At 53.5% G+C, this 57,671-nt stretch carries 53 protein-coding genes (2 of these 53 running past the window's edge); 13 read left to right on the top strand and 40 right to left on the bottom strand.

The annotated features are described in order from the left end of the window. Window positions 1–162: the end of a polysaccharide deacetylase family protein gene (locus tag B2590_RS12875; RefSeq protein WP_286810677.1), read on the top strand. The gene continues 870 nt to the left of window position 1, outside the view; only the last 162 of its 1,032 coding nucleotides appear in the window; its start codon lies off the left edge, out of view; its stop codon occupies window positions 160–162. Next, window positions 159–1,283: a glycosyltransferase gene (locus B2590_RS12870; protein WP_286810676.1), complete on the top strand. Its 1,125-nt coding sequence runs from the start codon at window positions 159–161 to the stop codon at window positions 1,281–1,283. The genes B2590_RS12875 and B2590_RS12870 overlap by 4 nt, the downstream gene beginning before the upstream one ends. On the opposite strand, the gene B2590_RS12865 is transcribed toward B2590_RS12870, so the two are convergent. The 5 genes from B2590_RS12865 to B2590_RS12845 form a co-directional block, all read right to left on the bottom strand. Continuing rightward, window positions 1,273–2,193 carry a hypothetical protein gene (locus tag B2590_RS12865; RefSeq protein WP_286810675.1) on the bottom strand — a complete coding sequence of 307 codons (921 nt, stop codon included), beginning with the start codon at window positions 2,191–2,193 and terminating at the stop codon, window positions 1,273–1,275. The genes B2590_RS12870 and B2590_RS12865 overlap by 11 nt on opposite strands. Before the next feature lie 50 nt (window positions 2,194–2,243). Further along, window positions 2,244–3,719, bottom strand: coding sequence for an MOP flippase family protein (locus tag B2590_RS12860; RefSeq protein WP_286810674.1), 1,476 nt, complete (start codon window positions 3,717–3,719; stop codon window positions 2,244–2,246). Between the two features lie 22 nt (window positions 3,720–3,741). Next, a complete protein-coding gene (locus B2590_RS12855; protein WP_286810673.1) occupies window positions 3,742–5,028 on the bottom strand; it encodes a polysaccharide pyruvyl transferase family protein in 1,287 nt (428 codons plus the stop codon). Window positions 5,029–5,177: 149 nt separating this feature from the next. Continuing rightward, entirely contained in the window at window positions 5,178–6,350 is a 1,173-nt protein-coding gene (locus B2590_RS12850; RefSeq protein WP_286810672.1) for a glycosyltransferase family 4 protein, read from the bottom strand. A gap of 48 nt (window positions 6,351–6,398) precedes the next feature. Further along, entirely contained in the window at window positions 6,399–7,541 is a 1,143-nt protein-coding gene (locus B2590_RS12845) for a glycosyltransferase (protein ID WP_286810671.1), read from the bottom strand. A gap of 210 nt (window positions 7,542–7,751) precedes the next feature. Here B2590_RS12845 and B2590_RS12840 point away from each other — a divergent pair, with 210 nt between their 5' ends. Beyond that, window positions 7,752–8,897 carry a glycosyltransferase family 4 protein gene (locus tag B2590_RS12840; RefSeq protein WP_286810670.1) on the top strand — a complete coding sequence of 382 codons (1,146 nt, stop codon included), beginning with the start codon at window positions 7,752–7,754 and terminating at the stop codon, window positions 8,895–8,897. Window positions 8,898–8,903: 6 nt separating this feature from the next. Here B2590_RS12840 and wecB read toward each other — a convergent pair whose 3' ends face one another. Together wecB and B2590_RS12830 are read right to left on the bottom strand one after the other, a co-directional pair. Next, window positions 8,904–9,998: a non-hydrolyzing UDP-N-acetylglucosamine 2-epimerase gene (gene wecB, locus B2590_RS12835; protein WP_286810669.1), complete on the bottom strand. Its 1,095-nt coding sequence runs from the start codon at window positions 9,996–9,998 to the stop codon at window positions 8,904–8,906. Window positions 9,999–10,079: 81 nt separating this feature from the next. Further along, the gene (locus B2590_RS12830) at window positions 10,080–10,931 is read right to left on the bottom strand and encodes a sulfotransferase (protein ID WP_286810668.1); all 852 of its coding nucleotides are present in this window, start codon (window positions 10,929–10,931) and stop codon (window positions 10,080–10,082) included. Window positions 10,932–11,176: 245 nt separating this feature from the next. Here B2590_RS12830 and B2590_RS12825 point away from each other — a divergent pair, with 245 nt between their 5' ends. Further along, window positions 11,177–12,073, top strand: coding sequence for a hypothetical protein (locus B2590_RS12825; RefSeq protein WP_286810667.1), 897 nt, complete (start codon window positions 11,177–11,179; stop codon window positions 12,071–12,073). Between the two features lie 116 nt (window positions 12,074–12,189). Here B2590_RS12825 and B2590_RS12820 read toward each other — a convergent pair whose 3' ends face one another. Genes B2590_RS12820 through B2590_RS19270 form a run of 3 tightly spaced genes read right to left on the bottom strand, consistent with a single transcriptional unit; the run spans window position 12,190 to window position 14,831 of the window. Further along, window positions 12,190–13,140, bottom strand: coding sequence for a glycosyltransferase (locus B2590_RS12820; protein WP_286810666.1), 951 nt, complete (start codon window positions 13,138–13,140; stop codon window positions 12,190–12,192). A 16-nt stretch (window positions 13,141–13,156) separates the two neighbouring features. Continuing rightward, entirely contained in the window at window positions 13,157–14,446 is a 1,290-nt protein-coding gene (locus B2590_RS12815; protein WP_286810665.1) for an O-antigen ligase family protein, read from the bottom strand. After that, window positions 14,433–14,831, bottom strand: a complete 399-nt coding sequence (locus tag B2590_RS19270; protein WP_353744222.1) for a hypothetical protein — start codon at window positions 14,829–14,831, stop codon at window positions 14,433–14,435. The genes B2590_RS12815 and B2590_RS19270 overlap by 14 nt, the downstream gene beginning before the upstream one ends. Window positions 14,832–15,167: 336 nt before the next feature. Here B2590_RS19270 and B2590_RS12810 point away from each other — a divergent pair, with 336 nt between their 5' ends. Further along, complete coding sequence (locus tag B2590_RS12810; RefSeq protein WP_286810664.1) at window positions 15,168–16,343, top strand: ATP-grasp domain-containing protein; 1,176 nt, start codon at window positions 15,168–15,170, stop codon at window positions 16,341–16,343. After that, window positions 16,343–17,521, top strand: a complete 1,179-nt coding sequence (locus tag B2590_RS12805) for a hypothetical protein (protein WP_286810663.1) — start codon at window positions 16,343–16,345, stop codon at window positions 17,519–17,521. The genes B2590_RS12810 and B2590_RS12805 overlap by 1 nt, the downstream gene beginning before the upstream one ends. Here B2590_RS12805 and B2590_RS12800 read toward each other — a convergent pair. From B2590_RS12800 to prpD, 13 genes are all read right to left on the bottom strand, one after another. Continuing rightward, window positions 17,482–18,522, bottom strand: a complete 1,041-nt coding sequence (locus B2590_RS12800) for a polysaccharide deacetylase family protein (protein WP_286810662.1) — start codon at window positions 18,520–18,522, stop codon at window positions 17,482–17,484. The two genes, B2590_RS12805 and B2590_RS12800, sit on opposite strands and share 40 nt — an antisense overlap. Before the next feature lie 55 nt (window positions 18,523–18,577). After that, window positions 18,578–19,693, bottom strand: coding sequence for a glycosyltransferase family 4 protein (locus B2590_RS12795; protein WP_286810661.1), 1,116 nt, complete (start codon window positions 19,691–19,693; stop codon window positions 18,578–18,580). Window positions 19,694–19,698: 5 nt separating this feature from the next. Further along, window positions 19,699–20,673, bottom strand: a complete 975-nt coding sequence (locus B2590_RS12790; protein ID WP_286810660.1) for a GNAT family N-acetyltransferase — start codon at window positions 20,671–20,673, stop codon at window positions 19,699–19,701. Then, a complete protein-coding gene (locus B2590_RS12785) occupies window positions 20,673–21,986 on the bottom strand; it encodes a FemAB family XrtA/PEP-CTERM system-associated protein (protein ID WP_286810659.1) in 1,314 nt (437 codons plus the stop codon). The genes B2590_RS12790 and B2590_RS12785 overlap by 1 nt, the downstream gene beginning before the upstream one ends. Window positions 21,987–22,019: 33 nt before the next feature. Next, a complete protein-coding gene (locus B2590_RS12780; protein ID WP_414673549.1) occupies window positions 22,020–22,880 on the bottom strand; it encodes an XrtA system polysaccharide deacetylase in 861 nt (286 codons plus the stop codon). Between the two features lie 52 nt (window positions 22,881–22,932). Continuing rightward, window positions 22,933–24,150, bottom strand: a complete 1,218-nt coding sequence (locus B2590_RS12775; RefSeq protein WP_286847954.1) for an outer membrane beta-barrel protein — start codon at window positions 24,148–24,150, stop codon at window positions 22,933–22,935. A gap of 64 nt (window positions 24,151–24,214) precedes the next feature. Beyond that, window positions 24,215–25,054 carry a polysaccharide biosynthesis protein gene (locus B2590_RS12770; RefSeq protein WP_286810657.1) on the bottom strand — a complete coding sequence of 280 codons (840 nt, stop codon included), beginning with the start codon at window positions 25,052–25,054 and terminating at the stop codon, window positions 24,215–24,217. A gap of 86 nt (window positions 25,055–25,140) precedes the next feature. Next, the gene (locus B2590_RS12765) at window positions 25,141–26,667 is read right to left on the bottom strand and encodes an XrtA system polysaccharide chain length determinant (protein ID WP_286810655.1); all 1,527 of its coding nucleotides are present in this window, start codon (window positions 26,665–26,667) and stop codon (window positions 25,141–25,143) included. Between the two features lie 59 nt (window positions 26,668–26,726). Continuing rightward, entirely contained in the window at window positions 26,727–27,371 is a 645-nt protein-coding gene (locus B2590_RS12760) for an XrtA/PEP-CTERM system exopolysaccharide export protein (protein WP_286810654.1), read from the bottom strand. Between the two features lie 61 nt (window positions 27,372–27,432). Continuing rightward, the gene (locus B2590_RS12755) at window positions 27,433–28,845 is read right to left on the bottom strand and encodes a TIGR03013 family XrtA/PEP-CTERM system glycosyltransferase (protein ID WP_286810653.1); all 1,413 of its coding nucleotides are present in this window, start codon (window positions 28,843–28,845) and stop codon (window positions 27,433–27,435) included. A gap of 192 nt (window positions 28,846–29,037) precedes the next feature. Then, entirely contained in the window at window positions 29,038–29,721 is a 684-nt protein-coding gene (locus B2590_RS12750; RefSeq protein WP_286810652.1) for a PEP-CTERM sorting domain-containing protein, read from the bottom strand. A gap of 149 nt (window positions 29,722–29,870) precedes the next feature. Next, window positions 29,871–30,599, bottom strand: a complete 729-nt coding sequence (locus B2590_RS12745; RefSeq protein ID WP_286810651.1) for a PEP-CTERM sorting domain-containing protein — start codon at window positions 30,597–30,599, stop codon at window positions 29,871–29,873. A gap of 179 nt (window positions 30,600–30,778) precedes the next feature. After that, a complete protein-coding gene (gene prpD / locus B2590_RS12740) occupies window positions 30,779–32,263 on the bottom strand; it encodes a 2-methylcitrate dehydratase (RefSeq protein WP_286810650.1) in 1,485 nt (494 codons plus the stop codon). A gap of 299 nt (window positions 32,264–32,562) precedes the next feature. Between prpD and B2590_RS12735 the strand changes: the two genes are divergently transcribed. Next, on the top strand, window positions 32,563–33,282 hold the full coding sequence (locus tag B2590_RS12735) for a PEP-CTERM sorting domain-containing protein (RefSeq protein WP_286810649.1): 720 nt from the start codon (window positions 32,563–32,565) through the stop codon (window positions 33,280–33,282). 88 nt (window positions 33,283–33,370) lie between these two features. Here B2590_RS12735 and B2590_RS12730 read toward each other — a convergent pair whose 3' ends face one another. The 12 genes from B2590_RS12730 to B2590_RS12675 all read right to left on the bottom strand — a co-directional run bounded on the left by B2590_RS12730 (window position 33,371) and on the right by B2590_RS12675 (window position 47,639). Continuing rightward, window positions 33,371–33,751, bottom strand: coding sequence for a helix-turn-helix domain-containing protein (locus B2590_RS12730; protein WP_041334841.1), 381 nt, complete (start codon window positions 33,749–33,751; stop codon window positions 33,371–33,373). Beyond that, entirely contained in the window at window positions 33,748–34,005 is a 258-nt protein-coding gene (locus B2590_RS12725) for a type II toxin-antitoxin system RelE family toxin (RefSeq protein WP_286810648.1), read from the bottom strand. Before B2590_RS12725 ends, B2590_RS12730 begins: the two co-directional genes overlap by 4 nt. A gap of 76 nt (window positions 34,006–34,081) precedes the next feature. Continuing rightward, window positions 34,082–35,260, bottom strand: coding sequence for a 2-methylaconitate cis-trans isomerase PrpF (prpF, locus tag B2590_RS12720; RefSeq protein ID WP_286810647.1), 1,179 nt, complete (start codon window positions 35,258–35,260; stop codon window positions 34,082–34,084). Continuing rightward, complete coding sequence (gene acnD, locus B2590_RS12715; protein ID WP_286810646.1) at window positions 35,257–37,854, bottom strand: Fe/S-dependent 2-methylisocitrate dehydratase AcnD; 2,598 nt, start codon at window positions 37,852–37,854, stop codon at window positions 35,257–35,259. Before acnD ends, prpF begins: the two co-directional genes overlap by 4 nt. A gap of 29 nt (window positions 37,855–37,883) precedes the next feature. Next, complete coding sequence (prpC, locus tag B2590_RS12710; protein WP_036205399.1) at window positions 37,884–39,014, bottom strand: bifunctional 2-methylcitrate synthase/citrate synthase; 1,131 nt, start codon at window positions 39,012–39,014, stop codon at window positions 37,884–37,886. Between the two features lie 32 nt (window positions 39,015–39,046). Further along, window positions 39,047–39,934, bottom strand: a complete 888-nt coding sequence (gene prpB, locus B2590_RS12705) for a methylisocitrate lyase (protein ID WP_036205398.1) — start codon at window positions 39,932–39,934, stop codon at window positions 39,047–39,049. A 29-nt stretch (window positions 39,935–39,963) separates the two neighbouring features. Continuing rightward, the gene (locus B2590_RS12700) at window positions 39,964–40,644 is read right to left on the bottom strand and encodes a GntR family transcriptional regulator (RefSeq protein WP_036205397.1); all 681 of its coding nucleotides are present in this window, start codon (window positions 40,642–40,644) and stop codon (window positions 39,964–39,966) included. Window positions 40,645–40,772: 128 nt separating this feature from the next. Beyond that, window positions 40,773–42,359, bottom strand: a complete 1,587-nt coding sequence (locus tag B2590_RS12695) for a glucan biosynthesis protein (protein ID WP_286810645.1) — start codon at window positions 42,357–42,359, stop codon at window positions 40,773–40,775. 28 nt (window positions 42,360–42,387) lie between these two features. Beyond that, complete coding sequence (mdoH, locus tag B2590_RS12690; RefSeq protein ID WP_091641270.1) at window positions 42,388–44,499, bottom strand: glucans biosynthesis glucosyltransferase MdoH; 2,112 nt, start codon at window positions 44,497–44,499, stop codon at window positions 42,388–42,390. Continuing rightward, window positions 44,492–44,749, bottom strand: a complete 258-nt coding sequence (locus B2590_RS12685) for a hypothetical protein (protein ID WP_036205395.1) — start codon at window positions 44,747–44,749, stop codon at window positions 44,492–44,494. The genes mdoH and B2590_RS12685 overlap by 8 nt, the downstream gene beginning before the upstream one ends. 15 nt (window positions 44,750–44,764) lie before the next feature. After that, window positions 44,765–46,318: a glucan biosynthesis protein G gene (locus tag B2590_RS12680; RefSeq protein ID WP_286810644.1), complete on the bottom strand. Its 1,554-nt coding sequence runs from the start codon at window positions 46,316–46,318 to the stop codon at window positions 44,765–44,767. A 145-nt stretch (window positions 46,319–46,463) separates the two neighbouring features. Then, window positions 46,464–47,639: a ShlB/FhaC/HecB family hemolysin secretion/activation protein gene (locus B2590_RS12675; protein WP_036205393.1), complete on the bottom strand. Its 1,176-nt coding sequence runs from the start codon at window positions 47,637–47,639 to the stop codon at window positions 46,464–46,466. Between the two features lie 365 nt (window positions 47,640–48,004). On the opposite strand from B2590_RS12675, the gene galU reads away from it, so the two are divergent. After that, window positions 48,005–48,841, top strand: a complete 837-nt coding sequence (gene galU / locus B2590_RS12670) for a UTP--glucose-1-phosphate uridylyltransferase GalU (RefSeq protein ID WP_036205392.1) — start codon at window positions 48,005–48,007, stop codon at window positions 48,839–48,841. Window positions 48,842–48,845: 4 nt separating this feature from the next. On the opposite strand, the gene B2590_RS12665 is transcribed toward galU, so the two are convergent. Then, on the bottom strand, window positions 48,846–49,262 hold the full coding sequence (locus B2590_RS12665) for a helix-turn-helix domain-containing protein (RefSeq protein ID WP_036205391.1): 417 nt from the start codon (window positions 49,260–49,262) through the stop codon (window positions 48,846–48,848). Window positions 49,263–49,396: 134 nt separating this feature from the next. Here B2590_RS12665 and B2590_RS12660 point away from each other — a divergent pair, with 134 nt between their 5' ends. Continuing rightward, entirely contained in the window at window positions 49,397–50,269 is an 873-nt protein-coding gene (locus B2590_RS12660; RefSeq protein ID WP_091641275.1) for a RibD family protein, read from the top strand. Here the strand turns inward: B2590_RS12660 and B2590_RS12655 are convergent. The 4 genes from B2590_RS12655 to B2590_RS12640 are packed head-to-tail and all read right to left on the bottom strand — an operon-like array spanning window position 50,244 to window position 54,538. Continuing rightward, window positions 50,244–51,173, bottom strand: coding sequence for a lysylphosphatidylglycerol synthase transmembrane domain-containing protein (locus tag B2590_RS12655; RefSeq protein ID WP_227517937.1), 930 nt, complete (start codon window positions 51,171–51,173; stop codon window positions 50,244–50,246). The two genes, B2590_RS12660 and B2590_RS12655, sit on opposite strands and share 26 nt — an antisense overlap. 1 nt (window position 51,174) lies before the next feature. Then, window positions 51,175–53,121 carry a glycosyltransferase gene (locus B2590_RS12650; RefSeq protein ID WP_286810643.1) on the bottom strand — a complete coding sequence of 649 codons (1,947 nt, stop codon included), beginning with the start codon at window positions 53,119–53,121 and terminating at the stop codon, window positions 51,175–51,177. Further along, complete coding sequence (locus tag B2590_RS12645; protein ID WP_036205386.1) at window positions 53,108–53,506, bottom strand: 6-pyruvoyl trahydropterin synthase family protein; 399 nt, start codon at window positions 53,504–53,506, stop codon at window positions 53,108–53,110. Before B2590_RS12645 ends, B2590_RS12650 begins: the two co-directional genes overlap by 14 nt. Before the next feature lie 33 nt (window positions 53,507–53,539). After that, window positions 53,540–54,538 (bottom strand): zinc-dependent alcohol dehydrogenase, encoded by a 999-nt coding sequence (locus B2590_RS12640; protein ID WP_052479527.1) that lies wholly within the window; start codon window positions 54,536–54,538, stop codon window positions 53,540–53,542. Window positions 54,539–54,695: 157 nt separating this feature from the next. On the opposite strand from B2590_RS12640, the gene B2590_RS12635 reads away from it, so the two are divergent. From B2590_RS12635 to B2590_RS12620, 4 genes are all read left to right on the top strand, one after another. Continuing rightward, the gene (locus tag B2590_RS12635) at window positions 54,696–55,415 is read left to right on the top strand and encodes a CDP-alcohol phosphatidyltransferase family protein (protein ID WP_227664882.1); all 720 of its coding nucleotides are present in this window, start codon (window positions 54,696–54,698) and stop codon (window positions 55,413–55,415) included. Continuing rightward, a complete protein-coding gene (locus B2590_RS12630; protein ID WP_199480451.1) occupies window positions 55,412–56,014 on the top strand; it encodes a YceI family protein in 603 nt (200 codons plus the stop codon). The genes B2590_RS12635 and B2590_RS12630 overlap by 4 nt, the downstream gene beginning before the upstream one ends. A 148-nt stretch (window positions 56,015–56,162) precedes the next feature. After that, entirely contained in the window at window positions 56,163–57,239 is a 1,077-nt protein-coding gene (locus B2590_RS12625; RefSeq protein ID WP_136633147.1) for a hypothetical protein, read from the top strand. A 29-nt stretch (window positions 57,240–57,268) separates the two neighbouring features. Beyond that, window positions 57,269–57,671, top strand: the 5' end (the start) of a protein-coding gene (locus B2590_RS12620) for a hypothetical protein (RefSeq protein WP_036205381.1). Its footprint extends 683 nt past the window's final position; 403 of the gene's 1,086 nt are visible here — the first part of the coding sequence; it begins with the start codon at window positions 57,269–57,271; its stop codon lies beyond the right edge, outside the window.

Genomic DNA, 57,671 nt, shown 5'->3' with positions numbered 1-57,671 from the left:
GAAAACCTGGTCTCCGATACCTACAAGGCCGCATGCACCACCAAAACCGGGTGGAACCTTGCCGGGTGCAACCCTTACGATCTTCACCGCTTCAACCTCCACGATGGCAACAGCCACAGTACCCGGACGTTACTGGCCACCATCGGGCGCGGTCTTCTATGACAGAAGGCAACTCGAAACTGATCGTTACCCATGTGATTTCAGGCGACTTATGGGCGGGCGCCGAAGTCCAGGTTTACAATCTTTGCCGAGCGTTAAAAGCCTCTGGTCAAATTACACCAACGGCTGTCGTATTCAATAACGGCATCCTTTCTGAAAAGCTTCAGGAACTGGGCATATCGGTCTCTATTGCCGATGAAACGAAGTTAGGCCCCCTCGCAATTGCCCGCTCAATTGCCGCTCACTGTAAATCACACGGCACCAAGATCTTACACACCCACGGTTTCAAGGAAAATGTACTCGGTATACTGGGTAAGGATATGGCCAGGGTGCCACGATCCGTGCGCACGGTTCATGGCAACCCGGAAACGAAGCTATCTTTTACAAAGCCCCATAAATGGTTGATCAGCAAACTGGACATAGCACTAGGCCGACTTCGTCAACAGGCCGTTATTGCGGTTTCAACACAACTTGAGGATACATTGAAGAAGTTGTTTCCGGGTAAGGTTTATAAGATTTTCAATTTCGTAGATATCGACGATATACGGCGGCAATGGCTATTTTCCAAAGAATCCGGTGGTTCTCCTCCCAGAATTGGAATCGTTGGACGCCTCGTGCCGGTGAAGAGAGTTGATCTTTTTATACAAACAATCGCCTTGCTCAACCGACGAGGCTTTGAGTGCACCGGTACAATCATCGGCTCTGGCCCGCTCGAATCTCAGTTGAAGAAGTTAACGAATGAACTGAATATCAGTGATCGAGTAAAGTTCACAGGATTCGTAAGTCCGGCGCTGAAGGAGCTATGTAAACTCGACGCTCTTCTCATGACATCCGACCATGAAGGACTACCGATGACTCTACTGGAAGCTATGTCACTGGGCGTTAACATTATTGCTCATAATGTTGGTGGAATTCCTGAGGTTCTGGATTATGGAAGAGCCGGTATGCTAGTTACCGATCACACGCCTGATGGGTATGCGCAGGTTGTCAGGTCATTCTTCGAGTCTCAAGATTTCGAAAGCATGCGAAATGCCAGACACCCCCATGAAATTCTGTTCAAGAAATTTAATGTAGACGAAAACAGCCAACGCTATATTTCGATATATAGAGAACTTATTGGTTAGCATCCGACACAGATTCACGCCGGATTTTTTCAAAGTACCTTCTTACCATCTTTTCATGGTCCTGATTTTTAGGGTCTTTTACAGGGTGCAAGAGCTTTTTCTGTCGTCGAACCAATTCATCAAGTGGCATTGGTAGACCTCGCCAGTTGATAGCCATGACATCATCCCGATCAGAGAAGTCCTTCATCTTATACCCTGCTGCAGCGTTGCAAAGCGCCAATAGCAGATCATCAGCCAAGTCAGAGTGACGAAGGTTATAAATCTCTCTACCACACACGGTCTCAATGCAATCGTAGGCCTCGCGGGAGAGGAAAAGGGCACCGCCCGTGCACATATCTCCAAGTTTGTAGCCCTTCAGTTTGGCTTTAATAACCAGCATTGCCAGGGTCCTGACCATTGCCGGGTAGCGGATAATATCTCGCGAAATTAACCGTTTAAGTAGCCGCCTGCCCTGACGTCTGAGTGACGGTCGCTTGTCCTGCCCGTCCCCACGGCGCAAATAGGCGCCAAGCATCCCAACATCCGGTTCCCGTCCAAAGATTTCCAACGCATCGAAATGGGGATTCGGCCCGATTATTAAGGCGTCATCATCAAGCCGCAAAAGAGTTTTCCACTCGTATTCCGAAGACAACAGTCTAAGAGCCAAAATCTGCTTTACGAACAGCAACCCGCGTGTATTGTGATTTCTGCTACCATCTGTTAATAGGCTTTGGGCATTAACAATTACCGTTCTCGGATAGTTCAGCAATGAATCTCGCAACTTTTCACTTCTTGTATCGTCCAGCACTAACAGTAAGGAACCTTGACAATCAAAATAATGAAAAAAACTACTTAACGTATCACGCACATACTCAATTTTTGACCTCGGCCCCACAGGCATAATAACGAGACACTCTAGCGGCTTCTTCATAACCATTAACCCTAAAGAAATCTACAAAACTAAATAATATTAAAATAAACTTATGAGCCTATTTTATCCTTAGCTTTTCGATTCCGAATACGCTCAACGATTAGCTCTAAAAGGTCGTCAAATGCAGGCGGCCTAAACAAAAATATTAAAGCCAAGTAAATCAACGCACCTAGAAATAATTGAGAAACAAATACATATAATTCGTTTTTAAGCGGAACATAAATGCCAAAATAGTAAACACAGATACCCATTATTGTAGCGAGCAATAAGGTCTTAAATAACGGACCTAGCAAAGAATAGAGGCTAAGGTCTATCAATTTTCCGGCTGCTCGAAGCGATATAACACTATTTATATAGCTTGCTATCGTTGACCCAATCACCACTCCAATTACCCCTCCGGAAAATAAACCGATAACCACACCTGCTATCGCTAATGGCCGAGTAATCAGCGTGACCATAAACATTAACTTGGCTTGCCCTTGGGAGAGATACACAGAGCCGACAATGGTGACGATCGAATTCGCCAACCCTGCAATACACAAAACCCTAAGAATTGGGATGACACCTTCCCATTGCTCACCCAGAACTCCATAAACAAAAGTATCAGCAACTGCGAACATACCTGACATCATAGGAAACGTAAGCAATGCAATAGAATGCGTGCTTCGCATATAAACGCTTCGAACACGCTGCTTTTGCTCCTGGACCTGACTCAAAGCGGGAAACATAACGCTCCCCACAGTATGGGATATGTTCCTTAGCGGAAACAACATCATAGATTGGGCTTTATCCAACAAGCCGACAGATTCACCACCGAGAAAGCGCCCAGTCAGCAGTTTATCAAGTTGTTGAGAGAAATACTGGACAATTCGGTTCGCAAAATTAAATGCACTAAAGCTAAACAACTCGCCCAATGCAGCTCGACTATATAGTACTGCAGGGGCCCAACGGGAGTAAGACCAAACAAAAATGGTCGCTACTGTAATCACAATAAGAGGCTGCCAAGCCAAAGCGTAGTATCCATATCCATTACTAGCCATGAAAATAGCACAAACTCCCGCAATCAACATCCCACAAAGATCTGCAGTAGCGATGACTCTGAATGTTAGTTGTTTAACTAGTCGTATTCGTGGAACTAGCGCGATTGCGTTGATAATAAATTGTAGAGAGAGTATACGGCCAATCTCTGTTAATTCTTCACGCCCATAAAAAGATGCTATATATGGCGATATTGAAAATATAGTCAGCGTAAGAGTTGTTCCCAATCCTAAATTCGTCCAAAACACTGTGCTATAGTGAGCTTCTGTAACGTCTTTCTTCTGCACTAGCGCAGAACCAAGTCCTACGTCGGTTAACAGACTTGCGAAGCCGGTAAACACTATCATCATAGCAATTAGCCCGAATGCATCTGGATTTAGCAACCGCGCTAAAGCAATCCCGATTCCAAACGAGAGAACCTGACTGACTACCTTTCCACCTGCCGTCCACCCCAATGCATTTAAAACACTGGTCTTATAAGCGCCCATTACTAATCCTTTTCATCGGCTATCAAGAAGGTAGCCTATCAATGACTGAATTAGCTTCCTTTCGGCAACTAGTTTGGATTTTTGATACTTGATCTTTCCAATAGTCAAGATTTTCGATTATTGACTTCAGTAATTGCGCTGATGATTCGCCTGACATATTACTAATAGAAAGCCGAATTTTGTCCATCGATAACTGGTCAAACAGTTCTTCTAGTTTAAATTCGTACGCTATTCCCAATACGGGTGTTCCAGCAACAAAGCTCAATATCGCGGCATGCATTCTAGTCGCAATAACAAGATCAAAATTCTTATACGCGCGAATGATTTCCAATGGCTGACGAAATTCACCATCGACAAAAACATTTTTTCTTATGTCACTGGGAAGCATTTCGTATATCTCTTCTGATAGCGCAGAGTCGTTCGTCCAGTACTCAGGAATGCCTTGACAAGTCGATAAGAAACAGATTTCTGCATCGAACTCTTCCACAGCTAAAACAATCATAGACACTATGCATTTTTTATAATTTTCATATACACCTTGTTTTCCTGACTCAAAGAAACGAAGCGACCGAACTGAAATTGCAATTTTTAGAGGCTTGGACCGTTCAGAATCTTGAATCAATTCTAGCTTATTTGCATCAATAGCAAATGCAGAATCCTTTGCTATAACAATTTTATCCTCACTGACGCCGATCTCAAGCAAATGCTTTTTGGAGCGCTCGTCTCTCAGGAAAATGATATTAGACTTTCTGAATATTTCCCTAAAAACAGAAATATTTTTTTCTTTATCAAATGGCCCCAATGTTTGCGTGAAAAATATAAGAGGCTTTTTAAAACTTAGAGTTAACAGATAATCGTAAATTGAAGAAGAAAGGTTATAATTTTCAATTAAATAGGTACCACCCGTGCTTACAACGAGGTCAGCATCTCCATAAATTCGTATCGACTCCCGGTCGCTTCTATTGACTAGTAATCTTGAAAACCAACCGATTCTTGCTAGGTATAGATATCCAGCGAACTTCAGGCGCCAGTAACGTAGCCTTCTAACCCAGTGTCCATAACCCAGTTTTTTTAGTTTTCTTGATATATAACCATACTGTTCGTTTCCAAAAAATGACTGCCGGAACGAAGCCCAAGGGTAGTATTTGGAAGCGGCATCGGCAAGTTTATCAAAAACAATAATTTCTACATCTTCACCATATTTTTGCCGAAAAATTTGAATCATTCCCTGCAGTATCGCAGCATCACCCGGATTCAACGTAACAATATTCGTTATCAATATCTTTTTTGGTTTTCGTTTGCCACTCATTTCCAAACGGCTCCGGCAATCATCACGCACTTAATGATCGTTGGCAGGTAGAAACTTCGCATGTAAGCGGGAAGGCCTTTGCTTAGGCTTAGGCCTGTTCCAACCCGATATATACTGTCGTTAGCTAACTTGATAATGCTTGCCTTCATTTAACGCTTCCCTGCTTTACGGAGCTGCATTGATCGACTAAACACTGAGAGTGTTTCACGAGAGACAACTGGCCAGTTGAGTTTTTCCTGCACCAACTCCCAACCGGCTCTTCCAATCGCGTCCGCAAGATCGGGATTGTCACGGAGCTTAATCAGTTGGGCGAGAATATCCGAAGGTTCATCACTCGCAAGCATGCCATTCGACTCGTGTTCAATTAAGTCCGCCATTTGCCCGCGGTTCGATGTAACAATGGGGGTCATGCAGGACATGTACTCCCATAACTTGGTTGGAGAACCGTGCACGCCATGAGGCGTCCAAAACCAATCAGGGTGAAGGGCAATGCACACGTCCGCAGAGCAAATTGCATCAAGCACTTCATCCCTGGGTACACGTTCTTTGATCTCGACGTTATCGCCTTCGGGCAAGTAGTCAGACCTTTGATTAACTGCCAGCAGAAAACGAATATCCGGCGCCTCTGTCTTTGCCAGCTCAATGACGCCCGAAAGCATGTCCAATCCCTGCCATGGGTATATGGCACTGCCACTATAAAACACCGTAAACGTCTTGTTATCGCGCTTCTGCCGCCGGCTATGTATTTCATTTTCCGGTATCAGAGGTCCACCATTCGGGACCACTACAGCATGCTCGATTCCAAGGTGATTTTTTGCATAATTCCCCATGGACGAAGATACACAGGTTGCGCCGTCCACCCTCTCAGCGAGCGCCTTCCGGACCTTTTCCTCACGTGCAATACGGGGTTTTTGCCTTGCGGCATGAAACCATCGTTTCAACCACTTGACCCAGGATTCCCTCACACCGGATCGCTTTCCCCCTAACCAGGAAAACGCAAGGTTTTCATCCGCGGGAGAGTTTATTTCCCATACCACCGGAACAGTCTCTTCCGCCCGTGCCATCACCTGTTTCAGATGGTCCCAGGCACCCAAGGGACGTGAATCAATCCGCGCGTAGATAACATCGCAGAACGCCAGAAACTCAGAGAGCGAACGGTCAGTATCCCCCTCGAAATTCATCACATCAGGCATTGTAGAGTCGCCCAGAACCGCAACCTCATGCCCCTCACTCAGGAATCCACGGATCAATTCAAACACATGAATATGGTTGCCGCCTTTCGGCGGATAGGCTTGAAGGTCGTATAAATAGCCAATTCTCATCCAACAATCTCCATAGGGCGAGTAAACTGAAACGGAACCGGATCAAGCTCAGTGCGCGACTGATCCAATAATCTCAGAGAGACGGGCAACACTTTTTTCCATGGTCCAGTTATCAGCCACGGATTCCTGGGCTTTCTTGCCCATCCGGGCCGAAAGCTCTCTATCGGCACAGAGAGCCCGCATCGCCTCAAACATTCCGTCGACGTCGTATTCATCCACGAGAATCCCCGTCTCACCCTCGGATATTATGTCGCGAATACCTCCGTGTCGGGTGCTGATTACCGGCAACCCCATGCCCATCGCCTCCAGCACACCCACCGGGGTACCCTCCATATCACCATTCGGAGCCCTGACAGAGTGTTGAAGGAAATAGTCAGAGCGACCCAAAACCTCCTGCACAAACTCATGGGGCTTGGCGCCATGAAGTGTCACCCGCTCCTCCATCCCGAGAGCCCGTACCATCTGAACACAGGCGGCGCTTAGGGGCCCGTCGCCCACTATCTCAAGTGTGGCATTGGGTACAGAATCACAAAGGCGGGCAAAGGCCATCATTGAAACAAAAGGGGCTTTTTTCTCAACCAGTCTGCCTATCATCGCGAAGCGATAACCAGGCTTGTGATCGGCAGAACGCTGAGTACTGTTAACGTCTGCACCGCATGCATTCTGGTGCACCTTGTCAGGGGGCGCGCCAAGCCGAACCAGTTGCTCACACATGTGGCTCGATACACCCACAATTGCCGAGGAGATGTCGAACAACCGATGATACGCTTTACCGTATTCACCAACGACGTAGTCCGTGTAGGCATCGTATCCGTGAAAGTGAGTCACCAGAGGGACATCGGCCTGATAACATGCCTCCATGACTGAGACCGCCGTTGGCCCGTACTCGGCCAGCACTACATCGATATTTGAATGTTTGAGCCATCGTACCAGCGCTTTCGTATCCTGAGTGGCAACCGAAACACCAATGGCTTTCCTGATCAACCAACGGAAACCCAGCGGAACCAAAGAACGCGAAACCAGGTGATTGCCGGCCCCAACCGAACCCTCACGGATCATTCGATAGCCAGGGTTACCAATCAGGGAGTAAGAGCGGTAAGGGAGTTTATTGATGTGGGCGTGAAGAAATGTCTCAGAGGGTGAAAGCTCATTTCCATGCTTATTGACAACCACTGCTAATCTGGACGACATCCTATATCACCTCTTTACGGAATCCTTTGGGGCCTGCGACACCCCTACCCGGTCAGGAATTCTATCAGAACAACCCTACGAGTATCACAACCAAGTTAGGTTTTATGTATTGTAATTGGAATTGAAACCATTATTATCTCGGACTCGAACGATAAGTGGCTAAATTGTGTTCGCCTCTCTCCACCAGGAAAATGGACTCTGGCCAGGTATATGGAACAACCCTTTCCCGACAACGTTCTTTTAGTATCGAACTATCCTTCAGATGTTGGTTATGCTTGGTGGTTGATGGAACATTTCTGGACTCTGATCGCCGAGCAATTTGAAGCCCGGGGTGGGAAGGCTTTCCTGGCATACCCAAGCATCACTGAGCTTCCGGAGAGCATTCGCAAAAGTAATATTGTCGCGGTAGAAATGGGCACTCAGGGGCCCGGTACCAATCACAGAAAAGCGATTGAGCAGTTCATCAAGACCCATAACATCCGGCATGTCTATCTGACCGATCGCCCCTGGTTCAACATTGATTACGCTTTTATGCGTCGCGCCGGTGTTCGCAATATCGTTGTACACGACCATACCCCTGGCGACCGCCCCAACATCAATGGCTTGAAAGGCTTGCTGAAGTCCATTCGCAACCGACTTCCCATGATTTGTGCTGACAGCCAACTTTGTGTGTCGGAACTAATGCGACAACGCAGCATCAACAACGGCCGAATACCGGCAAACCGCTGTCACGTTGTGCAAAACGGCATTCCCCCCGTCGAGGTGGGTACTACCTCCCACCAGTCATTGTTGGACAACCTGGATATTCCGCACGATAGCAAAATTTGCATCACGACCGGCAGGGCTCACCCTTATAAACGTTTCGACTTCATTATAGACACCGCCTCAGAGCTCCAACGACTGATGCCAGAGAACAACCTGGTATTTTTGTTGATCGGCGACGGCCCGGCCTATTCGACACTAAAGGAAAAGATTCACCACCTTAAACTGGATAGGCAAGTGCGTTTGCCTGGGTTCATATCCAACGCCAGAGACATTCTCGGCACCGCGGATATGGCCATGCATGCCGCACTCGGAGAAGGGTTCTCCCTTTCCATCGTAGAGTATATGAGCGCCGGTCTTCCGGTGCTGGTCCCCGACATCCCCTCGGTTAAACAGGCCATTGACCATGGCGACAACGGGTATGTTTATCCAAAAGACGATGCGTCCAGCGCCGCTAGCTTCATAGCCAGACTGCTACAGGACGAGCAGACCCGGCAGTCCATGGGGCTGCTCGCCCGCGAGAAGGCGAACACCCAATATAGCCTTGACAACTGTACCCGAGAATTCAAGAACGCCTGCAGGCTTGTGTTCTAGGTTCCCTTATTGCCGGAGAAGCTTTTCAAGGTTAGCAACAATGCGCTCACCGGTTTTCCCATCCCACATAGGGGGAATCCCGCCCTTTTTCCATTCACCAGCGAAAAGCCGATCCAATGCTGGTTCCAATGCAGCTGGGTCGGTACCGATCAATTCGTTAGTGCCCTGCTCTATCGTTTCTGGCCGCTCAGTGCTGTTTCGAAGCGTTAAACAGGGAACGCCCATGACGGTTGTTTCCTCCGTTATACCACCAGAGTCCGTTATAACCGCCTTCGCGTTCTTTACGAGGTAATTGAACTGAAGATAAGGTTGGGGTTCTGCAAGAATAACGTTGTCCGGCAGGTCAATCATATCCCGCAATGTTTTGGCCGTGCGAGGATGTACCGGAAACACCACGGGCAACCCACGAGTGCCACGACCAATGGCTTTCAGCATCTCTGCAAACTGCCCTGAAGAATCCACATTTGCAGGTCTATGAAGGGTCACCACGAAGTATTCACCCTGCTGTAACGCGTGCTGCTCCCAGATGTCCGGTGCAGTGAATCTATCCAGGTTTGCCAGAAGCGAATCAATCATGGTGTTGCCCACGAAAAAAATCCTTTCGTCTTCTATACCTGCTTTTACAAGGTTATTACCCGCCCACTCACTCGTTGTAAAGAACCAGTTAGTGATACTGTCAGTCACCATCCGGTTGATCTCCTCCGGCATGCTCCAATCACCAGACCGGATACCCGCCTCAACATGGGCGACCGGTATCAGCAGCTTCTGAGCAGTGATTGCACATGCCATGGTTGATGTGACGTCACCAACAACCAGGCACAGCGAACTCGGAGATTCCAGCAGCAGTTTTTCATAGCGAGTCATAATGCCAGCCGTGAGCTCGGCCTGGGTACCGCTCCCGACTTCAAGGTTGACGTCCGGTTTAGGGATTCCTAATTGTTCGAAAAAAGTTCCGGACATACTCACGTCATAGTGTTGGCCTGTATGAACCAGCCGGTACTGCAGATCCGCCCCTGCTTCACGGCGAGCCTTCAACGCCCGAATGATCGGAGCTATTTTCATGAAGTTGGGGCGCGCGCCCGCTATGATATCAATTAGCATTAACTGTCTCCTTTTTGACTCGAACCTTCCTTTGGGTTGGCGTAAGTGCCCCAGTGAACCGGGCCTTTCAAGTGATTCAGGTTAGCGGGAATACCCCTTGTCCCGCATCGTGGGGCCAACGATATCCTCCAACATAGCCAGTTCGTCATTGGGCATCTCTGTAAGCAGGTGCTGGGTTAAATCTGTTTTCGGAACATAGCGTTTGCTTTCCTCAGGGGGAGAAACACCTATGAACCGGGCCACCGAATCAATCATCGGTTCGGGATCGGACCACCAGTCTTCATAGCGTACTTCCAATACCGAACCAGGCATTGAGGACGAAACCTCGTCCATTCGCCTCATAGTCCATACCCAGTACTCAGCCATTTTTCTCAGTACGTCAGAAAAACGTAACGGACAATCATATTCAATATACTTTCCCGGAGAGCGAATAATCCTGCTCCACTCCAATCTAGCGGTAATATAGCTGGCCAATCGACCATCGCGGACAAAGTGTACGAACTTAGCATCAGGGAAATCGTTCATAATGTCGGGAGCCAAAGCTGCCAACATACCGCTGTCATTAAGAAGGTTGCTTCCACTTGCTAGCCACTGGTAGGCACCCAACTGAGCTCTAGAGAGCCGGAAAGAGTCGCGGCATGCATCTTTGACACTACATATAAACTCATCAGGGGCGGCCCAAATCGGCGGAACCGATACCGCCGAACTGATCCAAGGATAATGCCCTCTAAACCAGAGCTCTCCATTCCCCTCTCCTGGATAGACACACAAAGCGTTAACTCGTCGCAAATGACTTACCGCAGTGGACTTTCCTGAATTGTTGAATCCCAGTACAAAAACGGGGTTTTTTAGTTTTTCCTCAAAGTAATCCGGAAAAAAGAGGCACGCCCTCTTGGCTACTTTGAAAGCAAATTCCTTGCCTAAATACCTCATGGGAAGCTTCACCACCTATTCGCGCCAAAATCAAAGGCTTAATATATCAAATCCGCCGTTAAGTACCCAGTATCTTAGGCACCGCAAGAGGAATAGCGAAGCGTTATGACTTAGCCCACCCTCAGGGCGTGAGCCGTGACTCCACCGGTCACACAACCTAAACAAATTTACACGCCCAAGAAACGTAAAACTAAGTTAAATAGTCTACACTGTGAAGAGTAAAATTGTACTTTGGAGCGTACGTCATGAACACACTAGGTCCCATCGCCGTCGCTGCTTTAGCACTCACTTTGGCGGCCCAATCTAACGCAGAGATTTTGTTAGTAGATTCTTTTGAAACCGGCGACATGTCAGCTACTAATGACCAAGGTTTTCGCTGGGACCGCAATAATCGCACCTCGATAGTCTCCTCAGATGAAGTTGTCTACAGTAATGGCGAAACCAGTATTCAAATGCCATCGGGCCGGGACTGGGAAACTATAGATGAGGAGCACAGCCTAAGGTTTCGCTATCCTGCAGGCTCAGATATGGCGGAGCAACGCTTTGATTTAGGCGGAGCTTACCCGGAAGCTTGGTACAAATATTGGATACGAGTACCCCAGAACTATACGCACAGTACTAGCTCCCCTAGTAACAATAAATTCTTCGCTACATGGATGGATGGGTATTCTAGCCAAGGCAATGGGCCAACTGCGTTCTGGAACTTAATGAGTAATGGATCTGGCGGCAGCAGTATAGCTGTCAGCTATTCCGACGGCGGCTATTCAGTTGCTGGCGGACAAATGCAGATTCAGCCGTTTATCAGAGTCCCTGAGGACAGGGGACGCTGGATGCAAGTGGTGTATCGCGTAAAAGCTTCTTCGAATTCCGGAACTCGTGACGGTGAAATTGAGTTGTGGAGGAGATGGGAGAATGAAAACTCATTCACCCAAATCCATGAAGTTGAAAATGCGCTTTTACCTATCCCCCCGGAAGGTCCAAATGGATGGAATGAAGGCTACATCATGGGGTGGGCAAATGCTCCTTATTCTCAAGATACCGAGTGGCTTTTAGATTCCTTCCACGTCTCCACTAGCTCATTGTTAGACGAAAGCGCTGCCGACGACAGCAGACCAGAACCTCCGACGCTGACAATCGATTGAGACTAACCAATCATGAGCCCCTCTTCCCTAATTGCAAAAATTGGAAAGGAGGGGGGGCTTGATTGGAGCGGCCAAAAGCCACACTAATTTCGGAAACCAAATATTCGTTACTAAAATCAAAAGCATTTCTTACCTGACAACCTATATAACAAGGAACCGAACCTACCTGTCAGATACAAATAAGCTGGAAGAATCAGAGACGATATAACAGATACTGAAAACACCTTGAACTTATAGACAATAAGCGCAATAATCATGGCTACAATCGTGAGAAATAAAAAGTAAAAACTTAACATCATCCCATTTAAAAGACTTATTATTGCTAGAGCCTGAAGTAAAAAAAGTAATGTCGCAGCAACTGCAGGTTTAGAAACGATAAATTTCTGGAAGTTTTGGACATCACCAAGTCCGTGCCAAACTTCCCGACGAACAAACTCTTTTATTGTCGTCGGGTAACCTAGGTGAAACGCTTTGAGACGTGAGTCAACAACTAATTCAGCTCCCTCTGCCTTCGCCCTCTTACATAAATCATAGTCCTCACCCGAAACAAGCGATGGATTAAATCCTTCGAGAAGAAAAAACAGTTTTCTTCCTATAAGCATATGGCCAGAGCCAATATGAGTATCTCTATCATCATTCTCGATTCTAAAATACCACTCTTTCAACGGCCCTTTAATTGTCTCAGGTACAGAGCAATGCGATCCAACAACATCATTATTTCTAATCAGCCTTTCCATATGTTCTAGAAAGATTTCAATCCAATTATCATCTATAACAACATCAGCATCAAGAAAAATAAATATCTGACCGGTCGCCACTCTACAACCATCGTTTCTGACCGCTGAGACCGTATTCGACTCCGAATAAACCACTTTCGCTCCACGCTCGATAGCAATAAGCGCACTTCGGTCCTCGGAACGGTTATCAACGACAATTATTTCATATGGTATTTCCTTACTAAAAAAATTAGCGTTTATTGAATCGATAGTGCTACCGATAAAAATTTCTTCGTTGAAGCATGGAATTACAAATGAAACACGTACCCCACTTACTCCCGATGTCAACATAAACCGGAACCCTTAGTTAATTTGATAATTCTCTATTAAAATAGCATGATTTAATATTGGAGTTATTTAATGACACAACCAAAGACAAATGAATCCACAAGAACGGGTAATAAGTTACGGTCACAAATTGTCCTGCAACTACAAACCCTATAAGCGAAATATTCATACATCGACCAATAAGACCTTGATCACAAGAGCACCCTTTAACCTGAAAATCTTTTGATTTTTTAAAAGCAACCATCAATATTATACAAAATACAAAAAGACCAGTAAGCCCAACATCAGTTGCTACCTGTATTAGTATATTGTGAGGAAGCTCAGCCTTACGAAATAGAACATCATCTGAAAAATAAATTTCAAAATATCTACTAAAATTAAAGTAGCCGACACCGAGAACCGGGTTCTCCTGGACCATCTGGATTCCATTTTCCCAGTACAGCAACCTCTGCTGAGATGTCTGATCATCTCCCATAGTTTCAAATCGATCTTTTTGTTCTTCGGGCAAGAAAGTCCAAATCAAAAAAAGCGCAATAGACAAAGCCCCTAGAACCTTAAACTTAAATATCGACTTATAATTCATAACCAATATCTGAACCAAGAGCGCCAATTGCGCCCCTCGAGAACTGGCACCTAAAATTACCATTACAGCCGTGATCGGCATTAACAATAGAAGATTAAATGTTCTTCTACCGACGTACGGTCTCAATGTAGAGGAAAATGCCCATGCTATAGGCCAAAATACGAGCATTTGAATGGCTAGCTCGCCTGAATTCTCGAAGAAGCCTGGAGGACCTTTGAGTCCCCAATCTGTGAATGAGAAGCCTCGCTGCGCCCATGTAACTGCAAGAGAGAGCGATATCTTGAATGATGAAATCAAGAAAATGGATAGAAATATGAAGAACCTTTTTCTTGTATTGACAATATTTATTACAAGAAAATATATAACTAACCACAAGTAATATTTGTCGAGATTATTGTATGAGATGTCAGGAAAGTAAGCAAAAAAGCTTGAGACCAAAATTATAAAAAGAAAAATCACTAATAGCTTATTTAGAGGAGACGAGACCCATCTCACTGTTTTATCAGTAAAACACCCTAGGAACGCCCCTATTACTGTAAGCTGTGTCCAAGGAAGTATGTCAATTGCAGGATAGATAGATTGTGGCCTAACATACTCAAAGAAAAGGTATGCACAGATCATCCAAAAAGCGAAGCTTTCACTTTTTACATATTTCCAAATAGCCCTAACTTTAAGAGCATAGATATCCTCTTCAGAAACCTCATTACGCCTTTTAATCACACGCACCCCGAACGGATTCCATCACTCCCTCTTCACAAAGAGTAAAAAAATGGTCACAACAATTAAATGGATCATGGATATAGGGGTATGGCTTTTCTCGGTAACTGCCCGCCAGCGCAAGAGCATATTCGTTACCTATGATTTTTTTGAACGATGACAAATGTGCGGGCTCCATGACGATGACCAAGTCTGTCTTCAGGAACTGGAACTCCGTGACATTCACGGTTCGGTGCCCATCCAGGTTCAGGCCATGTAATTCTGCGAAGGCCTTTGCCCGGGGATCTGCGGGAAAGCCTCCTCTGCAGTTTAGACCACATGAAGCAGCTTGCTTTCCCAGGCTACGGGCATACACCTCCGCTAGAGGACTACGGCAGATATTGCCACTACACACAAACACAAGGCGCTCGTATTCGCCGCCCTTTAGCCTCGTAAACTGGCTATAGAAACCAAGTTTCGCTAGAAGCCAATGGTAGAGGAATCGAACCAGTCCCTTTTTTGAACCAAAGCGTTCATACACTAACCGGCCCAAACGATAATCTCCCTATTTCGCAATGTTAACTCGTTACGCTCCCTGATCGTGTGTATCATGCCACAAGTTGTGCCTTCACCGGCAACGAAACGACTTTAGTTCTTCTTGATCTCAAGCGTCCTGATGTCATTTCCCATCGCAATATTTGATAATCAGGCACCTGTTCACTATCGGTACAAACAAAGGACGTTTTTACCCATGGAACCCAGAATTCTGGTTCTCGACGGAAATCAGCGCGCATCCCTCGCCGCTGTGCGGTCTCTGGGCTCAAAAGGTTTATGGATTGCGGTCGGTGAAAGCACCCCGACCTCTATGGCAGCCGTTTCTCGATACTGTTCGCATAAGGTGACCTACTCCGACCCTTATAGCTCTCCACGCGCTTTCTTCGACGATGTTCTGAGCCAGATCAATACGCTTGGCATCTCATTCCTTCTGCCGATCACGGAAGCGACCACCTACGTTCTGCTGCTTTATCGCAGTGAAATCCCGGAACATGTGGTCTTGCCCTTCCCTGAGACCGAAGCCGTTGAACGGCTTGCCAATAAGAACAGGCTTTTTGAATTGGCGGCTGAAAGTGCGGTTCCCATTCCCAGTACAATATTTTGTGAAAATTCGGAGCAAGGCCTAAGTGCACTAGACACCATAGACGACTTTCCAATCGTTCTGAAACCATTCAAGTCGAAAATTCTGGAGAAGGGTCAAATACTCTCTTCTCAGGTCATTATTGCGAAGTCCCGTGACGAAGCTCGCGCGGCCTTGAATTCCCATGAGTACTTTAACTTTCCCTTTACAATTCAGTCCTTCATTAATGGAACTGGCCAAGGCATTTTCGCGTTGTTCAATCATGGCGAACCGGTATGTTACTTTGCACACCGTCGGCTTCGCGAAAAACCGCCCGGCGGTGGTGTCAGCGTGCTATGCGAGTCTGCGCCTGTCGATGAGCAGTTGAAGTCCTCTGCGGAAACACTCCTACGAAAGGCAAAATGGCACGGCGTTGCGATGGTGGAGTTTCGTGTGTCTGCGGATGGTAAAGGCTATCTTATGGAGGTTAACCCTCGATTCTGGGGCTCTTTGCAGTTGGCAATAGATTCGGGTATCGATTTCCCGCACTGGCTGTACCTGGCAAGTACCGGCCAAGCGGTACCAAAGGCCGCTCAGGAGCACCGCAGGGTGAGATGGCTACTTGGTGACCTGGACCGTCTTTATCTGGTTCTTAAGGCACCCAAGACGTCCTATTCGACGGGCGCAAAACTTCTGGAAATACTGCGCTTTCTCAAGCCAGGACGACGAACCCGGCACGAAGTTAATCGCTTGAGCGATCTTCGTCCATTCTGGTTTGAGCTAAGGCAGTACCTGAGCGCACTGAGAGGCTGATGGCTGCCATGAATCGGCCCTACGTTATTATTCTCGCGAATGGACTCAACGGCCTCGGAGCTGTTCGTTCCGCAGCTCATGCGGGCTTGAAAACCTACACCCTTCTGACAAGACAGTCTGATCTCAGCGCCTACAGCCGCTTCAGTCAGTACCGGTTTTTATTGCCGATTAATCCCACCGTAGATGATATCAAGCCCATCCTCGACCAGTTGAACAACAACGAAGGTGGCCCAGGTGTATTGCTTGCCTGTTCTGATTTTGCCGCGGAGCTACTTGGTAAACTCAAGAAGGAAGGCTACTCCAATCAACACCTGATCGTGCCGACTACAGAAACTACGGAAGTTCTGAACGACAAAAAACTGGAATGCCAGTACATGGAACAGGGTGGGATCACTCTTCCAAAGACCTTTTACAACCTTGAGGGAGATGTGCCGGAAACGTTCCCGCTGATTATCAAGCCCCGAACTTTCCGGGAGTATAAGGTACTGGGCGCAAAGAACGTTATCATCCATTCCTTGGCGGAGCTGGATGAATTCAAGCAGAATTTCCATGCCCACCTCGACCAGTTCATCGCCCAGGAAGTGATACAGGGCGGTGACGACAACCTGTGGGTGTGCAACGTAACCTTTGATCAGAACCAGGAACTCAGCGCCTGCTTCGTGTTTAAGCGCCTCGGCACCATGCCCTCACACTATGGAGTTACGTCGCTTGCGATCAGTCAGAATAACCAGGCGCTGCGGGAAGAATGCGCGAAAATTGGCAAGGCCCTGAACTACACCGGGCCAGCAATGATCGAATTCAAGAAGGACCAATATTCCGATACCTATTACTACATCGAAACCAATCCCAGGCTAGGCATGTGTAATTGGTTTGATACCCGATGCGGAATCAACAACATTCTGGCCTGCACCCAGGCAGCCTACGGCAATAGGGTGGAATTCGCTCCGCAGCGGAATAATTTTGTGTACTGGAATTTCTTTGGGGACCTGATCGCAAGGCTTGAAGACAGGGAAAACCTGTTGGCCATCGTGTTCCGCTATATAGCGCTACTACGGCGCCGGCGTATTGGCGCACTGCTTTACTGGAAAGACCCCCAGCCTGCGCTCCGATACGCCAGGGCATCAATAACGGACATCACTCAGCGGGTAGGTAGAAAACTGCGGGAAAGGTTCGGCTGACGCGGCACTTTTTCCTTCAACGCCTCAAATCGATTGACAATCTGAAGGAAGTCAGCGGTGTTCTCCGGCAAAGAGAATCGGGGAAGCTCGTATTGGCTGCAACCGGCTCTTATGTAATCCGGTACTGTGTTAAAGGCCATCTTAAAACCTGCCCGCTTTACTTCTTCGATATCAGCGCGGTCATAATCCGATGGGCGGCCCGTGGGATAGGCAAATACATCTGGGCAGTCGGCCAGTTCCTGCTCCACTCTCTTTCGCGCCTCATGGATTTCGTGCTGCTTCTCTTCCAGCGTCAATGTCGACAATATGCGGTGTGAGCAAGTGTGGGGATAGACTCCATGCCCCCTTTTTTTGAGTGACCTTGCATCGTCCCAGGACATTGGCCGGTATTCCCGGGGAATGGTATCCGGGAAATCAACTTCCAATTTCGGGTAAAGTTCTGCACCAAGCCACTGATAGATATGTTCCTGGTTGACGACCTTCAGGGCATTTCGAATCTCGCGGATTGTTCTCCGTACGCTGATCTCAGCAAGATTGACCGAGTATTTGCCGCCAAATGGGAGCTGAAGGTCGATTGCGCTGATCTTGGTGTGATTGACGGCGTGCGCTATCTGGTCATCCCACGGCCAGAGTTGCTCGTCCAGAAGGCCGGTAATCACGAAAAAATTCAGCGGAAACCCGAACTCATCAAACACCTGCGCTGCGACGTCATGATGATCTGAAAAGCCATCATCGATCGTAAACATAACGGACTTGGAGGGAATCGACGTGCCTTTATTGAGAAACTGCCAGAGCTGGTCCATCGTCAGAACACTATATCCCCGACTGGAGAGATAACGAAGGTAACCACGAAGACGTTCAGCCGTCATGTCACCCGGAATACCATCACTACCGTCAGTAACTCTGTGCAACATGAAGACGGGCACACGACCAGGGCACAAGAAGCGATATACGCCTGTTTCCCCGATAATATTTGCGACCTTCAGAATGACAGACTTCATGATCTCGCGTCCTGCGTTGAACTTATCAGCGTAACTTCACCTGGGTCACCCGGCGTTACATAAAGCGCTCATATAGTCCTTGATAGGCGTGCAACATGCTCTTCAAGCTGAACTTGCTCTTTGCACTCTCAAGGGCCTGCTCGGTTATCTGTTGCTTCAAGGTCGGATCGTTCAGGCGCTGAATAGCGTTGACGATTGCATCAGAATCTTCAATAGGTACCAGGAGTCCGCTCTCTCCATAAGAAACAATTTCCTCTGGGCCTCCACTTCGTGTAGCAATAACAGGCACTCCAGCCATCATAGCTTCAACGGTGGAGATTGAGAATCCTTCCGATGTGGAAGGCAGAAGGAAAATATCCGCCTGCCGGAGAACATTTACTACGTCTTGCCGGAAACCGAGCCAGTGAATTCTCGGTGCCTCCGGTGCTCCACGAATTTGAGCTTTGAGCTTTTCGAACAAAGCTGGACGCTGATGGCCTACAACGACGAAGTGGGTGTTCGGATCCAGCTTTGCCATCTTTATAGCTGCATCAACGAGGTGGTCGTAACCCTTGGCTGGACGAATATTACCGATTGAAACGACAAGATTGGCTTCTGGCGGTAGGCCAAGCTCTTCTTTCAATCCCGACGCGGGCGCCTTGCAGAAAAGCTCTGGATCAACACCATTATAGACCAGATGTAGCTTACGAGCGGGAAGTGAGCTACGTTCAGCGAGCTCTTCCTGCAGTCGCTTCGAGACACACACAATGGCGGACGCACCCCAACCAATAATCCCGAATTTCGCCCGCAGGAATCGTTCTCCCGCCGCAACATCAACCGCGCCATGGAACGTCGCGATCATCGGCTTCCTGCACATCATTGCAAGCAGAGCGCCGTACACGTTGGAGCCCAGCAAATGGGCATGAATCAAATCAACACCCTCGCCTACCACTAAACGTTTCATGCCAAGGATGTAGCCAAGGTTAAAACTACCCTTGGAGTCAATGAATTGAGGTGTAATTCCCAGACTCCGAACCTGGTCAGCTACCCAACCCTCGCCGCGCAGAACAACGATATTGCGAAACTCTGTTTGCTGAAGTTCTTTAAGGAGATTGATAAAAACGGTTTCAGCACCGCCGGGACCCGTTGTATCAATGAGGTGCAGAATAGTCTTTACATCTTTCCCTGCCATGGGTTTTACCCTCTCATCCAATAGAGAGCACGGAATAAGGTGCTCTTAACCAACATTACCGTCAGAAACTGATAGCTTTCAGTTGCGATCCGCGCTTTATAGTTTTCTTTCTTGCCTTGCCCCGCGAGCATATCGAAACGGTCCGTGTCGGGCAGCCTGAACGCGTCTTCGATGGCATACCCCAAATGCAGTGATCCAAGTGACAGCTTTTTATGAAAATTCTGCTCAAAGCCGGCCTGGATATTGTAGACGACTCCCCGATACCAGACATTGTAAAGCACCGACACGATATGGTTCCCACAGGTCAATGTCGATAGCAACGGGCGACCACCTTCCTCCTCAACTCGAGAGAGAAATCTCTCATGAAACGTCAGACTTTTTCCTGCTACGCAGTCTTTTCTCCATCGCTCCCTGTGAAATGCGTTAAGGGCATCGAAGAATGCCTTTGAGTTGTGTGGCCATAAATTTTCTTCGCGCACCGGCCCCAGAGACTCAAGCACAGCACGGCGGTTGTAGAGTTTTAAGCGGCTATTAGCGCCCAACGAGGCGAGATATTCATCAAAAGGTCCAGAAGTTGTCACCGCATATCCATCATCAACTGCGATAATCCGAAACGCCCAATTCTGGGTCGCGGCAATTGTAACCAGTGCAGATAGATCCTCGGAACCCGCGCGCAAATCGTTAAAGACGGCTTCGGTCCAGGTATGACTTTCCAGTTGCTGTTGCAATGCGCGCACCAGAGGCTGGCCAGTGAGATTTCTGGAGAATCGATTATACTCTGTTCTTGGGGTTCTCAGCTCACGGGAGCTGGTGCCTACGAACTGTAGCGATCGTATAGGCAGCACCCCTTTCAGCCTGTACCGGGACTCATACAGCCCGGACACTTCTCCGTCCCAGGGCCGGACAAGGCGGAAGCTTTTCTGGCGCCCCCAGGTGTCCCACCAGGCGCTTTGCCACGCCTTTGTCTGGAACAGGCTCATTACGGCAGGGCCTTGACGATATGAGGGCCTAGCAGCGTGGTCACCCAAACGGGAAGTCGCTGCCATACGGCGATCAACAGCCTGAACTTCGGGTTGTTTGGGTTGAGTGCGGGTAGCGCCTCTCCCTCCGGCAGCAAGTAGTCCCAATGCAATGTCAGAGGCTGGGCACCCCACTGTTGCTTGAAACGATAGGTGCCGGCATCGTGACTGCAACGGCCGAAGTCAAAAACCTCGAAACCCTGCTGTACCGCGAACTCCAGGGCTTTCCAGTACATGATCATATTGATGCTGGTGTGGTTGTACTTGCGCAATGTAGACGCCCAGGGAATCTCCATGCGGCCCTTGTAACCGGTCAAAAAAGCGCAGCCAACCGCTTGCCCTTCAATACGGGCAACTACCAGCCACGCCTGCCCGCCTAGAGTGTCCAGCAAGTTTCGGAAAAACTCTTTACCGTAGACGGGCGTTCCGAGGTCACGCATGTTGATGGCAAAAACCCGATAGAACTCGTCCAGCAAGTCAGCGCCACCGATAGCGAACCCGTTCATTTCCCGCTCGCCCCGGCGGATTTGCGCACGCAGTTTGGGCTGGAAGCTGTCCCACAGGTCCTCGGTTTTAGACGGCAATGGCAACCAGAAGGTGACTTTGTCCTTGCGCTGAGGCAAGCCCAGTTCATTATCCTGACAAAACCGCATTTCCAGGTGACCTGCTCCCAACTGCTGTCGCCACTTTTCGCCCTCGCCGATGAGTTTTTGGGCAATGTCGGGATGGTCCGCCAAAACCCCGCCATAATTAAAATAGGGCATTGAAACCAGGAAATTACCAAAAAGCCGGCTATTGAGTTGTACCAGGGGAAGCACACCGACAATGCCCCCTACGTCATCGTAGGCACAGAGATATCGGGTGTTGTGGCCGTAGGTTTTACTGATGAACGATGAAATACAAGGCCTATGCCAAACTGACGCTGCAGGATGACGGGCTACGTAGGCTTCTGCGTGATGGATGTCGGAATCTGCACAGGGCTCTACGGCGATGGCTTGTGCCATCGTGGCATTTCCAACAGCAGGAGGAATAGTGATCGGCTTTGGGGTCCACTTATCCTGTGCCTGAGCCCCATTGAGTTGCTGCTTAACCTGCTTCTGGAGCTGTTTTATCTCGCTGGATACCTGTTGGAGCTCGGCAATCAGTTCATCCGCATTGGTTCCGCTTTTGCGGGCTTCGCCCACCAGGCGACTGAGACGGCCTTTGGCACTCTTCAACTCGTCCAGCCGCGCCTTGGAGGCCTCCAGGCCGGGGATAGGTGTCTCCATTCCCATTGCGCTATCCTTAAAGAATTCCCTAAACAACGCTTAGACAGCGACAGCCTTGGTGGGTATGTCCATACCGGACAGCACGTCCGACACCGAGCCAAAACGGAAATCGCCGAGCAGCCGTTCAAGCCGATGCATGCACTTATCCAGGTTGTTGTAGTGTCGGAAACGGGAAAATGCCTTGACGTTCAGCCTTGGTTGCCCGGTATCGATTTCCCAGGGGTGCAGGTAGAAAATAAACGGTTGCCCTGCCCGGTTAATCTTGCCCAAGCCCCAATGGCTGAGCCAGTAAGGGAACAATCGGAAGTAGCCACCCCCTGCGATGGGCAACCGGTATCTACCAATCGGGCAGGTCGACAGCGGAAACTCCGTGAGGGTTTTGCCATTGGGCGCCTGCAATAGATAGGGCTCGTGAGGCGTGCCTGGCATGCCATAGCGATCATGGTGAACCGGGAATATCGATGAATCCCAGGTGAACCCCTCATCGCAAAGGATATCCAGAGCCCAACGGGACTGTGCCGTAATTGAATAGCTCGCAGCCCTGTAGCCGGTTATAGGCTCACCGGTAATGTCTTCGAGTATGCGCTTGGACTTGCGGGTTTCTTCCTTGAAAACCTCCGGTGTCTGGGTGTAGACCAACTGGTGGCTGTATCCATGGCTGGCGATCTCGTGCCCCGCTTGCTGGATCTTTTTCACCAGCCCGGGGGAGCGCTCGGCAACCCAGCCCAAGGTAAAGAAGGTCGCCTTCACATCACGCTCTGAAAACAGTTCCAGCAACCGTTCTGTGTTGGCTTCAACCCGGTATTCCATGGTTGGCCAGTCGTCACGATTGACGGCCTCGGCGAGCGCCGCTACCTGAAAATAGTCTTCAACATCGATTGTCAGGGCGTTCTGTCTCACGTCCGTGATACTCCGGGTGTAAAAATAGCACTCAGGGAATGCCAGAAGGGTTTCAGAAGAACCGATAATCCAGCGCTATGGAAACCCAGTTTTCATCGTATTCACTGATGCTCGAGTCGCTGCTTCTGGATGTATGTCCAACCCTGCCAGTGATACCCAGATCGCGGGTAAGTTCATAGGTTAACCCAATATCCAGGCTTATGGTTTCCTCATCCACTTCGTCCTCGTCGAACGACTGATACTGGTATCTTGTGTTTGATCGTAGCGTCAACAAAGGCAATATTGGCCGACTGTACCCTACCGCCAACCCTAGCCGATCTTCCGTTTCATCCGCGCGAATGTAATCGGCACGGTTCGCAAACACATTAATGTTCAGTTGAGAGGCATCGCTAAACTGCCTTCGGATGCCCGTATTGATTGCAGTTACTTCAACCTCGCTGGTCTCGCGGAGATCAAACACGAAGTCACCAAAGCGGATATCGAAATCCGAGGTCTGATCGGTCAATTCACGGCTACCGTTAATGTAGAAGGTCGTTACCGGGTTAATTTCCCGCTCCAGTGAAATATCCCCAACCACACCATCGCTTGACTGGGTATTGCCACCAAAATCGCTTTCAATCTCACTGATGCCAATGCTGCCGGAAAGGCTCGTTGTCGCCCAGGTTTGAGAAAAATCCAGGCTGACGACATCGGTATCAATTTCTGCGCCGGTGTCGAATTCGGCTTGATTTGTGAGCACACTGATACCACCCGAAAAGGTGGGACTAAACATTCTGCTCCAACCAACCGAGCCAATATAACGGTCGCTGTCGACTTCCTCCGAGTCGCCGAACTCAGTATTTTCATACTGAAGAGACAGGCGAAGCTGATCCACCTTACTAAGCGGCACTGTATAAACCGGTCCCGTGCGGAATATGTTCTTACGGGTTGTGTTGTCTGGCGTGTCTGTACCACGAGAGTCCCTGGTTACATTCCGCAGGTTGTCCGCAACTTCCCATCTCAGTCCCTGCGCCAACTCGCAGTCACCCAGAAAGTCAGCCGTTGTATAGGTTTCCGGATCGTAAGTCTCATCGTGCCACACCCCATAACCAACATCGGCGAAGGTGCTCGCCTGGCACTCCCCGGGATCACTCTGATGGGCGAGCCGCAAATTGACTCGGGTTTCAGTGTCGCTTATTTCGTTATTGGCATCTCGCGTGACGTTGTCACTGAATCGGTTCGTGAGGCCACCTGACAAGGAAATGGGCTCTGCAACACTGGCCTGGCTCACAAACAGGCTACAAGCCAAGACTCCGAGGATCACAAATCGTAGGCACTTCCATGTCCCTGACAGATCAACCATTTATAACAGCTCCGACAAACTTCTCGGCGTTGAACGCGCCCGCAGCCTGCTCAATACCATCGGCCGTCATACCGGCATGGGGAATAACCAGCATGGCGTAATCGCAAAGCTCGGTCAGGATTCGGGCATCCGGAGACTCTGTAATGGGTGCCGTGTCCAGAACGATGAACCGATCAGGATAACGGCGACGAACAGCCTGTAAGAATTGCTTCATACGGAACGAGGTGAAAAACTCACCGGGCGTCTCCCGGCGGCTGCCGGCCGGGATAAGTCGAAGCCGAGGTATTCCAGTCGGATAGAGGATCCGGGCAATATCGTAATCCGGGTCATCAAGGAAGTCAGTCAGACCAGAGTCCGGAATAATGTCCAGCGTCGAATGAAGCGCGGGTTCCCGGAGGTTACAGTCAATGATCAACGCTGTTTTGGCTTCGTCAAAGGCAAAGGCAGCCGCCAGATTCAACGCAACAAATGATGACCCTGCACCCTCACGAGCACCACTGACCACCAACGTAAAGTTATTGCCCCCGGATTTTTCCAGTAGCTTCGTCCGTAGGTTACGGAAATGATTGACCAGTTGCCGGTTACGGGACTCTGGATAGATGATGCGACGTTCTTCCAGATCGTCCGGTGTCAGGCGGCGTGGCTCCTGCATCCGTACAATTTGTTTGCTAATAACGTACTTGTCGACGCTGCCTGCCCCAAGTTCCAGTGAACTGGGTACCAGCATCCTCGAATCATCCCATTCGGAAAAGCGATCTTCGCCACGGGAGACGATCTCCGGGCTATTGCCTGCAGAGGCAGAACTGTTGCTGTTCTCCGTCTCCCTGTTCATTTTTTCTGATTTCCATTTCTCGAAATCCGAAAGAACGCTTCCCTCAGCTTGGGTCTCTTTTCCCTGGTCTGCTCTGGAATCGGCCATCAAATCACTCCAAACACAGAAGCCAGCGCTACTGCGACATAAGCGGCGGCAACCAGTACCGCCATTACAACCACGGCCACGGTGACCTTCCGATCACGCCGTTTTTCAAAGGGCGTCCGAACTTCTGGCAAATGCTCTAGCACCGCAATATCGAGAACGTCTTCCAGTTGTTCACGAGAACGAATACGAGGATCTACCTGAAGCAGGCCTGCTATTGCGCCGAAAGGCGCAACTGCACCGAGAAGAAGGCCCGCCATCGCAAACATGGAGAACTTCGGCCCGGTAGGGCTCGTCGGGTACTGTGCAGACTCGTTAATCTTGTAGTTCAATCCCTGCCCTTCAATATCCAGGTGCATCGACACCCGGGCTTTTTCGCGGCGTTGCAGGAGGTCATTGTATATTTCCTTGTTGACCTCCATGTCACGAGTCAGCTCTGAATACTGCGCCTTATTTTCCTGAATGCGCTCCATTCGTTGCTTCTGTTCCGTGATGAGTCGCTTGATAGAACTGATCCGGGTCTCGACTGTTTCAAGGTCGGTGTTGGTTGTCACCAGATTGGAACGAACCTCCTGATACACCGGATTGGGTATACTTTCGCTCCCGCTTGGCTCGCTGGAGAGCTGTTGTTCCTCGAGCGCCCTTTCTCTTTGCTTTCTGAGCTCTTGAAGCTGCTCCCGAAGTATAACGATATCCGGGTAAGTATCGTGGTAACGGAGCCTCAGTGAGTCCAATTGCTCTTCCATGGAATTGATTCGCTCCTGGTAAGCGTCCACGGTACGCCCCTGCCTCAGAGTGCGGTTGATGCCGCTAAGTTCACGCTCAAGGGACCGAGCTCGGGTCTGCAGCTCTTCTTTCTCCAACTGGGCCAATTCAAGGCGACTTTGCAGGTTTGATAGCCTGGCGTTCGCGTCGGCCTCTGTACCGTCTACATTCTCCGAGAGGAACTCCTTGAGGCGCTCTTCAACTTCGGCAATCTGTTGTTCGTAACTCTTGACCTGTTTGTCGATAAAGTCGTACGCGGAGCGGCTTTCTTCACGCTTACGCTTGGCGTTTTCCTCGATAAACGCCTGGCCCAACTTCTGCGCCACCCTGAATGTTTTAAGGGGAGACGAAGACGAGTACCTTATACTGAAGTAGTTATCGCCCCTGGGCACGACTGACATGCTATAGCGAAGACCGTTGATACGTCCTTCCAACGCCTCCGGGCTGATATCGGCGGCGTTCTCACCATATATTTCGGTATCTGTGGCAATTTCTTCCAGAACGTTCCTGGAACCAAGTAGCTCCCTGGCTGCCGATACTTTTTCAGTGACCTTTGTCGCTACGGCCCTGCCCTCCATCAGCGGCTGGATAATATTCCTGTCATCGACAAAAATAACGACCTGCGACTGGTATTTATAGGGCCATAGGAAACCGGCAGCCAATACCGAAAAGCTGACGACTGCAAACAAAAGCAGTGCCAGCCATTTACGAGACCGTACTTCCCGTACTATCTCTTTCGGTAACTGGTTTAATGGAAGTGCCATATCAATAGTCCGTTATTCAAAAAGCCCAACCGGGAACAACTCTATTACCCGATACCGGGTTAAAGACTTCTCTCGGGTATGGTCAGGATATCTCCCGGTCGTAATTTATAATTGGTCGAAATATCACCTCGGGAGAGGATTTCGTCCAGCTTGACTGGAATAGCAACCACCTCGCCCCCAACGGCCCGGTAAAGCACAGAGTTATTGGGGGACGCGAAGGGTGTGACACCACCTGACGTCAGTACCATATCGAGCACCGTCATACCGGCCCGATGAGGGACCGATGTCGGCTGCTGTACCGCACCCGTTACGCGCACCCGATCAGAATATTCATGACTCCCCATGCTGGTGACAACGATACTGACCTGAGGTTCCCGGATATAGGCGGAGAGCTTGGTCTCTATATCGTTTGCCAGCGCATCCGGTGTTCGGCCGGAGGCCTGCACGTCGCCCACAAGCGGTACGGAGATCTTTCCATCGGGCCGGATGGGTACCGATATACTCAGGTCTTCATTGCGCCATACGGAAACGCGCACCACGTCTGTGGCGCCCAGGATGTACTCATCAACACTGTTAACCGTATCGACCGCCAGGGCACGTTGGATCTGTTCAGGTGATGATGTTTTCGGGCCTGCGCAACCCGAAACAAAAATGACTGCGGTAAGGGATAAAACCAATCCCAGGAGTGAATACTTGGATGACATTGTTCGTCCTCTCTACAATTCCTTGCCTGTTTCCATGTCTCGGATAAAGCGGGTCCCGAAACTACCTAGATCCTTTCTTAAACAATACCACTTCTGCTGTCTGAATTATAATCAACAAATCCAGTAATAAGCTTTGATTCTTGATGTAATAAAGGTCGTAACGAAGCTTTTCCCGCGTATCTTCTTCGTTATCAGCATAAGCAAAACAAAGCTGCGCCCAACCCGTCAAACCTGGTTTTACCCTATGGCGTTCGCTGTAGAACGGAATTTTCTCCGACAATTGCTCAACAAAAACAGGCCGTTCCGGGCGAGGCCCTACAAAGGCCATGGTGCCGTTAAGCACATTGAAGATCTGCGGCAGTTCGTCAACGCGAATCTTGCGGATGATTTCACCCACTTTGGTAACACGCGCGTCGTTCTGACTGGCCCATACGGCGCCGTTTTTCTCGGCATCCGTGATCATGGATCGGAACTTGTGAACCCTGAAAACACCACCGTTAAGGCCCACCCGCTCCTGACTGTAGAACACCGGTGCCTTTATGCCGTCTTCAATCTTGATGGCAATCGCCGTGAGGATCATCAGCGGCAGGCCTGCCAACAACAACGCCCCCGCAGCAAGGATATCCAACAAACGCTTACCAAAGCCGTAGACCGACGACACCTTGAAACCGTCCGAGAACACCAGCCAGCCGTGGGTAACCATCTCCAGTGCGACTTTCCGTGATTCTCGTTCGTAGAAACTGGCCCCATCCACAATACGAACGCCCAGCATCTTACACTCGAGCAAATCTTCCATCGGCAGGCCTTTACGGCGATCGTCAACGGCAATCACGATTTCCTTGACCGGGTGCTTGAGGATGTATTGATGCAGTGTGGTCGGGATCTGGAGCAGGTTTTCTTCACTGACTTGAGTCGGCTCATCGGGAATGGGCACAAACCCTGTCAGGATAAAGCCCTTGCGATTGAAGGGCGTTGTAAGATCTTCCAGGAGTTGCCGGGCCCTGAAACCCGCTCCAAGCACCAGGACTTTTCGCTTGAACGCATCCTTCCCTGCCATTGCAAAGAACACCCAGCGGCTGATTCCCAGCAGGAAAAAACCGAAAACGGAGGCGGACGTGAGCAAATCCGTAAAGCCGAGGTACCAGAGCCAGTCGTTGCTGATGACAAACAGAACACCCACCGCGGGGACGCTAATGATGAGAGAGAAGATGGTCCTCAGCATCATGCCGGACATACCCTCTTCCAGGCGGGACTGATGAACGCCCAGGGCAATCATGACCAACAGGTTCACCAGACTGAAAACAACAGCGGAAGGCAGTAGGTATATAAAGCTGTCGAGAAAGAAAGACACTTCCCCGAAGTGACGAAAAAATGCGGCCAGCGAGAAACTTACGGCCAGGACAACGAAGTCGATAAGGCCCAGAATAACGAAGGGAACGTGAATGTAGTGCCTGAACAATCTGACGTGGGCCACGCCAACTCCTTTTGCTGTTCACTGGAAACGCGTCTGCGCATCCCATGCTGCAGATCTGACAATGAACAGAGTTTACTGCATTTTAATGATACTGCAATCAGCGACGTAGAAGGACAGCACCTAATCCGGCGCCAGAAACGCAAAACACCCTACCTTAGATATCAAGGCAGGGTGTTTCATGACTTACTTGGCTCAGGCTGACTTGCGACCGCGAGTCATGCCCAGACCCAGCAGGCCGAGACCAAACAGCGCGAGCGTTCCTGGCTCAGGCACTGCCTGTACGTCTGAAATCCCGACGATCAGATCGTTGTAATCGAAGTCACCGTCCAGCAGGTCTTCGAACGCAACAATCAGTGAGCTGCCAAAGAAGCTACCGTTCTGGCTGCCCGTCACGTCGAAGATCCGCGTCATATCAACGCCGCCGTTCAGGCTCGCGTCTGAATAGAACGTGGTGTCACCGCGCTGGAGGTAGAAACCGAACGTAGAGCCGATGTTGGCTGTTCCGTAGTATGTTGAGGCGGTCCCTGCATCCAGGTCAAACGCTACCTCACGACCACCAGAACCTTCAATTCCGGAGAACACCTGCAGCGTTTCGCTGGTGTCATTCAGGTTGTAGATACCGAAGTTATTGATGTTGGCAAAACCTGCGAATTCGAACAGCAGGAAGGCGCCAGCTGAATCCTGGGTACCATCAACATCGTTCAGTTTTGCGAAAGAGGCACCGTTGTCGTAGAAACTACCTTCACCGAGGGTGTCGGTAAATACGTCCGCGCCACTGTCTGTTTTCAGATCGAAAACGTCCATCGGGGCGGCCTGCGCTACCGAAAACGTCCCCGCCAGCATTGCTGCCGCGATCAGCTTTGAAGTCATTTTCATTCTACTGCTCCTTGTTTACATCTTATGATTCTCATCAACCGCTCATTCCAATGCAGGTGACGTGCCAACTATTTTTTTATTATAAAACAATAGCTTGAATAGCCACTTCCAGGGTTGCGTAAAATTTACTGACACACCACTACCGATCCTCAGCGATTCCGTTTTGACTTCCTTGAGAGCGAAAGCCCAATACCTAGCAGTCCCAGCGCCAACAAGGCCAAGGTGCCAGGCTCCGTGACGTTGGCAACGGTGATATTGTCGATGCCATATCCATCATCAGGGTTGTTGGAAAAAATGCTGACATCCCCTAAACCCGAAGCGTCGTAGAGGCTGACGTAAAAGATCCTGCCATTGCCAAGCGCGGACCCGAATATGTCGCTGAAGCTGAAATCGACCCCGCCAATCGAGAGGCGTCCGCCCGCATCGTTGGGGTCTGTCATATAGAAACCCATGGCGTTGAAACCAGCTGCAGGGGAAATCACCATTTGTCGGGCGTCCATACTGTCGAGCCAGTTGCTCCCAGATACGGCATAACGCCCACTAAACGGACTGGCGCCGGCGTTCAATACGGCAAGGCCGTCATTGCAGTTATAGGGGCCGCTATCGCACAGACCACCAGACCCTGGTACGGCGCTGGTGAAGGAACCAACACCAACGGACGACGTGATGGTGCCAGCCTGACTCCCAACGGTGTAAAAGGCATTGTCATCGAACGTTTCGGTGAGATAACCGGAATGAGCGGCGTTCAGGAAGCCCTGTTCCGCAGAGGCAGCAGCCGCGGCTCCCTGACTACTAATACTGAGAAAGGGCGCAGCGCTGGCCCAGGTGCAAGCACCGAGGAGAACTCCTACGGCGCCGACTGTTTTTAGCGTGTTCATATCAGTACTCCATATAAGCTGACAGAATCGTCTTTAGATATGGAGTACCAGTTGCATAAGGCATGCCACGGCCTTAAACACTGCCTTTTCCGCTAGTTAGCCGTTGGCCTATTCCCTCAATGTAAAGTTTTTCGACAGCCCCTTCATCCCGCGTCAACAGCGCTTGGCATCACTACGGCTCAGATGACAAACATACCAACAAATTCATGGACCGGAGTTGCCTCCAGCCGAGCCTGATCCTTACACAGATGGAAGATCTCATCACAACGCTGGCCAGGAAATCGGGTCGCGAGGTTGTGGCGGAACTTGTCTTCCAACAGTGGGATGCCCTCCTTGCGGCGCCGGCGATGGCCAATGGGATACTCAACCGCTACCTTCTCCGTGCTGGTGCCGTCCGCGAAGAACACCTGAATGGCGTTGGCGATGGAGCGCTTGTCCGCTTCCAGATACTCCCGGGTGTATCGCTCATCTTCTACCACTTCCATCTTTTCCCGGAGTTCGTCGATCAGGGGATTGGCTTCGTGGAAGCTGTCTTCGTAATGCTCCGCCGTCAGGCCGCCAAACATTAACGGTACCGCCGTCATGTATTGAAGGCAGTGATCCCGATCGGCCGCGTTTGCCAATTTCCCCTGTTTCGAGATGATGCGGATGGCGGACTCGTGGGTGGTGATGACGATTCGTTCGATGTCGTTCAGGCGGTCTTTTACCTCGGGATGAAGTATCACAGCCGCTTCAGCTGCTGTCTGGGCATGGAATTCCGCCGGGAAGGAGATCTTGAACAGGATATTTTCCATCACGTAGGCGCCAAACGACTGGGGTAAAGAAAACTGACGCTTGTCTTCCGGCTTCAGCTTCTGGTCTTTATTGGTCTTGCTGAACAGAATGTCGTAGAAGCCCCATTGGGGCGCCGTGAGCACGCCCGGGATACCCATCTCTCCGCGCATCGCTATGTCCGCCAATCGCACAGCTCGGGACGTTGCATCTCCCGCCGCCCAGGATTTGCGGGAACCGGCGTTTGGCGCGTGCCGATAGGTTCTCAGCGCCTGGCCATCCACCCAGGCATGGGACAAGGCGGACAGCATCTGATCGCGGCTCGCGCCCATGAGTTTTGCGGTAACAGCGGTTGAAGCCACCTTGACGAGCACAACGTGGTCCAGCCCCACCCGGTTAAACGAGTTCTCAAGCGCAAGCACCCCCTGGATCTCATGGGCCATAATCATCGCTTCCAGGACATCCCGCATGGTCAGGGGCGCCTTGCCCTCTGCTACCCGTTTCTGGGAAAGATGATCCGCGACGGCCAGTATGCCCCCCAGGTTGTCCGAGGGATGCCCCCACTCTGCCGCCAACCAGGTATCGTTGTAGTCCAGCCAGCGCACAATGCAGCCAATATCCCAGGCAGCCTTTACCGGGTCCAGCCTGTAAGGCGTTCCCGGAACGCGCGCACCGTTGGGTACCACGGTGCCCTCCACGATCGGCCCGAGGTGCTTGGTGCATTCGGGAAAACGCAGGGCCAGAAGGCCGCAACCAATAGTATCCATCAGGCAGTTGCGCGCCGTATTCCACGCCTCTTTGCTCTTTATACGGTAGTTGAGCGCATAGTCTGCGATTGCCTGCAGCACGTCGTCATAATCAGGGCGAATGTTTTGATCTACGTTGGTGCTCATGGCGAGTCCTCTATTGGTTTTGGACCTCGGAGAGGTGTCAGGAACGGAAAGAAGTCGTGCCAAACAGGTTAGTACATCGCGCCAGCCGGGATACAGCCGTCCAGTTCTTAAGCGTTGACTTTTTATACACTTTTCTCACCGGCGCCAGTGACTAGAACAGCCAATAAACAGCAACCAGCTGTTTTGAAACATAAACATTCTAACTGGTTCTTTTCTTGCTATTACCGCAGTCCGGAGACCACTCTGCAGGAAATGTAGGGTGAATATGGACATCTGTGAAAACGCAAGGAGAAGGAAGTATGAAAGGATTTAACCGCAAGGTAGTCATTGGCCTGGGACTGGCCGCTGCAATGGCTGGGAACGCTTACGCAGCCCCCATCGTAAACGTCGTCAACTCTGACGGCGACCTCTACAACACCGAAATGCTGACCGGGTATTCAACCGACGGCTCGCTGATGGACGGCATGGAAGTCACTACTTGCTTTGCCAGCGCGGCCTGTGAAACCGTGGCATTTGACGGTACGGTCGGCAGCTCTTCCTACGGCGAAGCCATCGGTAGTGGCTGGAGCTTGTCTATCAATGGAGACACCTACAGCTCCCCGTTTACCTTCAATTCCGTTCAAGACGTCACCAGCATCGTGTTGAACGGGCGTCCTGGCAACACGATTTTCGACATTCTCGGTGGTGATTTCCGTTCACCAGACTCCGCACAGGGCAAGCCATTCCAGCTTTCCAACTCGGGCGATTTGGCGGACGGCACAACTGTGAACGTGGAATACTCTGACAAGCTGTCTCTCGATGGCGTGTTCTATGACGACCTGTTCACAACCATGGCAATCGATTTTGGTGGCAGCCTGTTCTCAGGCATGTTCAGTTTCCTGTCGGATACTGACAACAACAACTTTGCAGCTGGCAGCCCGATCACTCCGACCAACCCGGTTCCAGAGCCCGGCACCCTGGCGCTGTTGGGCCTCGGCGCCCTGGGCTTTGGCCTGCGTCGCCGTAGTATCAAGGCGTAAGCCTTCTTGTCGGATTAAGGCCCCTATAGGCCTTAATCCGACACCCCCAATTGCAAGATGGCCAATAGATAACCGACGACAGTAAACGTCACCGATCCAACAGGTCGTCTATTTCAACCTCCAAAGCTTTCGCGAGTGCACTAAGAACCTTTGTTGAACCGGTTTTGGCACCAGCCTCAATTTGTGAGACGTATGATTTTCCAATACCGGCTTCAATTCCTAATAGCTCCTGAGTGAAGCCGCGATATTCCCTCCAAACCTTCAGAGGGTGCTCTTCTCCCAATACGAGACGCCTGGCGATAGCCGCAGGAATGCATTCGTCCTCTCCAGCCAAAAGTTCCGCCTTAGCGGCATCAGCATCCTGAGTATCACGCGCATCCTGTGCCATCTCAAGCAGTTCCTGATACTCCGCATAGGGAATGACTGCGTATTCAGGTTTTCCTGACTTTTCAATGATCTGTACGCTCATTTGTAAACATCTCCCCTGGCGCCAACTTTCAGTACCAGTAAAATCAGTTCGCCATTATCAAAACTGCAGATCGCCCTGTACCCACCCTGACGAAGGCGCCAATATGGCTTCCCTTTCATGGGCTTCCAGTCGCCATGATAATTCTCAGGATCCAGAGCAATCGCTTCGAGTTCGGACATTATCCGTTCTGCTATCGGCCTTGGAGCCTTCCTCAACGCTTTGAGTGCGGATTTTTTGTATTTCACGAAGTACATAGGGAGAGTTTACGGCCAGGTTTACTGACAGTCAACATTAGAGCGTTTTAGCTCTCGGATGTTCTGAGCTTCCCCATTAGAAACTATCTCTTGGCACCCTCACCCAACCTTCCATAAGCACTCGCGCACTGCGGCTCATGATGGCCTTGGTGGCAGTCCACTGCCCGTTGACCAGGCTGGCTTCCGCACCGACCTGCAAGGTGCCGGATGGATGGCCGAAGGTCACGGAGGTCCTGTCGCCACCTCCGGCGGCGAGGTTGACCAGGGTTCCCGGTACCGCCGCCGCCGTGGCGATGGCGACAGCCGCAGTACCCATCATCGCGTGGTGGAGCTTACCCATGGAAAGGGCCCGCACCAGCACGTCCACATCCCCTGCCCCAATGGCTTTGCCACTGGAAGACACATAGGCAGAAGGCTTTGCCACAAACGCCACCTTGGGCGTGTGCTGGCGGCTGGCGGCCTCTTCCACGGACTGAATCAGTCCCATTTTGACAGCACCGTGGGCGCGGATGGTTTCAAACATCGCCAGGGCCTCGGGATTGCTGTTGATATCGTCCTGCAGTTCCGTGCCCTTGTAGCCAATGTCTTCTGCATTCAGGAAGATGGTGGGAATGCCGGCATTGATCATGGTGGCCTTGAGGGTGCCAACACCGGGTACGTCCAGGTCGTCCACCAGGTTGCCGGTGGGGAACATGGCGCCTTCGCCATCGGCGGGGTCCATGAATTCCACCTGGACTTCGGCAGCCGGGAAGGTCACGCCGTCCAGTTCGAAATCACCGGTTTCCTGCACTTCACCATTGGTGATGGGAATGCGGGCAACGATGGTTTTCCGGATGTTGGCCTGCCAGATGCGAACCGTGGCAATACCGTTTTCCGGAATGCGCTCTTGAGCGACGAAACCACCATTGATGGCAAATGCGCCGACGGCGGCGGTCAGGTTGCCGCAGTTCCCGCTCCAGTCGACGAACGGCTTGTCGATGGACACCTGACCGAAGAGGTAGTCCACGTCGTGGTCCGGTTGCGTCGGCTCGGCCAGGATCACGGTTTTGCTGGTGCTGGAGGTGGCTCCGCCCATGCCGTCGATCTGCTTCTGGTAAGGGTCCGGGCTGCCAATCACACGCAGCAGAAGGTTATCCCGGGCTTTGCCCGGGACTTGTGCCGCTTCCGGCAGATCCTTCAGCCGAAAGAACACGCCTTTGCTGGTGCCGCCACGCATGTAGGTGGCGGGAACTTTTATCTGGGGCGCGTGGGTCATGCGGCGCCCTCCGATTGCAGGAAGTCCTCGGCAAAGCGCTGAAGCACGCCACCAGCACTATAGATAGACACTTCTTCCGCTGTATCCAGACGACAGATCACGGGCACACGCTCGGTGCTGCCATTGTTGCGATGGATAACCAGAGTGAGTTGCGCACGCGGTGCAGCAGTGCCCTCTACATCATAGGTTTCAGTACCATCAATACCCAGGGTTTGCCGCGTGGTGCCTTCCTCGAACTGCAGGGGCATAACGCCCATGCCGACGAGATTGGTACGGTGGATGCGCTCAAAGCCTTCGGCAACGATGGCTTCCACACCCGCCAGGGCCACGCCCTTGGCCGCCCAGTCGCGGGAGGAACCCTGACCATAGTCGGCGCCAGCGATGATGATCAGTGGCTGCTTCCGCTCCATGTAGGTTTCGATGGCTTCCCACATGCGGGTGACCTTGCCTTCCGGCTCAACCCTCGCCAGGGAGCCCTGCTTCACCTTGCCATTCTCGTCCCGGACCATTTCATTGAACAGTTTCGGGTTGGCAAACGTGGCGCGCTGAGCCGTCAGGTGATCGCCCCGATGGGTGGCGTAGGAGTTGAAGTCTTCCTCCGGCACGCCCATTTTATGCAGGTATTCACCGGCTGCGCTGTCCATCAGGATGGCATTGGACGGCGACAGGTGGTCGGTGGTGATGTTGTCCGGCAACACCGCCAGCGGGCGCATACCCTTGAGGGTTTTCTCGCCTACCATGCCACCTTCCCAGTACGGCGGGCGACGAATGTAGGTGCTCTGGGGGCGCCAGTCGTAGTTCGGGTTGGTGTTGGCGTGCGCATCCCGGGTGATGTCGAACATCGGAATATAAGTGCTGCGGAACTGCTCCGGCTTCACACTGGACTTCACGATGGCATCAATTTCCGCATCATCCGGCCAGATGTCCTTCAAGGTAATGGGGTTGCCATCCTTGTCGTGCCCCAGGGCGTCTTTTTCGATGTCGAAGCGGATGGTGCCCGCAATCGCATAGGCCACCACAAGCGGCGGCGATGCCAGGAACGCCTGTTTAGCGTAGGGGTGAATGCGGCCGTCAAAGTTCCGATTGCCCGAAAGCACGGCGGTGGAATACAGGTCCCGATCAACAATTTCCTTTTGGATCTTCGGGTCCAGTGCGCCACTCATGCCATTACAGGTGGTGCAGGCGAAAGCCACTACGCCGAAGCCGAGTTCTTCCAGCTCGGACATCAGGCTGGCTTCTTCCAGATACATTTTTACCGTCTTGGAGCCCGGCGCCAGGGAAGTCTTTACCCAGGGCTTGCGAGTCAGGCCCAGTTTGTTGGCATTACGGGCGATCAGGCCTGCGGCCACCATATTGCGGGGGTTACTGGTATTCGTGCAACTGGTAATCGCGGCGATGATGCACGCGCCGTCCGGCATCTTGCCCTCTTCCTTTTCCCACATGCCGGCCACGCCGCGCTCGGCCAGTTCCGACGTAGGCAGATGCGCATGGGGATTGGAGGGGCCCGCCAACGTGCGGTGAACACTGGACAGGTCAAATGTCAGCACGCGCTCGTATTCCGCGTTTTTCATACTGTCGGCCCAGAGGCCCGTCTCTTTGGCGAATCGCTCGACCAGGGCGACCTGATCGTCTTCACGCCCGGTCAGCTTCAGGTAATCGATGGTCTGGCCGTCGATATAGAACATCGCTGCCGTAGCGCCGTATTCCGGAGTCATATTGGAGATAGTCGCGCGATCGCCCACGGTGAGGCTGTCGGCGCCTTCGCCGTAGAACTCCAAATAGGCACCCACCACCCGTTCTTTGCGCAGGAACTCGGTAATGGCCAGCACCATGTCGGTACCGGTAATGCCCGGTTGCAGCTTACCCGTCAGCTCCACACCCACGATGTCCGGCAGGCGCATCATGGAGGCGCGGCCAAGCATCACACTTTCGGCTTCAAGTCCGCCCACGCCCACGGAGATAACACCAAGGGCGTCTACCATTGGCGTGTGGCTGTCGGTTCCCACGCAGGTATCCGGATACGCAATACCGTCACGGTTCTGAACCACCGGCGACATTTTCTCCAGGTTGATCTGGTGCATGATGCCGTTGCCCGGAGGAATCACATCCACGTTCTTGAACGCCGTCTTGGTCCAGTTGATGAAGTGGAACCGGTCGTCGTTGCGGCGGTCTTCCACGGCACGGTTTTTCTCGAACGCGTCTTTCTCGAAACCAGCGTGCTCAACGGCCAGCGAGTGATCCACGATCAACTGGGTGGGCACCACCGGATTGACTTTCGCCGGATCACCACCCTTTTCCTTGATGGCATCGCGCAGGCCAGCCAGATCTACCAGGGCCGTCTGGCCAAGGATGTCATGGCAGACCACGCGGGCCGGGTACCAGGGAAAATCCAGGTCCCGTTTGCGTTCGATCAGCTGCTTGAGGGAATCCGTCAGTGCCGATGGATCACAACGACGAACTAACTGCTCCGCCAGGATCTTGGAGGTGTACGGCAGTTTGTCGTAGGCGCCAGGCTGGATGTCTTCCACAGCCTGACGGGTGTCAAAATACTCCAGGTCGGTGCCCGGGAGAGGTTTGCGGTAATCAATGTTCATGGGCGGTACTCAAATTCTGGTTTATCGGATTACGGCCGCTCGTCGATCGGCACCCACTTCGAATCCGCCGGGCCATCGTAATCGGCACTTGGGCGGATGATGCGGTTGTTCTCACGCTGCTCTTTCACGTGGGCGGTCCAACCAGACACCCGTGACATCACGAAGATGGGGGTAAACAATTCGGTCGGGATACCCATGAAGTGATAGGCGGAGGCATGGAAGAAGTCGGCGTTGCAGAACAGCTTCTTCTCGCGCCACATGACTTCCTCACAACGAACCGATACCGGGTACAGAACGGTATCACCCACTTCCTTGGCGAGCTCCTCGGACCATTTCTTGATGATGGCGTTGCGGGGATCAGACTCCCGATAGATCGCATGGCCGAAGCCCATAATCTTCTCTTTGCGCTCCAGCATGCCCAGCAGGCCTTTCTCGGCTTCGTCCGGGGTCTGGAATTTCTGAATCAGCGCCATGGCCGCCTCATTGGCGCCACCGTGAAGCGGGCCGCGCAGCGTACCAATCGCACCGGTCACGCAGCTGTGGATATCCGACAGGGTGGAAGCGCACACTCGAGCCGTGAAGGTAGAGGCGTTGAACTCATGCTCTGCATAAAGAATCAGCGACACGTTCATAACGCGCTCATGCAGTTCGCTGGGTTTCTTGCCGTGGAGCAGTTCCAGGAAATGGCCGCCAATGGAATCCACGTCGCTGGCGGTATCGATGCGCACGCCTTCATGGGCGAAGCGGTACCAGTAGGTGATGATGGCCGGGAACAGTGCCAGCATGCGATCGATTTTGTCGTCCTGCTGGCTGAAGTCGGTCTCCGTTTCCAGGTTACCCAGCATGGAGCAGCCGGTGCGCATGACGTCCATGGGGTGGGCGTCTTTGGGAATATGCTCCAGTACGGATTTCACGGCGTATGGCAGTTCACGCATACTCACAAGCTTTTTCTTGTAGTCCTCAAGCTCCTGCCGGTTAGGCAGCTTGCCGCGCAACAACAGGTAAGCCACTTCTTCAAACTGGGCGTGGTCCGCCAGATCGCTGATGTCATAGCCACGATAGGTCAGGCCGGCACCGGACTGGCCAACAGTACACAGCGACGTTACGCCAGCCACCTGGCCGCGAAGACCTGCGCCTCCGAGTTTTTTTGCTTCAGCCATGGTTTTCCCCCTCATCAATGTTTGGATTTTGATTAACCCTTTTTCTGCTGGAACAGCTCGTCCAGCTTCTGTTCGAAATCGTGGTAGTTCAGGAAATCGTACAACTCCATCCGCGTTTGCATAAGGTCAACCACGTCTTTCTGGTCACCTTTCTCGAGGATGTTTTCGTAAACCGTCAGTGCCGCCTTGTTCATGGCGCGAAAGGCACTCAATGGATACAGCACCATACCGGCGCCGGCTTCTGCAAGCTCCTTGCGATTGTACAACGGCGTGGCACCGAACTCGGTAATATTGGCCAGCACCGGCACGTCCAGGGCTTCAGAAAAGGCCTTGTAGTGCTCCAACTCGGTCACCGCTTCGGCGAAAATGCCGTCGGCGCCTGCCTCAATGCAGGCCTTTGCGCGCTCAATCGCGGCGTCCAGGCCTTCCTTCTGGAACGCGTCGGTACGAGCCATGATGAAGAAGTCATCGTCCTGACGGGCATCCACGGCGGCCGTGATGCGATCCACCATTTCTTCCTGGGAGACGATTTCCTTGTTCGGTCGGTGACCACAGCGTTTCTGGGCCACCTGATCTTCGATATGGACTGCCGCTGCGCCAGCGCGTTCCATTTCGCGAATTGTGCGAGCAATGTTGAAGGCGCCGCCCCACCCGGTATCGATGTCTACCAGCAGCGGGACGTCGGTGGCCGCAGTGATACGGCGGACATCCTCGACCACATCGTTCAGAGTGGTCATGCCCAGATCCGGCAAACCATAGGACGCATTGGCAACACCGCCGCCGGACAGGTAGATGGCCTGATGACCGACCTTTTCCGCCATCATGGCAGTATAGGCGTTGATGGTGCCGACGATCTGTAGGGGGTGGTTTTCTTTCAGGGCTTTGCGGAAGCGTGCGCCTGGGGATAGTGTTTTGGACATGAGTAACCTCGTTATTTGGGGTGACGGTTCTAGATCGTTAAATCGCCTTGCTGAATCTTTTTCTCGATGTTTTTGCGGGCCGCATGGATGTGTCGTTTCATCAGGAATTCCGCCAGCTCGCCGTCACGCTGGGCGATGGCTTCAACAATCCTGCGATGCTCCCCCAGCGCCATGTGAGGGCGCCCGGATGAGGTGCTCAAACGGTAACGATACATCCGGACCATATAGTAAAGATCACCCAGCAGCATTTGCGCGAGTTTGGTGTTGCGACTGCCTGTGGCAATTCGGTGATGGAAGTCGTAGTCGCCTTCCGCCTGATAGTAGGCCTGGCCCTGGGCCTGTTCGATCATTCGCTCATGGCTATCGAGGGTGGCGGACAGGTCAGCGATTTCCTGATCGGTCATCCGCTCGGCGGCCTGACGGGCGGCGAGCCCCTCCATGGTTTCGCGAATGCGGTAGAGCTCCATGAGTTCATCAGCGCTGACTGAGACCACCTTTACCCCGGCGTGGGGCCGGCGCACCAGCAACCCTCGGGATTCAAGGCGGCCAAGCGCCTCGCGAAGCGGGCCACGGGTAAGATTGAAACGGGAGCAAAGTTCGACTTCGCCGATCTTTTCGCCAGGGGCAAGGTCGCCCTTAACGATGGCCGTTTGCAGACAATCGAAGGCTTCATCGGCACGGGTATAGGTTTGGGCGATAGCTTCCGGCATATTTTGTCAACAATAGTGACTGGAATTACCGGAAATCTACGCCCTAACTCGATTATTGTCAACAATCCTGGATTACCTGGCTGCTTTATTGTTGACAGAGAGGCAGCCATCACCGCCCGGAGGCGACGCTAATAGAGCGTGCGCTCGTCCTTCGGAGGCGGCGTGTACTGGTACAACCAGGTTTCGGTAAGCACCTGGTTACCCAGCTTGAGCTGAAGACGCAGGTCAATCGGTTCCAGGGAGTCGTCGGGCACAAGGTCAAACATCGCCCGATAACCACCAATGGAGTCCAATGGCCGCGCAGAGGTGATTTCCACCTCCCCACGGCTGGCCGTTATCACCGGCTCTACCTCTGCATCGTCCCCCACCAGCGGCAGCGCGCCGCCGGCAAAGTCCACGGCAAACCGCCAGGAGAAATATTTTCGCTCCTGCCCGACAACCCCCCCCAATCCCGTACGTGTTGCCTGGACCGTGGCCAGCTCCTCTGGCTCCATCGGCGGCTCGCCCCCCCATGACAACGTGTAGGAATAAAGATACTCCTGCCCCGGCTCCATGGGCTTCTCGGGGTGCCAGAAGGCGACGATATTGTCGAACGTCTCGTCCTTGGTGGGAATCTCCACCAGCATCACGCTACCCTTGCCCCAGTCATCGTGGGGCGTAACCCAGGTGCTCGGACGCTTCTCGTAGAACACGCCGTCATCCTGATAATTGGCAAAGCCACGGTCGCGCTGCAACAAACCAAACCCACGAGGATTATTGTCAACAAACGTATTTACCTGGATCGAACGAGGGTTGACCAGTGGCCGCCACAGCCATTCGCCCTGCCCGTTCAGGATCGACAGCCCGTCCGAATCGTGAATTTCCGGGCGCCAGTCATAGGCCATACGGTGATCATTCTCACCGGTCTGGTACATACTGGTCAGTGGCGCGACCCCCACCCGCTGAATGGGTTTTCTCGGGTATATCGCCGCATCCACGCTCATCACCATGTTCCGTCCCGGGGTCAACGTAAAGGCATAGGCACCGGTCGTGCTGGGTGAATCCAGAAGTGCATAGACCACCATGTTCTGGCTGCCCGGTTTCGGTTTCTCCAGCCAGAAGGCCGAAAACTGCGGGAACTCTTCCCCGCTTTCCAGTGCGGTGTCGATCGCCAGGCCCCTGGCGGAGAGCCCGTATTGCATCTCTGACCCAACCGCCCGGAAGTAGCTGGCGCCGAGGAAAGCGGCCAGGTCGCGCTCGTAGTCCGTGTGGAAGTGAACACGGAACCCGGCATAGCCAAGATCCTCCGGCAGGGTTCCCAGGGGTTGTTCACCCTCATATCGGAAGTATTCCGGCTTGTACGCAAGCTCCCGGGCCTCGCCATCTTCCACTTCGTGGATGCGCACCGGGGTTTTGAAGTAGAGGCCAAGATGGAAAAGCTGCACCTGGAACGCATTGTCGTCGTTACGCCAAAGCGCTTCTTCGGGGCGAAAGCCGATCGCCTGGTAATCGTCCCAGGACAGATTCTTCAACGAGCCGGGCAACTCCCCTTCATGTGACACCCAGGGTTCACCGGCCAAGGCCCGCGCATGGCCTTTCAGCCACGCGTAACTGAATGGCTTGGGCTCACCAACCTCGCCCGCCACGCTGGAACCACTGTACATCAATGCCGAGAGGGGCAGTGCCTGGGCTCCCGCCAGACTGACGAAGGTTTTGATCAGTGTGCGTCTGTCCATGTCATGCTCCCGTCTAATATTGAAGCCTTTACTCTTCAGGTTTTGTCTTGCCCAGACTGGATATTCGCCGTCCCCAGAAACTGTCCGGCGATGAACGCCAGGCAAGCTGGTGCAGTTCCGCCAGTGCCGTGCGGTCACGGAACACCTGGCTGAGTTCGTTCCGGGACAATGACTCCGGCCCTTTGTCAGCGAGCCGCCGTACCAATGGCGCCAGCAACTCTGCTCTTCTGGGTTGGCGATGAGCGCGCGCCAGGGCACGGTGGAGCCGGTTCAAGCGAGGCCGGATCACGGCTGCTTCTACGGCAGTAATCACCGGGACCTCATCACCCACGGCCCTTGCGCGTCTGGCGTCGTTCAATACCGCCACTGGCGTAAGCTCTTCCGGTATCACCAGAAGCCCTTTTTTCCGGAAGGCCCGGCCCAGCCCTACACGGCTGAGCACCACCGATGTCGGGGCCGCCAACACGAGCGGCACCGCTACGGGCAGGGACCAGAGGAAAAACATGGGGTCCAGGCTCCAGGCGAAGGCGGACCAGCCAGCGCCCACGAGCATGCCGGGAAACTGGGTCAGAAAAGCGTCCCGCCATGTCGTTTCTTCGGTACGGTTCTGCCCTGCCCAGGACAAAGAGACGTTGAGAAGAGCGCCAAGAACATATCGGCTGTGGGCCATCATCCTGACCGGAGCCAGCAGCACGGACACAACGATTTCCAGCATCACACTCAGAAATAGCCGCCAGACACCTCCGAAGCCCCGCACAAGGCCGTGGATTACAGCATCAAAGATGGCAAGAAACTTTGGCAGGAACAGCAGCGATAGAGTGCTCAACGCAAGCCCGATAGCCCATTCCGGCCGCCATTCCGGCCATAGGGGGAATAGCCCCTGGTGCCCTTCTGGGAAGTAATTGATGCTGGCGACGGTCATTTGCACGGCTTCAACGGTCGTCAGAATCAGAAACGCCAACCAGAGCGGCGACGCAAGGTACGCCATGATGCCGTTCAGCAGCGCCATCCGGTGGGCCAGGCGCAACTTCCGCCCGAACAGCAGGATCCAAAGATGCTGGAGGTTGCCCCTGGACCAGCGATTGTCCCGGGAGAGCTCATCCGAAATGGTGGGCGGTGATTCTTCAAAACTGTTGCCAAGCTCAGGCTCAAGCCACACCTCATAACCAGCGCGCCCCATGTAGGCCGCTTCCACAAAATCGTGACTCATGATGGGCCCGCGAAAAAGCCCGAAGCCCCGTAGTTTGCGAAGACCGCAGTGCGCCATGAATGGCTCGACACGCAGAATGGCGTTGTGGCCCCAGAAAGCAGCGTCTCCCATCTGTATGGCTGCCAGACCGGTGGCAAACAACGATGAGTAAAGGCGATTCGCGAACTGCTGTACCCTGGCAAAGAGAGACTCACCGTTGATAATGGTAGGTGCGGTCTGCAGGATACCCACGTTGGGTTCCCGCTCCATCAGCTGCACCATTTTCACGATGGTTCCCGCGCTCAGCAGGCTGTCGGCATCCAGAACAACCATATAGCGGTAACGACGGCCCCAACGCCGCAAAAAGTCCGCAACGTTGCCGCTTTTGAAATTGAGATTGACGCGCCGTCGACGATAGAACAGCCGCCCCTCGGCCCCCAACTCTTCGCATAACCGATGCCACTCGGCCTGTTCCTGTAGCCAGACGTTCGGGTCCCTGCTGTCGGAGATGATATGAAACTCAAAGCGGTCCAGGTGCCCGGTCCGCTCAATATCCTGATAGACAGCCTTCAACCCACTGAGTGTCCATTGCACCGGCTCATGGTAGATCGGCATAACGATGGCGGTTTTGGCCAACGCCGTGTTTTCCAGTTCCGACTCCGGATGGCGCTTGAGAAGACTGTGGCGATCGCCCCCTACCAGCCTGAGCACAAAGCCAAACACGGCCGTCCAGAACCCCACTGCAATCCACATATAAAGGAGGATGAAAAGCGCAAGCAGGCCGAGCTCCACCCATGTGCCGCCGTGATACGGCAGAATCCAGAGCAGGAAGTAACTGGCAACAACGGTTTGCCCAACCACAAACAGTGTCAGGAAAAAACGACGCACTGTGGCGGTACGTCGCCAGGTTCCCGAACGCTCGATTGGGGCTGCATTAACGACCTCAGTCATGGGGGTAGTACCCCAGGTGGCCGCGCATGAGGGGTGGAATGGGCGCCGGGATGTCCATTCCCGGCAGGTTGAAGTAGTCCGGCACGAGCTCAATACACCGGGCGGGCAAGTCTGGCCCATCACCTTCTGTCATGGCACCGTCAACCAAACGCAACACCTGTCGACAGGTTTCCGCGTCCAGTTCCACGCCATCGTCGCGCAGATAGGTCATGACCCTCTCGATCGCCTGCTGGCATAAGGTTTCCGGCATGAACAAATCTCCGCTCTACAGTTTCTGACCAAGCCCGGAATCGGGGCCGATGGAATAGGTCCAGGTCTCGGTCAGTGGCTCATTATCAAGCAGGAGTTGTCCTCGGAGCACCGGAGCCTTTTCACCGACGGGGCGCACCAGCATCGACAGTCGCCAGGTGCCATCAGCCTCAACGTACTCAACGAAATGCTCTATGATCTCAACGGCATCGCTGTTTCCGCTGCCCTCACTGACCTTGCTGACGATGGCTGCATTAGGCTTGAGATCGTCCAGCGGCCCTCCTGCAAAATCAACAATGATTCGGTAGGCCCCCTCTTCCGTGCCGCCTCCGGGACGATTGCCATCTCCAACAAACGTTTGCAGCGCACGCCCGGTGTCCTGCCCGGATACGTCCTTGTCGCCAAAACGAAGGCTGTAGGCAAACGCCCGATGGTCACCCTGCTTTACTGGCTCCTTCGGTTTCCAGAAGGCAACAATGTTGTCGTTGGTTTCCGCGTTGGTGGGGATTTCAACCAGCACGACCTCGCCGTTCGACCATCCCTGCCTTGGCGCAACCCACGCACTGGGCCGTTTGTCATATCGAGCCTCGGCATCCTCAAACTGGTCAAACTGGGTATCCCGCTGCATCAAACCGAAGCCAGCCAGGCGATCAACCTGAAGGTAGCTGAGCCGGAGGCGCGATGGGTTCGTCAGAGGGCGCCACAACCATTCGCCCGCGCCCTGGTCATGAATCAGCAGTCCGCTTGAGTCGTGCACCTGGGGCCGCCATTCACCCCGGGGCCTGGCAGTATTTTCGCCGTAGTAGAACATCGACGTCAGCGGCGCCAGGCCCGGTTGATCCACCGGGTTGCGGTAGAACAACTCAGCAGTGACATCAATACGTGTGGTCGGGCCGGGCTGAATATCGAAACGGTAGGCGCCGGCGACGCTTGGGCCATCCAATAGACCGTAAACCCGCATACGTTCACTGCCGCCTCCTGGCCGCTCAAGCCAGAATTCAACAAACGATGGCACTTCCTCCCCAGAAGGCAGCCCGGTGTCAATTGCTATACCACGCGCCGACAGGCCAAAGTGGTTATCGGCACCCACGCCCCGGAAATAGCTGGCGCCGGCAAAGACCAGAAACTGGTTCTGTTCCTCACCACTGCCCATCGGGTACGTGAGCTTAAAACCTGAATATCCCAGGTCTGCGGGAACCCTTTTGGCGAGTTCCGGGTCCGGGAAGCTGAACTCGGATTTATCAAACGGGATGGGTTTTACACCGTCGGCATCCACTTCATTCAACTTGACGGTGTGGGTGTAATAGCTCCCCGGTGGCACCATCATCACCTGGAAACGGGAGCGCCCTTCCCGCCAAAGGCTGGCTTGTGGATTGAAGCGGATGGATTGGTAGGCTCGGTAGCTCAGGTTCCTGAGAAAGCCGGGCACCGAAGGTGGTGGCTGATACTCACCTTCAGCCCTTGCTTTGGCCTTGTCCACTATTTCCCTGAACTCAAGCGCCCCCGCCGCATGGGCGTAGAGCAGCCCCGGCAATATCAGGCCGATCAGCCATCGTTTCCCTGAATGCATGTAGCTCCTACCTCGAAAATGTCCATCGACTTTTTAATGTAGCACTTGCGACCGGCGCCGTCTCAAGTGACATCTTCGTAAGGCAGGTTGGCCGCAGGGGGCCCGAGAGGCTTCAGGAGGGAGCTAGAACGTCGTTAGTAAGCAATCAGATACCCATGGTGAGGGAAAACCGAACGTCCGGGCGTTCGGGCATCGTCATGGCCATCGTGGAAGCACGAATCATACGGCCGACGCTGACATTCGCTGTGAAAGCCCGGCCCTCGAACTTCAACGACACCTGGCCAGCAGAGGCCCGGCCGTGGCGGTCGGACTGGGTCTCAGAGTATGGAACCCAGCCGTGCAACACCGCAAAATTCACGCTGGAAAGCACACCGTCCATAAACGGCATCTGCCAGGAGGGGCTGGCGGTATCCAGGCGCAACCAGCCACCCCGAACAACCGATACGGATTGCCCGTTAAAACCGGCGATCATGGAGGGGCCTGCGACGGTCAGATACTCCGACACCGGAAGATCTTCATCAGCGAACTGGTAGCGTCCGTGAATCCGCCAGCGCCACCGATAGAGCTCCTGTTCCAGCGAAGCGGACATCGCCACTTTATAGAAGGCGTCTTCGCGACCAACATCGTCCTGCAACCGATAATCGGTCGAACTGTACTCGCGACCGCTCACCGCCAGAAGACCGGTGCTGGCCTGCAAACCATCCCAAAGCTCATGACCGCCCTGCGCCTTGAGACCGACTGAGGACAACTCGTAGCGGCTCTCCGATACCAGGCTCCCCTTCTCCATAGCGCGACTGTCTCGACCGGTATGGTGGGCAACACCATCAAACGCCAGACCAAACCGTGAAAACAGCGGCCGACTGGCCCCGACACCCACAACACTGGATTCGCCACTGGCATTGTAGCGCCTGTCACCACTGGTAACGGCGTGGCTGTAGTAAGAACTTCCGGTTTCCACGGTTACTTGGTTGGCGCCGGCCGGAAAGCGGTAGCGAAACGAGGTGGCGTTGACGTCCGAGCGGTTCTTGTGGGACCGGGCATCGCGATAATGAAACCCGATTGCATCGCTGCTACCGACCAGGCTGTCAGCAGACACACCGATGTCCCCGTCCATTCCGTCGCTGTTCAGGGAGGTTTTGCCGGAAAACTTCAATCGGGATCTTAGCCAGTGTTCACGCTCGTCGCGGAACGCATTCACGGTGCCCTCAAAATTATCGGCGTAGGGTTTCCAGCCATTACGCAACCAGGAACCCGATGATTCCGCGTACAAAGGTTGGCTGAGAACGCACCAAATCAGTGCGAACAACAGGGAATGTCTCAATGTTTCTGATCCTGCCAGTGAGCGCCGGCCGCCTGTCGCTGCGAATACCGGTTATTCTTAAAAAATCGTCACTGCGGAATGTATTGCATTAACGCCCTTAAATCCATCACTGGTTGCCAAAATTTACAAAGTTAATCTTCATATAAAACAGATGATTACAAAGACCTCTGAAAGTTTTTTCTATAGATTTCAACAGGCCGGAGGTATTGAGAACTGGTGCCACTTATTACCAAATTCTACATTTCGCTACCGAGGCCTCCATTTGGGTCACTAACTTGGTTACACTTGGCACAATTCGTGAGTCAGCCTACACGGACGACTGACTTCAAACAGGCCGTGACCGAAACGAAATAAGGACGAACGTTATGATCAAGAAGTGTCTCTTCCCTGTTGCCGGCTACGGCACCCGCTTCCTGCCAGCCACCAAAGCCATGCCCAAGGAAATCCTGCCCATTGTGAACAAGCCCCTTGTTCAATACGGTGTGGAGGAAGCTGCAGAAGCGGGGGTTCACGAGTTCGGTTTCGTTACCGGTCGTGGTAAAAGGGCCATCGAGGATCACTTCGACATCAGCTATGAGCTTGAGCACCAGATTGCCGGCTCGGGCAAGGAAGACCTGCTTACCTCCATCCGGGAGCTGATCGACAATAACTCGTTCGCCTTTACCCGCCAGAACGAAATGAAAGGTCTCGGTCACGCCATTCTCACCGGTCGCAACCTTGTTGGCGACAACCCATTCGCGGTTGTACTGGCGGACGACTTCTGCGTGGCTGACGGCGCCGAAGAAGGCGTACTCGCCCAGATGGTTAAACTTTACAACCAGTTCCGCTGCTCCATCGTTGCCATTGAGGAAGTACCGGAAGACGAGACCCACAAATATGGCGTCATAGCGGGCGAGTCGATGAAAGACGGCCTCTATCGCATCACCGACATGGTCGAAAAACCATCGCCGGAGAACGCCCCCAGCAACCTTGCGATTATCGGTCGCTATATCCTCACGCCCGATATTTTTGACATCATCGAGCGCACGGCGCCCGGCAAGAACGGTGAAGTTCAGATAACGGATGCGCTGCTGGAACAGGCGAAGAACGGCTGTGTGCTGGCGTATAAATTCAAGGGCCGCCGGTTTGATTGCGGCAGTATTGACGGGTTTGTGGAAGCAACCAACTACGTTTACGAAAACATCTACAAGAAAGGTAAATAGGCGCCTATTTGCCGAGGATTTGCAGGATCATGCGCCGGTTTTCGCCGGAGGTTTTCCGGAACCGGCGCAGCAGTTCCATTTCCTCCTCTGAAAGTTGAATCCGGCTGATTTCACGCTCCAGTTCTTTCAGGGCCGTTGACAGGTCATCGCCCTGGCTGAACGCCAGGCCTGGCAACTCCAACTGGCCGGTGTCCCCGGCGTCGTCCAGATCCAGCAGGTCTTCCAGTGGGGTTTCCGTCTTCAGGCAAAAATCCAGTAACTCGGTGACACCCGGCCATGCCCGCTGCCTCGCATCAGTCGATTCCCAACTCACCACCCGCGCCTCGTCCACTCCGCACATTTCTGCCACGTCCCCGCACGACAACTGCCCGGCTTCCCGAATCTGCCGCAGGCGGCGGTTAAAGGTTTGCAGGTACCGCATAGGAGTGTTCTCTGCCGTGGTTAGTCTTGTGGCCTGATGGCACTTTCGGTGAATCAAACCGGAAATGTAACGTACATATAGCTTTACACACAATCTACCTATAATGAATCCATAAGCAACGGAAATAACTTGGTATGGCGGCAAAAGCACTGGATAAGAACACCGCATGGGAGTTGGTACTGGACGCAGTGAACCGCAGCAATGTGACACTCTCATTGCCGGGCAGTGACAAGCCAGCACTGGATATAGGCCAGAACGGCGAATGGGAACTTCGACTGCCAGCAGAGCTCGACGCACGCAACCTGCTGTCAGTTTTCCTGCCTCTGTGCTGCCCGGTTGCTCAAGGCTCGCGCTCGCGAGTTGTCGGCCAGATGGGGCAGAGTCTGGACGGACGTATCGCCACGGTGACCGGCGCTTCCAAGTTCATCAATGGCGAGGATGGCATTACCCACCTGCACCGCTTGCGGGCTGTGTCGGAAGCGGTCATTGTCGGCGCCGGAACCGCATCCACCGACAATCCCAGGCTGACAGTCCGCAAGACGTCCGGCATTAATCCGGTCCGGGTGGTGATTGATCGCAACCATCGGGTTCCGGACAGCCATCACCTGTTCAGCGACGAAGCATCCCCTACGCTCCGCCTCGTCGCAGGGGACTACCACGCCGGCGACAAGCTGACGCCCCGCCACGGCGTAACAGATGTGCCCTGCCTCGGGCAGAATGACACCACGGACCCTGCCCATATACTCGCGGTTCTCGCGGACTTTGGCCTTCGCAAGATTTTTGTGGAAGGCGGTGGGCTTACCGTGTCTGAATTCCTGAATGCGGACCTGCTCGACCGGCTGCATGTCATGGTCGCCCCCATGATCATCGGCAGTGGGCGCCCGGCATTTTCACTGCCGGAGATCAAGAAACTCGACAGCGCCCTGCGCCCGAAGGCCCAGATGGTGGACCTGGGCAGTGACATGCTGTTTGACCTGGATTTCACTCGTTCGACTGTCGACGAGTGAACACGAACAGCACGCCCGGAAGGCTCGACAACAGAACCGCCAACCCATAGCCGACACTGAGTGCAACGCCCTGCTCTGCCGGCATCCCAGCCATGGGCCAGAGCAATGCCGCAGCACCCTCGCGCACCCCCCAGCCTGCAACAGTGACCGGAATGGCCATGACCAGCAGCAGAAGGCTGCAAAGAGACGTCAGAACCAAAGCCATGTGCGGGTCACTCCAATAACCCGCGCCCAGAGCCAGCAACGAGAACACGGCCAGGTAACTGGCCACCACACCGGCGGAAGACACCAACTGGACACCCACGGCCGGCCACTCCAACAAGGCTTTGCGCAAGTCCCGCCGCAGCGCATGGACATAGTCTTTCGCGCGCTGCCAAATACTTGTAACCAATACCACTGTGGCTGTCAGGCCTGCCAGCAATAGCAGCGCCCGTTCGCCATATTCCGAGAAGGCTTCAAGCATTCCGTATCGGTACCAGACAAGCCAAACACCCAGGCTCAGCGCCACAGCCATCATCACCAGTTGCCCGGACATTCTCTCAATCATGACGGCATGAGCGGACGCAAGGCGCTCACCGGAGTCGAGACTGTGACGCCAGGCCCGATTAACATCGCCCATCACCCCGCCAGGAAGCACCTGATTGAGAAAAGTGGCAAGGTAGTACTCCCGCACCGCAACAGCCATGGGCAAGACCAACCCAAGTCGCCGGGCGGTGTAACGCCAGCGCCAGGCTGAAAGCACCACCTGCGCAACGGATACCACCATGGCTGCCAATAACGACAGTAATGAGAACTGCGCCAGTTCCCGCCAGAGCACGCCCAGATCCAGGAAGTAGCCAGTCGCCAATAGCAACAGCAGGGTGAAACCCCAGCGCAGGTAACGGGTTCGGAGCAGGCGTCGCACGTCAGGCAACGCCGTCTCTGGCTGGCCGGGCAAACAAGTCTTCATGTTCCACGCGGATTGACAGGCTCTGCTCATCAGCCTGCTTCAGACGCAGGCCAAACCAGCGCTCGGCCCGCTGACGTTCGCTCGGCGACTGTTGCATCACCGCGTCACGCCAGCCCTCAAGCAAGGCGCGCTGAAGTGCACTTTGAGCAGGCGTCAGGCGCCACGGGCTTGGAGCAACAGACACCTGATAGTCCCGCAATTCGAGCTGTTGCTTGAGGTAATTCGTCGCCGATGGCCCCAGCGCGGCACCAGTCCCCTTATCGTTGTGCTGGTGCTCGTTGACGGTCTCGCGTATCCAGTCGTCGTCCTGGTCTGCCGGCGACAGCTCGACATTCCCCGCGTAACTCAGAACGATAAACACGCCGGCATTGTGTCTGGTGGCGGCTACCGCCAATGCCTCTAGCCAGTCTTCCGACATCAGGTCTATCAGGGCCGAAGCTGTGATCAACCGGGTGCCATCCGGAATCTGCCCGGCAAGCCGCTTGGCGTTCAAGTGACAGGCATGGGTTTCCAGCGGGACATCAAGGTGTTGCAGTCTCTCTCCGGCAAGGGCAAGCTGGTGTTCGTCCTGGTCCAGTAGCACCCAGCGCTGGGGTACCGTCATGGCCGGCACAAGGTAACGGGCGTTGGAGCCAGTGCCGGTACCCAGATCCACCACCAGCAGTGGTGGTGCGTGATGACCGCTCAGAACGCCCGGGTGACAATAGTCCTGTTCCGCCCAAACCAGCACCTCCGAGAGCAGCCTCTTGTTACGAGCAAGGTGGTCTGCCGGCTCACGCAGTGCCAGCCAGTCGCTGTCGAAGGTGGTAGGGTCCGGTGGCGGCAGCAGGTCTTCCAGTGCCCGCTGGAAGTCAATGGCGGTACTCTGCCAGCTTCTCAGGGAGCGCGCCGCCTGCTGTGCCTGGGTAGCCGCCTCGCCAAGCGCGCCGGGGTTTGTCAGCCAAGCTTCCAGGCACGCCCGCAACCCTGCGACATCGCCGGCTGGATACTGCCGGACGCCAGGCCGCAGGCCTGTGGTGGAAAGGGCACCCCCATCCGTGGTGATCACCGGCAACCCCGCGGCAATCGCCTCATCAATCACCATTCCATACCCTTCGTAAACGGACGGCAGCACAAAAACATCAGCGTTACGATAGGCGCCGGCAAGCTCAAGGTCGTCCAGCTCCCCCAAAAGACTGATCCGATGTTCAAGCCCCAGGTTCGCAATGATACCGCGAAGCTCGTGGGCATAGCGCTCGTCGCGATCCAGCGAGCCTGCCAGGGTGCAGTGCCATGAACAGTCCCGGAGATCACTTAACGCTTCAACCAGATGGTGCTGTGCCTTGCGCGGCGACAGGTGGGCAACACAGAGCAGATGAATCGTGGGGCCCTGGGCTCTTGATGGCTGGGTTTCAGCGCCAATACCGGCAATGGTGTCGGCGCCCGGCTCAACCACGCGGATGGCCGTGGCCGGTACGCTGTAGTCTTTCAGTCGGTGCGCGGTGTGGGCACTGGTCGTGATTACCCCGGCCACCTTTGACAGCGCCCGACTCTCTACCCGGAAAAGCCAATCCTGCAACTCTTGCGTCAGCCCCGTTTCATCCGCCAGGGCGTGGTGGACCAGCGACACAACCCGCAAACGGGATGCATGGTTGGCGATCACGTCCGGAAGCCCGCCCATGGCCAGGCCATCAAGTACCACCACCGAATCATCCGCAAGGGCGGCAAGCAACCTGTTCATGGATGCTTCCGCCATCCGGTCTGGCACCGGGAAGCTGCCACAGAGCCCGGAAACAAAGGCATCCACGCCGTTATCCCTGAGCCCTGCGACAACACGCTGAACGTACCGGTAGCCTCCGGTTTTCTGTTCAGGATCCCCCGGGACAACGAACAACACCGACGTTAATGGTTCAGAGTTCGCCATGGTAGCTGGCCCAGGCAATATGGGATTCGCCAAGGGTGACCTTCATCGAACACAGGCCTTTGCCGGTTTCACCCAGCCGGCCCTGGCGGATCGCCGCGGCCAGTCGGTCGAACACCGTCATCGCCATGAATTCGGTGGTGGTATTGCGATTGGCAAATTCCTCGATATCGTCCAGGTTCTTCATGTTGAACTCGGCAATCACCGACGACAACACCTCGGACGCCAGCCCGATATCGACGATCAGATCGTCGTTGTCGAGGGCTTCCCGCTCGAAGGAGACATCAACTACGTAGGTGGCGCCATGCAGGCCCTGGGCGGGGCCGAAAATGTCACCCTTAAAGCTGTGGGCGATCATCATGTGGTCTCTGACGGTAAGGCTGAACATGGGGTTTTGGGTCCTCGATACGGATGATGGAAGTCAATTGTCGGGGTATACGATACGGTGGCAGAGAGTGTCGGAGGCCGTTCCGCCAGCTCTGTTTCCAGCAAGTGCCGGCATAACCTCCGGCAGCGATTCGAAGGTGGTTTCGCCGCTGATCAGGCAGTCCAGGACATCATCCCGCAGCAGCTCCAGGGCCAGCACCATTCGATCCCGATGGCGCCAGCGTGGCCGCTGCTCAGGATGCAGGTTACCAACCTGGCTAGACCGTATCGTCAGCCGACGGGAATGGAATGCCCGGCCCAGGGATACCGGCACTGGCTGCTCGCCGTACCAGCTCATCTCAATAATTCGCGCTTCCTGTCCCGCCAGCGCAAGAGCGGTTTCAAGACCCGTTGGGTGGCCGCTGGCGTGGATGACCAAGTCATGATCGTCCTGTCGGCACCGGGTCTGGAAATCCAGCCCCAGGGTGTGCGCAACCGTTTTACGCTGTGGATTGGTGTCCACGACGGTAACCCGGGTACCCGGTATGCGGCTGGCAAGCCACGCAACCAGCAGACCAACGACGCCAAGGCCAACCACTGCGACCCGCTCTCCCACTCGTGGTGAAGCATCCCACAAGCCGTTAACCGCGGTTTCCATGTTGGCGGCCAGCACTGCCCTGGATTCCGGAAGACCGGATGGAAGAGGTACCACGGCGGATGCAGGAACCTGGTAGTGCTCCTGATGAGGAAACAGGCAGAAAACCGACTGGCCAGTCAGGGCCTCGGGGCCCGAAACAACACGGCCTACGCTGGCATAACCATATTTGACCGGGAAGGGAAAATCGCCTTCCTGGAACGGGGCACGCATCGAATCGTATTCCGACGGTGGCACACGGTTGTTGAAAACCAATGACTCGGTTCCACGACTGACGCCCGAGTATAGCGCTCGCACAGACACCGCTGGACTGTCAGCGTCGGTCGCCGAACAATGATCGTAGGTTGCTGGGAGAATGGCCCCTTCCCCGGGCCCGGTCACCCAAAATGCGTTTGTCATATCGTCTGTTTCCTTACAGCGCACGTAACTCACTATAGTATACGCAGGCTATAGTACACGCGGCCTTGCCAGCTATAGTGCATACAGGCGCATCCATATTTTCAGTAAGGCCCTGTTACGACCGGATGCACGCTCAATCATACGCTGGGGTTTGATGATGGATTCCCACACTCACACGTTCCGCCTGCCCCTGGCTGCCGATCTTGCCTGGTCCGGCGGACTGACGGCGCTCATGGTGACCGCCGCTGGCATCGGATTCCACCCCCCTGCCAGCTTTTACGCGCTCGCCGTGTTGCTTTGCCTGGCAATTGCGGTGCCTGTTATTCGCTTCTGGCCTGCGGAACAGGACTTCGGTTGGGCCAATCGGGCAACCCTGGTACGCGCCTCCCTCGTCATACTCCTCATCAGCCTGGCGCCGTTCACTTCCGAGTTAGGGAACTGGCTGTGGTTGTACGGGTCATTGTGTTTACTGGCGTTGATTCTTGACGGCGTGGATGGCGCAGTCGCAAGGGCCACCCGTTCAACAACGGCGTTCGGTGCCCGATTCGACATGGAACTGGATGCGCTGTTCATCCTCGGGCTGTGTGTTGCGGTCTTGGCCCAGGGCAAAGCCGGCCCATGGGTTCTCGCGTTGGGGCTGATGCGTTACGCCTTTGTGATCGCTGGCCACTGGTTTCGCTTCATGGACAGACCACTACCCGACAGCTTTCGACGCAAAACTGTCTGCGTATGGCAAATAGTCACCCTGATGGTTGCCATATTGCCGATTACGCCGACCGGCTTCGCGACTGCCACACTCGCTATCGCGCTGTTACTGCTCTGTTATTCGTTTTTTACAGACCTGCGCTGGCTTTATCAAACAGGGAGAAAGACATGAAAGCGTTCCTATCCACTGCTGCACTGACCGCCTCACTGGCATTGTCCGCCCCCGTTGCCATGGCCGAGCCGGAAACCTACGTTATCGACGATGAGCATTTCTCGATGTCGTTTGAGGTGAACCACATCGGCTATGCCCCGGTAATGGGCATGTTCCGGGATGTGGAAGGAAAGTTCGGCTACGACGAGGAGACTCAACAGCTCACCTCCGGCACACTGACGTTCAAAAGCAAAAGCGTCTTCACCAATCACGATAAACGGGATGGCCACCTGCGCAACGAGGATTTTCTCAACAGTGGAAAGTTCCCGGACATCACCTTTGAGATCACCAATTTCGAAACCACCGGCGAAAACACCGGCATTGTGACCGGTGACCTGACCCTTCTGGGCAAAACCCGCCCGGTGGATGTTGATGTAACCCTTAACAAATCTGCCGACTACCCCATCGGGCACGAGGACTACACCCTCGGCGTCACCGCCGAGGCCACCATTAAGCGCAGCAATTGGGGCATGACCTACGGCATTGATCAGGATCTGGTGGGTGATGACGTTCGCCTCAGGTTCGGCCTCGAAGCTGTGAAAGAGTCCGGCTGGTTATGAGGTAGTGTGAACAACATCACACCCTGGACACATTCTGTTACACATTCGGGCCATTTTTTTGCGCGAAGTCAGTTTGGCCCGTTATGTTAATACAACAACAAAAATAATGGCGTTCGCGCCATAGAATGCCTCCAACAAGGATCCAAAGATGCCACTGCGGTTGCTCTTGGCCCTAACGTTCGTTGTGTCCGGTGCCGTCGGCCTGGGATATCTACTGTCGACCGACAATACAGTCCGGTTCTCCTGGATAACCGGTGAGAGCGAAGGCAGGAGCCCGCCCCCTTCCGGAACAGACACCACCCGCTCCAAGCCCGGGCCGGCCGAATCGCCGACCACGGAAAAGCAGGAACCCTCTGAGAATGCGATCGGCTTCATGTTGGCCAGTGCTGCAGCCCAATACAGCCAGAACATCCGCTACCCGACGTACTCCATTCCAATCTCTGACGACCAGGCCAAGGCCTACGCCGGCAACCGTTTCGACCCTGTGGAGCTGCCGCTGGACGGGGGCGGACAATTTACCGTCACACTTGAGAAATACCGCTTCGTACAGGAAGAAGACATTCTTGTGGCAGCGAGCATTACTGGCTCCCAGGTGGTAGGGCCAAGCCTGGACGCGACCCTGGAGTCCCCCGAGTCTCGCCAGGCGATTGCCAGTACTACACTCCAGAACGAGGCCGGTGCCCCCTACTATGAAGGCATCATTGAGGCCGACGCAGAGCCTGGCGAATATCGGTTGATCGTTGAGGCAACCATTGATGGCAAACCCGTACGCCACGTTTCAACCCTGACCATTGAGCCCGTCCTGGGAGAGTTTGACGGCCTGGGCGACCCAAAGGTGACCAACAACGACCTGATAATACCGGTTCATTTCGACGCCAAAGACCCCGGTTTCTATGCCCTCTCTGCCCAGCTCTACCACAACGGCCGCGCACTCGCGCAGCTGCAGGCGGAGAAGCGACTCGACGGAACCACCGACACCCTGGAGCTCAAAGCCCATGGCTCGGTGCTCGCCCATCGTGAGATTAGCGGTAACCTGGAACTGCGCAACCTGCAGATCCGTCGCCTGCCGGCCTCGCCCGGAGACCGCACCGACTATGGCTATGGCCCTGATGATGGCTACTCGTTTTCGCCACCGGACCTGGACGGATTGACCGACAGCCCGGCAGGTGACCCCGAATCAGAGCAACGTGCTGCGCTGCTGCAAAGGCTGGCAGACAAGTTCTGATACAACAATAAAACAAAGACGGAGCCTTTATGAAAACAAGAAAGAGAAGTGCCTGTAAGACCGCCCTTGCGGTGGCCATCGCCGGCGGCTTGTTCGCCGGCACCGCCCACGCCCAGCTTGCGGGCCACAACGTGATCCTGGTTCACGGCTTCCAGCAGGAAGACCTGGCCAATCCACCTGCCAACCTTAATGAGGTAAAAAGTGCTGGCGAGGACTACTGGCGTACCTTCTGGCTGTCCCGTTCCGACGCCCGTGTAGATTGGGGCAGCGATGGCCGTGTGGAGGGCAACATCGCCCAGCAGGCCTATCAGCAGCTACGTGACATCAGCCAGCAGGGGCTATGCAACGATTTCTGCATTGTGGTTTCCCATTCCACCGGTGACCTGGTTACCCGATATCTTCTGGAAAACCAGGCCCGCTGGCTTCAGGCCG

The sequence above is a fragment of the Marinobacter sp. UBA3604 genome (assembly GCF_002375325.1).
Taxonomy (GTDB): Bacteria; Pseudomonadota; Gammaproteobacteria; order Pseudomonadales; family Oleiphilaceae; genus Marinobacter; species Marinobacter salarius.
The sequence above is the reverse complement of the archived record's forward strand: the minus strand, read 5'-3'. Positions and strand labels throughout refer to the sequence as shown.

What these genes read in the sequence shown, in the direction of transcription:
- B2590_RS12660 (WP_091641275.1), top strand. Translation starts at nt 49,397, where the DNA reads ATGGCGGCAAAAGCACTGGATAAGAACACCGCATGGGAGTTGGTACTG.
- B2590_RS12730 (WP_041334841.1), bottom strand. Translation starts at nt 33,751, where the DNA reads ATGAGCGTACAGATCATTGAAAAGTCAGGAAAACCTGAATACGCAGTC.
- B2590_RS12870 (WP_286810676.1), top strand. Translation starts at nt 159, where the DNA reads ATGACAGAAGGCAACTCGAAACTGATCGTTACCCATGTGATTTCAGGC.
- B2590_RS12805 (WP_286810663.1), top strand. Translation starts at nt 16,343, where the DNA reads ATGGCTGCCATGAATCGGCCCTACGTTATTATTCTCGCGAATGGACTC.
- B2590_RS12630 (WP_199480451.1), top strand. Translation starts at nt 55,412, where the DNA reads ATGAAAGCGTTCCTATCCACTGCTGCACTGACCGCCTCACTGGCATTG.
- prpC (WP_036205399.1), bottom strand. Translation starts at nt 39,014, where the DNA reads ATGGCTGAAGCAAAAAAACTCGGAGGCGCAGGTCTTCGCGGCCAGGTG.
- B2590_RS12735 (WP_286810649.1), top strand. Translation starts at nt 32,563, where the DNA reads ATGAAAGGATTTAACCGCAAGGTAGTCATTGGCCTGGGACTGGCCGCT.
- B2590_RS12785 (WP_286810659.1), bottom strand. Translation starts at nt 21,986, where the DNA reads ATGGGAATGGAGACACCTATCCCCGGCCTGGAGGCCTCCAAGGCGCGG.
- B2590_RS12765 (WP_286810655.1), bottom strand. Translation starts at nt 26,667, where the DNA reads ATGGCACTTCCATTAAACCAGTTACCGAAAGAGATAGTACGGGAAGTA.
- B2590_RS12640 (WP_052479527.1), bottom strand. Translation starts at nt 54,538, where the DNA reads ATGACAAACGCATTTTGGGTGACCGGGCCCGGGGAAGGGGCCATTCTC.
- galU (WP_036205392.1), top strand. Translation starts at nt 48,005, where the DNA reads ATGATCAAGAAGTGTCTCTTCCCTGTTGCCGGCTACGGCACCCGCTTC.
- mdoH (WP_091641270.1), bottom strand. Translation starts at nt 44,499, where the DNA reads ATGACTGAGGTCGTTAATGCAGCCCCAATCGAGCGTTCGGGAACCTGG.
- acnD (WP_286810646.1), bottom strand. Translation starts at nt 37,854, where the DNA reads ATGAACATTGATTACCGCAAACCTCTCCCGGGCACCGACCTGGAGTAT.
- B2590_RS12650 (WP_286810643.1), bottom strand. Translation starts at nt 53,121, where the DNA reads ATGGCGAACTCTGAACCATTAACGTCGGTGTTGTTCGTTGTCCCGGGG.
- B2590_RS12770 (WP_286810657.1), bottom strand. Translation starts at nt 25,054, where the DNA reads ATGAACAGGGAGACGGAGAACAGCAACAGTTCTGCCTCTGCAGGCAAT.
- B2590_RS12685 (WP_036205395.1), bottom strand. Translation starts at nt 44,749, where the DNA reads ATGCCGGAAACCTTATGCCAGCAGGCGATCGAGAGGGTCATGACCTAT.
- B2590_RS12840 (WP_286810670.1), top strand. Translation starts at nt 7,752, where the DNA reads ATGGAACAACCCTTTCCCGACAACGTTCTTTTAGTATCGAACTATCCT.
- B2590_RS12725 (WP_286810648.1), bottom strand. Translation starts at nt 34,005, where the DNA reads ATGTACTTCGTGAAATACAAAAAATCCGCACTCAAAGCGTTGAGGAAG.
- B2590_RS12800 (WP_286810662.1), bottom strand. Translation starts at nt 18,522, where the DNA reads ATGAAGTCTGTCATTCTGAAGGTCGCAAATATTATCGGGGAAACAGGC.
- B2590_RS12790 (WP_286810660.1), bottom strand. Translation starts at nt 20,673, where the DNA reads ATGAGCCTGTTCCAGACAAAGGCGTGGCAAAGCGCCTGGTGGGACACC.
- prpB (WP_036205398.1), bottom strand. Translation starts at nt 39,934, where the DNA reads ATGTCCAAAACACTATCCCCAGGCGCACGCTTCCGCAAAGCCCTGAAA.
- B2590_RS12810 (WP_286810664.1), top strand. Translation starts at nt 15,168, where the DNA reads ATGGAACCCAGAATTCTGGTTCTCGACGGAAATCAGCGCGCATCCCTC.
- B2590_RS12830 (WP_286810668.1), bottom strand. Translation starts at nt 10,931, where the DNA reads ATGAGGTATTTAGGCAAGGAATTTGCTTTCAAAGTAGCCAAGAGGGCG.
- B2590_RS12745 (WP_286810651.1), bottom strand. Translation starts at nt 30,599, where the DNA reads ATGAACACGCTAAAAACAGTCGGCGCCGTAGGAGTTCTCCTCGGTGCT.
- B2590_RS12860 (WP_286810674.1), bottom strand. Translation starts at nt 3,719, where the DNA reads ATGGGCGCTTATAAGACCAGTGTTTTAAATGCATTGGGGTGGACGGCA.
- B2590_RS12850 (WP_286810672.1), bottom strand. Translation starts at nt 6,350, where the DNA reads ATGAGAATTGGCTATTTATACGACCTTCAAGCCTATCCGCCGAAAGGC.
- prpD (WP_286810650.1), bottom strand. Translation starts at nt 32,263, where the DNA reads ATGAGCACCAACGTAGATCAAAACATTCGCCCTGATTATGACGACGTG.
- B2590_RS12820 (WP_286810666.1), bottom strand. Translation starts at nt 13,140, where the DNA reads ATGTTGACATCGGGAGTAAGTGGGGTACGTGTTTCATTTGTAATTCCA.
- B2590_RS12760 (WP_286810654.1), bottom strand. Translation starts at nt 27,371, where the DNA reads ATGTCATCCAAGTATTCACTCCTGGGATTGGTTTTATCCCTTACCGCA.
- B2590_RS12665 (WP_036205391.1), bottom strand. Translation starts at nt 49,262, where the DNA reads ATGCGGTACCTGCAAACCTTTAACCGCCGCCTGCGGCAGATTCGGGAA.
- B2590_RS12700 (WP_036205397.1), bottom strand. Translation starts at nt 40,644, where the DNA reads ATGCCGGAAGCTATCGCCCAAACCTATACCCGTGCCGATGAAGCCTTC.
- B2590_RS12680 (WP_286810644.1), bottom strand. Translation starts at nt 46,318, where the DNA reads ATGCATTCAGGGAAACGATGGCTGATCGGCCTGATATTGCCGGGGCTG.
- B2590_RS12845 (WP_286810671.1), bottom strand. Translation starts at nt 7,541, where the DNA reads ATGTCGTCCAGATTAGCAGTGGTTGTCAATAAGCATGGAAATGAGCTT.
- B2590_RS12795 (WP_286810661.1), bottom strand. Translation starts at nt 19,693, where the DNA reads ATGGCAGGGAAAGATGTAAAGACTATTCTGCACCTCATTGATACAACG.
- wecB (WP_286810669.1), bottom strand. Translation starts at nt 9,998, where the DNA reads ATGCTAATTGATATCATAGCGGGCGCGCGCCCCAACTTCATGAAAATA.
- B2590_RS12825 (WP_286810667.1), top strand. Translation starts at nt 11,177, where the DNA reads ATGAACACACTAGGTCCCATCGCCGTCGCTGCTTTAGCACTCACTTTG.
- B2590_RS12865 (WP_286810675.1), bottom strand. Translation starts at nt 2,193, where the DNA reads ATGAAGAAGCCGCTAGAGTGTCTCGTTATTATGCCTGTGGGGCCGAGG.
- B2590_RS12635 (WP_227664882.1), top strand. Translation starts at nt 54,696, where the DNA reads ATGGATTCCCACACTCACACGTTCCGCCTGCCCCTGGCTGCCGATCTT.
- prpF (WP_286810647.1), bottom strand. Translation starts at nt 35,260, where the DNA reads ATGACCCACGCGCCCCAGATAAAAGTTCCCGCCACCTACATGCGTGGC.
- B2590_RS12750 (WP_286810652.1), bottom strand. Translation starts at nt 29,721, where the DNA reads ATGAAAATGACTTCAAAGCTGATCGCGGCAGCAATGCTGGCGGGGACG.
- B2590_RS12645 (WP_036205386.1), bottom strand. Translation starts at nt 53,506, where the DNA reads ATGTTCAGCCTTACCGTCAGAGACCACATGATGATCGCCCACAGCTTT.
- B2590_RS12695 (WP_286810645.1), bottom strand. Translation starts at nt 42,359, where the DNA reads ATGGACAGACGCACACTGATCAAAACCTTCGTCAGTCTGGCGGGAGCC.
- B2590_RS12625 (WP_136633147.1), top strand. Translation starts at nt 56,163, where the DNA reads ATGCCACTGCGGTTGCTCTTGGCCCTAACGTTCGTTGTGTCCGGTGCC.
- B2590_RS12855 (WP_286810673.1), bottom strand. Translation starts at nt 5,028, where the DNA reads ATGAGTGGCAAACGAAAACCAAAAAAGATATTGATAACGAATATTGTT.